General features: G+C 70.9%; 53 protein-coding genes (2 of these 53 only partly in view). 26 read left to right on the forward strand and 27 right to left on the reverse strand.

What is annotated here, in order from left to right; genetic code table 11:
• The 9 genes from OV207_RS13995 to OV207_RS14035 form a co-directional block, all read left to right on the forward strand.
• On the forward strand, window positions 1-102 hold the end of the coding sequence (locus OV207_RS13995; protein WP_193430671.1) for a heme exporter protein CcmB. It extends 597 nt beyond the left edge of the window; 102 of the gene's 699 nt are visible here — the last part of the coding sequence; the start codon falls outside the window, past its left edge; the stop codon is at window positions 100-102.
• 4 nt (window positions 103-106) lie between these two features.
• Window positions 107-820 (forward strand): cytochrome c biogenesis protein CcsA, encoded by a 714-nt coding sequence (gene ccsA, locus OV207_RS14000; RefSeq protein ID WP_193430672.1) that lies wholly within the window; start codon window positions 107-109, stop codon window positions 818-820.
• Between the two features lie 3 nt (window positions 821-823).
• Window positions 824-994, forward strand: coding sequence for a hypothetical protein (locus OV207_RS14005; protein ID WP_267555762.1), 171 nt, complete (start codon window positions 824-826; stop codon window positions 992-994).
• A 4-nt stretch (window positions 995-998) separates the two neighbouring features.
• Entirely contained in the window at window positions 999-1,493 is a 495-nt protein-coding gene (locus OV207_RS14010; RefSeq protein WP_267555764.1) for a cytochrome c maturation protein CcmE, read from the forward strand.
• Window positions 1,490-3,511, forward strand: coding sequence for a heme lyase CcmF/NrfE family subunit (locus OV207_RS14015; RefSeq protein WP_267555765.1), 2,022 nt, complete (start codon window positions 1,490-1,492; stop codon window positions 3,509-3,511). Before OV207_RS14010 ends, OV207_RS14015 begins: the two co-directional genes overlap by 4 nt.
• Window positions 3,508-4,068 (forward strand): TlpA family protein disulfide reductase, encoded by a 561-nt coding sequence (locus OV207_RS14020; protein ID WP_267555767.1) that lies wholly within the window; start codon window positions 3,508-3,510, stop codon window positions 4,066-4,068. Before OV207_RS14015 ends, OV207_RS14020 begins: the two co-directional genes overlap by 4 nt.
• 153 nt (window positions 4,069-4,221) lie before the next feature.
• Window positions 4,222-5,442 (forward strand): zinc ribbon domain-containing protein, encoded by a 1,221-nt coding sequence (locus OV207_RS14025; protein ID WP_267555769.1) that lies wholly within the window; start codon window positions 4,222-4,224, stop codon window positions 5,440-5,442.
• 134 nt (window positions 5,443-5,576) lie between these two features.
• Window positions 5,577-6,083, forward strand: coding sequence for a cytochrome c-type biogenesis protein (locus OV207_RS14030; protein WP_267555771.1), 507 nt, complete (start codon window positions 5,577-5,579; stop codon window positions 6,081-6,083).
• Window positions 6,084-6,086: 3 nt separating this feature from the next.
• Window positions 6,087-7,055, forward strand: a complete 969-nt coding sequence (locus OV207_RS14035) for a tetratricopeptide repeat protein (protein ID WP_267555775.1) — start codon at window positions 6,087-6,089, stop codon at window positions 7,053-7,055.
• 157 nt (window positions 7,056-7,212) lie between these two features.
• Here the strand turns inward: OV207_RS14035 and OV207_RS14040 are convergent, their stop codons facing one another.
• The 9 genes from OV207_RS14040 to OV207_RS14080 all read right to left on the reverse strand — a co-directional run bounded on the left by OV207_RS14040 (window position 7,213) and on the right by OV207_RS14080 (window position 17,513).
• The gene (locus OV207_RS14040; RefSeq protein WP_267555834.1) at window positions 7,213-8,415 is read right to left on the reverse strand and encodes a GNAT family N-acetyltransferase; all 1,203 of its coding nucleotides are present in this window, start codon (window positions 8,413-8,415) and stop codon (window positions 7,213-7,215) included.
• A gap of 83 nt (window positions 8,416-8,498) precedes the next feature.
• Entirely contained in the window at window positions 8,499-9,680 is a 1,182-nt protein-coding gene (locus OV207_RS14045) for a DegT/DnrJ/EryC1/StrS family aminotransferase (RefSeq protein WP_267555777.1), read from the reverse strand.
• Complete coding sequence (locus tag OV207_RS14050; RefSeq protein ID WP_267555779.1) at window positions 9,668-10,786, reverse strand: GNAT family N-acetyltransferase; 1,119 nt, start codon at window positions 10,784-10,786, stop codon at window positions 9,668-9,670. The genes OV207_RS14045 and OV207_RS14050 overlap by 13 nt, the downstream gene beginning before the upstream one ends.
• Before the next feature lie 36 nt (window positions 10,787-10,822).
• Window positions 10,823-11,893 carry a gluconeogenesis factor YvcK family protein gene (locus OV207_RS14055; protein WP_415835421.1) on the reverse strand — a complete coding sequence of 357 codons (1,071 nt, stop codon included), beginning with the start codon at window positions 11,891-11,893 and terminating at the stop codon, window positions 10,823-10,825.
• 106 nt (window positions 11,894-11,999) lie between these two features.
• Entirely contained in the window at window positions 12,000-13,367 is a 1,368-nt protein-coding gene (gene exoE, locus OV207_RS14060) for a polyisoprenyl-phosphate hexose-1-phosphate transferase ExoE (RefSeq protein WP_267555781.1), read from the reverse strand.
• A gap of 120 nt (window positions 13,368-13,487) precedes the next feature.
• A complete protein-coding gene (locus OV207_RS14065; RefSeq protein WP_193430684.1) occupies window positions 13,488-14,225 on the reverse strand; it encodes a CpsD/CapB family tyrosine-protein kinase in 738 nt (245 codons plus the stop codon).
• A 36-nt stretch (window positions 14,226-14,261) separates the two neighbouring features.
• Window positions 14,262-15,671 (reverse strand): GumC family protein, encoded by a 1,410-nt coding sequence (locus OV207_RS14070; RefSeq protein ID WP_193430685.1) that lies wholly within the window; start codon window positions 15,669-15,671, stop codon window positions 14,262-14,264.
• A 34-nt stretch (window positions 15,672-15,705) separates the two neighbouring features.
• Window positions 15,706-16,902: a hypothetical protein gene (locus tag OV207_RS14075; protein WP_267555785.1), complete on the reverse strand. Its 1,197-nt coding sequence runs from the start codon at window positions 16,900-16,902 to the stop codon at window positions 15,706-15,708.
• Between the two features lie 41 nt (window positions 16,903-16,943).
• Window positions 16,944-17,513, reverse strand: coding sequence for a polysaccharide biosynthesis/export family protein (locus OV207_RS14080; RefSeq protein ID WP_193430687.1), 570 nt, complete (start codon window positions 17,511-17,513; stop codon window positions 16,944-16,946).
• 447 nt (window positions 17,514-17,960) lie between these two features.
• Here OV207_RS14080 and OV207_RS14085 point away from each other — a divergent pair, with 447 nt between their 5' ends.
• Window positions 17,961-18,116 carry a hypothetical protein gene (locus tag OV207_RS14085; protein WP_267555789.1) on the forward strand — a complete coding sequence of 52 codons (156 nt, stop codon included), beginning with the start codon at window positions 17,961-17,963 and terminating at the stop codon, window positions 18,114-18,116.
• 115 nt (window positions 18,117-18,231) lie between these two features.
• Here the strand turns inward: OV207_RS14085 and OV207_RS14090 are convergent, their stop codons facing one another.
• Complete coding sequence (locus OV207_RS14090; protein WP_267555791.1) at window positions 18,232-19,797, reverse strand: phospholipase D-like domain-containing protein; 1,566 nt, start codon at window positions 19,795-19,797, stop codon at window positions 18,232-18,234.
• A 232-nt stretch (window positions 19,798-20,029) separates the two neighbouring features.
• Between OV207_RS14090 and OV207_RS14095 the strand changes: the two genes are divergently transcribed.
• The 9 genes from OV207_RS14095 to OV207_RS14135 all read left to right on the forward strand — a co-directional run bounded on the left by OV207_RS14095 (window position 20,030) and on the right by OV207_RS14135 (window position 28,644).
• Window positions 20,030-20,293 carry a hypothetical protein gene (locus OV207_RS14095; protein WP_267555792.1) on the forward strand — a complete coding sequence of 88 codons (264 nt, stop codon included), beginning with the start codon at window positions 20,030-20,032 and terminating at the stop codon, window positions 20,291-20,293.
• Window positions 20,290-22,320: an amylo-alpha-1,6-glucosidase gene (locus tag OV207_RS14100; protein ID WP_267555794.1), complete on the forward strand. Its 2,031-nt coding sequence runs from the start codon at window positions 20,290-20,292 to the stop codon at window positions 22,318-22,320. Before OV207_RS14095 ends, OV207_RS14100 begins: the two co-directional genes overlap by 4 nt.
• Before the next feature lie 15 nt (window positions 22,321-22,335).
• A complete protein-coding gene (locus tag OV207_RS14105; protein WP_267555795.1) occupies window positions 22,336-23,001 on the forward strand; it encodes a hypothetical protein in 666 nt (221 codons plus the stop codon).
• A gap of 316 nt (window positions 23,002-23,317) precedes the next feature.
• A complete protein-coding gene (locus OV207_RS14110; RefSeq protein ID WP_267555796.1) occupies window positions 23,318-24,286 on the forward strand; it encodes a Circumsporozoite protein in 969 nt (322 codons plus the stop codon).
• Between the two features lie 50 nt (window positions 24,287-24,336).
• A complete protein-coding gene (locus tag OV207_RS14115) occupies window positions 24,337-25,512 on the forward strand; it encodes a tetratricopeptide repeat protein (RefSeq protein WP_267555797.1) in 1,176 nt (391 codons plus the stop codon).
• 61 nt (window positions 25,513-25,573) lie between these two features.
• Window positions 25,574-26,050, forward strand: coding sequence for an EVE domain-containing protein (locus OV207_RS14120; protein ID WP_267555798.1), 477 nt, complete (start codon window positions 25,574-25,576; stop codon window positions 26,048-26,050).
• Window positions 26,047-26,637 (forward strand): DUF4291 domain-containing protein, encoded by a 591-nt coding sequence (locus OV207_RS14125; RefSeq protein WP_193430694.1) that lies wholly within the window; start codon window positions 26,047-26,049, stop codon window positions 26,635-26,637. The genes OV207_RS14120 and OV207_RS14125 overlap by 4 nt, the downstream gene beginning before the upstream one ends.
• A gap of 41 nt (window positions 26,638-26,678) precedes the next feature.
• Window positions 26,679-27,818: a prephenate dehydratase gene (gene pheA / locus OV207_RS14130; RefSeq protein WP_267555799.1), complete on the forward strand. Its 1,140-nt coding sequence runs from the start codon at window positions 26,679-26,681 to the stop codon at window positions 27,816-27,818.
• A complete protein-coding gene (locus tag OV207_RS14135; protein WP_267555800.1) occupies window positions 27,811-28,644 on the forward strand; it encodes a prephenate dehydratase in 834 nt (277 codons plus the stop codon). Before pheA ends, OV207_RS14135 begins: the two co-directional genes overlap by 8 nt.
• On the opposite strand, the gene OV207_RS14140 is transcribed toward OV207_RS14135, so the two are convergent.
• The 6 genes from OV207_RS14140 to OV207_RS14165 form a co-directional block, all read right to left on the reverse strand.
• A complete protein-coding gene (locus OV207_RS14140; protein ID WP_193430697.1) occupies window positions 28,634-29,773 on the reverse strand; it encodes a 3-deoxy-7-phosphoheptulonate synthase in 1,140 nt (379 codons plus the stop codon). The two genes, OV207_RS14135 and OV207_RS14140, sit on opposite strands and share 11 nt — an antisense overlap.
• 98 nt (window positions 29,774-29,871) lie before the next feature.
• Entirely contained in the window at window positions 29,872-30,438 is a 567-nt protein-coding gene (locus OV207_RS14145; protein ID WP_193430698.1) for a tetratricopeptide repeat protein, read from the reverse strand.
• 238 nt (window positions 30,439-30,676) lie between these two features.
• A complete protein-coding gene (locus tag OV207_RS14150; RefSeq protein WP_267555801.1) occupies window positions 30,677-31,480 on the reverse strand; it encodes an NAD-dependent epimerase/dehydratase family protein in 804 nt (267 codons plus the stop codon).
• Between the two features lie 125 nt (window positions 31,481-31,605).
• The gene (locus OV207_RS14155; protein WP_267555802.1) at window positions 31,606-33,273 is read right to left on the reverse strand and encodes a sigma-54-dependent transcriptional regulator; all 1,668 of its coding nucleotides are present in this window, start codon (window positions 33,271-33,273) and stop codon (window positions 31,606-31,608) included.
• Between the two features lie 46 nt (window positions 33,274-33,319).
• On the reverse strand, window positions 33,320-34,273 hold the full coding sequence (locus tag OV207_RS14160) for a GGDEF domain-containing protein (protein WP_193430701.1): 954 nt from the start codon (window positions 34,271-34,273) through the stop codon (window positions 33,320-33,322).
• Window positions 34,274-34,393: 120 nt separating this feature from the next.
• Complete coding sequence (locus OV207_RS14165) at window positions 34,394-34,672, reverse strand: glutaredoxin family protein (RefSeq protein ID WP_193430702.1); 279 nt, start codon at window positions 34,670-34,672, stop codon at window positions 34,394-34,396.
• Between the two features lie 21 nt (window positions 34,673-34,693).
• On the opposite strand from OV207_RS14165, the gene OV207_RS14170 reads away from it, so the two are divergent.
• Window positions 34,694-35,887 carry a DUF4388 domain-containing protein gene (locus tag OV207_RS14170; protein WP_193430703.1) on the forward strand — a complete coding sequence of 398 codons (1,194 nt, stop codon included), beginning with the start codon at window positions 34,694-34,696 and terminating at the stop codon, window positions 35,885-35,887.
• Between the two features lie 10 nt (window positions 35,888-35,897).
• On the opposite strand, the gene OV207_RS14175 is transcribed toward OV207_RS14170, so the two are convergent.
• Entirely contained in the window at window positions 35,898-37,475 is a 1,578-nt protein-coding gene (locus OV207_RS14175) for a penicillin-binding transpeptidase domain-containing protein (protein WP_267555803.1), read from the reverse strand.
• A gap of 167 nt (window positions 37,476-37,642) precedes the next feature.
• On the opposite strand from OV207_RS14175, the gene OV207_RS14180 reads away from it, so the two are divergent.
• Window positions 37,643-38,512: an ABC transporter permease gene (locus tag OV207_RS14180; RefSeq protein WP_267555804.1), complete on the forward strand. Its 870-nt coding sequence runs from the start codon at window positions 37,643-37,645 to the stop codon at window positions 38,510-38,512.
• The gene (locus OV207_RS14185; protein ID WP_193430706.1) at window positions 38,509-39,420 is read left to right on the forward strand and encodes an ABC transporter ATP-binding protein; all 912 of its coding nucleotides are present in this window, start codon (window positions 38,509-38,511) and stop codon (window positions 39,418-39,420) included. Before OV207_RS14180 ends, OV207_RS14185 begins: the two co-directional genes overlap by 4 nt.
• 19 nt (window positions 39,421-39,439) lie before the next feature.
• On the opposite strand, the gene OV207_RS14190 is transcribed toward OV207_RS14185, so the two are convergent.
• Window positions 39,440-39,670 (reverse strand): sulfurtransferase TusA family protein, encoded by a 231-nt coding sequence (locus OV207_RS14190; protein ID WP_193430707.1) that lies wholly within the window; start codon window positions 39,668-39,670, stop codon window positions 39,440-39,442.
• 235 nt (window positions 39,671-39,905) lie between these two features.
• Here OV207_RS14190 and OV207_RS14195 point away from each other — a divergent pair, with 235 nt between their 5' ends.
• Window positions 39,906-41,864 (forward strand): DsbA family protein, encoded by a 1,959-nt coding sequence (locus tag OV207_RS14195; RefSeq protein WP_267555806.1) that lies wholly within the window; start codon window positions 39,906-39,908, stop codon window positions 41,862-41,864.
• An 85-nt stretch (window positions 41,865-41,949) separates the two neighbouring features.
• On the opposite strand, the gene OV207_RS14200 is transcribed toward OV207_RS14195, so the two are convergent.
• Together OV207_RS14200 and OV207_RS14205 are read right to left on the reverse strand one after the other, a co-directional pair.
• Window positions 41,950-42,336, reverse strand: a complete 387-nt coding sequence (locus tag OV207_RS14200; RefSeq protein WP_227028145.1) for a RidA family protein — start codon at window positions 42,334-42,336, stop codon at window positions 41,950-41,952.
• Between the two features lie 81 nt (window positions 42,337-42,417).
• Complete coding sequence (locus OV207_RS14205; RefSeq protein WP_267555807.1) at window positions 42,418-44,640, reverse strand: RelA/SpoT family protein; 2,223 nt, start codon at window positions 44,638-44,640, stop codon at window positions 42,418-42,420.
• 161 nt (window positions 44,641-44,801) lie between these two features.
• Here OV207_RS14205 and OV207_RS14210 point away from each other — a divergent pair, with 161 nt between their 5' ends.
• Window positions 44,802-46,043 (forward strand): FHA domain-containing protein, encoded by a 1,242-nt coding sequence (locus tag OV207_RS14210; protein ID WP_267555808.1) that lies wholly within the window; start codon window positions 44,802-44,804, stop codon window positions 46,041-46,043.
• An 84-nt stretch (window positions 46,044-46,127) separates the two neighbouring features.
• Here OV207_RS14210 and OV207_RS14215 read toward each other — a convergent pair whose 3' ends face one another.
• Entirely contained in the window at window positions 46,128-47,813 is a 1,686-nt protein-coding gene (locus tag OV207_RS14215) for a serine/threonine-protein kinase (RefSeq protein WP_267555809.1), read from the reverse strand.
• A gap of 110 nt (window positions 47,814-47,923) precedes the next feature.
• Here OV207_RS14215 and OV207_RS14220 point away from each other — a divergent pair, with 110 nt between their 5' ends.
• On the forward strand, window positions 47,924-48,691 hold the full coding sequence (locus OV207_RS14220; protein ID WP_193430713.1) for an FHA domain-containing protein: 768 nt from the start codon (window positions 47,924-47,926) through the stop codon (window positions 48,689-48,691).
• An 88-nt stretch (window positions 48,692-48,779) separates the two neighbouring features.
• Here OV207_RS14220 and OV207_RS14225 read toward each other — a convergent pair whose 3' ends face one another.
• A complete protein-coding gene (locus tag OV207_RS14225; RefSeq protein ID WP_193430714.1) occupies window positions 48,780-49,142 on the reverse strand; it encodes a TraR/DksA family transcriptional regulator in 363 nt (120 codons plus the stop codon).
• Between the two features lie 126 nt (window positions 49,143-49,268).
• Here OV207_RS14225 and OV207_RS14230 point away from each other — a divergent pair, with 126 nt between their 5' ends.
• Complete coding sequence (locus tag OV207_RS14230; protein WP_193430715.1) at window positions 49,269-50,150, forward strand: DNA integrity scanning protein DisA nucleotide-binding domain protein; 882 nt, start codon at window positions 49,269-49,271, stop codon at window positions 50,148-50,150.
• A gap of 11 nt (window positions 50,151-50,161) precedes the next feature.
• Here the strand turns inward: OV207_RS14230 and OV207_RS14235 are convergent, their stop codons facing one another.
• The 5 genes in view from OV207_RS14235 to OV207_RS14255 are tightly spaced (at most 51 nt apart) and all read right to left on the reverse strand, a layout consistent with a single transcriptional unit that may run on beyond the window.
• Window positions 50,162-50,731: a PspA/IM30 family protein gene (locus OV207_RS14235; RefSeq protein ID WP_267555810.1), complete on the reverse strand. Its 570-nt coding sequence runs from the start codon at window positions 50,729-50,731 to the stop codon at window positions 50,162-50,164.
• A 22-nt stretch (window positions 50,732-50,753) separates the two neighbouring features.
• The gene (locus OV207_RS14240; RefSeq protein ID WP_267555811.1) at window positions 50,754-53,039 is read right to left on the reverse strand and encodes a vWA domain-containing protein; all 2,286 of its coding nucleotides are present in this window, start codon (window positions 53,037-53,039) and stop codon (window positions 50,754-50,756) included.
• A gap of 35 nt (window positions 53,040-53,074) precedes the next feature.
• Window positions 53,075-55,603, reverse strand: coding sequence for an AAA family ATPase (locus tag OV207_RS14245; RefSeq protein WP_267555812.1), 2,529 nt, complete (start codon window positions 55,601-55,603; stop codon window positions 53,075-53,077).
• Window positions 55,604-55,654: 51 nt separating this feature from the next.
• On the reverse strand, window positions 55,655-56,062 hold the full coding sequence (locus OV207_RS14250) for a thiol-disulfide oxidoreductase DCC family protein (RefSeq protein WP_193430719.1): 408 nt from the start codon (window positions 56,060-56,062) through the stop codon (window positions 55,655-55,657).
• 35 nt (window positions 56,063-56,097) lie between these two features.
• A protein-coding gene (locus OV207_RS14255; protein ID WP_267555813.1) for a hypothetical protein crosses the window boundary here: on the reverse strand, window positions 56,098-56,537 show its 3' portion. It continues 421 nt past the right edge of the window; only the last 440 of its 861 coding nucleotides appear in the window; the start codon falls outside the window, past its right edge; the stop codon is at window positions 56,098-56,100.

Genomic DNA, 56,537 nt, shown 5'->3' on the forward strand with positions numbered 1-56,537 from the left:
CCCATGGAGCAGCTGGGCTCCTGGCAGGGGCTTTTGCTGGGGTTCAATCTGATTTACTGGGGCGTGGGTTTCCTGCTCTTCCCGCGCGTCATCGAGGACTGAAGTGATGAACAAGTTCGTCAAGTGGGGGTTGCCGGCACTGACGCTGGGCCTGCTGGGCTGGGGCTGGTGGCTGGGCCTCGTGTGGGCGCCGCCGGACCGCGAAATGGGCGACGTGCAGCGCATCATGTACGTCCACGTCCCGCTCCAGTGGATGGCCATGCTGGCCATGTTCATCAACTTCGTGGCCGCGGTGACGTACCTGATGCGGCAGTCGTGGAAGACGGACGCGCTGGCGGAGGCCTCCGCGGAGGTGGGCCTGATGTTCGGCGCGCTCGGGATGATCACCGGCTCCATCTGGGGCCGTCCCACCTGGGGCGTGTACTGGTCCTGGGATCCGCGCCTGACGTCGCAGGCCATCCTGCTGGTGGCCTACACCGGCTACCTGGTGCTGCGCCGCTTCGTGGAGGACCCGGACAAGCGCGCGGTGTGGAGCGCGGTGGTGGCCATCATCGGGGCCATCAACCTGCCCATCGTGTGGTTCTCCGTGCGCTGGTGGCGCAGCCTTCACCAGACGCAGTCCACCCCCAAGACGGTGGACCCGCAGATGGTGCTGCCCCTGCGCGTCGCGGCCTTCGGGATGCTGGCGCTGATGATCTGCTTCCTCATCCACCGCTACCGCATCGCGTTGGCGGAACGAAACGCGGAGGTGGCCCTCCCGGAGGCGCTGCCTTCGGACGACCCGGCGCTGCGCGCCTCCCAGTCCTCGAAGGTGGCCTGACCCATGAACGCACTGACCTCGCTGATGGTCCTCGCCCAGGTGGGCAGCGGCCGCCTCCAGGGCGGCTGGGGCTATGTGGGTGCCTGCTATGGCCTCACCGTGACCGCCTTCGTGCTCTACTCGGTTTCCCTCTGGGCCCGCCGCCCCCGCGCCGCGTCCGATTCGAAGGAGTGAGCCCATGACGCCCGTCAACCGCAACCGACTTGTCGCGCTCGGAGCCCTGCTCGTCGCAGGCGCCGGCCTCGCCTTCGTGGCCTTTGGCAACATCGGCGACAACCTCGTCTACTACTGGAGCCCCTCGGAGCTCCTGTCCAACAAGGACAAGGCGTACTCGGCCACCATCCGCCTGGGCGGCGTGGTGCAGCCGGGCAGCATCCAGTGGAACGAGGCCCACACCACGCTGGAGTTCCGCGTCGCGGATGACGCGAAGCCGGAATCCCAGAGCGTGCACGTGCGCTCGCTGGAGACGCCCCCGCAGATGTTCCGCGAGAAGATTGGCGTCGTCGTGGAGGGCACCTACGACCAGGGGGGCGTCTTCACGTCCAACCGGCTGATGGTGAACCACTCCAACGAGTACCGCGCGCCCAAGGAGGGTGAGTCTCCCCGCCAGTGGCAGGAAACGCTGGCCGAGGGCGCCACCGCCGCCACGGTCACGCCGCCGGGGGTGCCGTGAACGGAGTCCTCGGTTACGGGCTGGTGCTGGCGGGCCTGGCCTTCGCGGCCTTCGGCGCCATCGTCGGCCTGGTGGGCGGCATGCGCCGCACCGACGCCAGCTACCCCTGGGTGCTGCGCGCGGTGTGGGGCTTCGCCATCTGCATGGTGGGCAGCAACCTGGTGATGGTCGAAGCGCTCATCACCCATGACTTCAGCGTGAAGTACGTGGCCCAGGTGGGCAGCCGCGCGACGCCGCTTATCTACACCATCGTGTCGCTGTGGAGCGCGCTGGAGGGGTCCATCCTCTTCTGGGGCCTCATCATGGGCGTGTACGTGGCGGCGTTCGCCTGGGTGCACCGCCGCGAGCACGCGCGCTACATGCAGCTGGCGCTGGGCACCATGCTGGCCGTGGGCGTCTTCTTCGCCTTCCTCATCGCCGGCCCCGCGAACCCCTGGGGCGCGGTGTCGCCGGTGCCGGCGGACGGGCCCGGGCCCAACCCGCTGCTGCAGAACCACTTCCTGATGATCATCCACCCGCCCATGCTGTACCTGGGCTACGTGGGCATGACGGTGCCGTTCGGCGTCGCCATCGCGGGCCTGCTGCGCGGCGAGATTGGCGAAGCGTGGATGGCGCCCCTGCGGCGCTGGACGCTCATCGCGTGGATGTTCCTCACGCTGGGCATCGTGCTGGGCGCCTGGTGGGCGTACGCCGTGCTGGGCTGGGGCGGCTACTGGGCGTGGGATCCGGTGGAGAACGCGTCGTTCCTGCCCTGGCTCACCGCGACGGCGTTCATGCACTCCACCATGGTGCAGGAGCGCAAGCGGATGCTGAAGCTGTGGACCATCAGCCTCGCGCTGGCCAGCTTCGTGCTCACCATCCTGGGCACGTTCATGACGCGCTCGGGCATCTTCAACTCGGTGCACTCGTTCACCCAGTCGGACATCGGGCCCACGTTCCTGGTGTTCATCGGCGTGCTGCTGGTGGTGTGCATCGGCCTGCTGGCCACGCGCGGCCACCTGCTGGCGCCGGAGGGCAACCTCACGTCCCTGGTGTCCCGCGAGGCGAGCATCCTGGTGAACAACCTGGTGTTCGTGGCCATCACGTTCACGGTGCTGCTGGGCACGCTCTACCCGCTGGTGTCGGAGGCGGTGCGCGGCGTGCGCGTGAGCGTGGGCGAGCCGTACTTCAACAAGATGGCGGTGCCGGGCGGCATCGCGGTGCTCTTCCTGATGGGCGTGGGCCCCGTGCTGCCGTGGGGCACGTCGGACAAGGCGGCCCTGCGCCGCCAGTTCCTCATCCCCGCGGCGGTGGGCCTGCTGGTGGCGGGCGGCTGCCTGCTGGCCGGGCTGCGCGGCTTCTACCCCATCCTCACCTTCGGCCTGGGCGGCTTCGTCACCGTGGTGACGCTGCGCGAGCTGGCGGTGCCGGTGCGCGTGCGCATGAAGGAGCGCAAGGAAGGCTTCGTCACCGCGCTGACCACCGCGACGAGCAAGGCGCGCCGCCGCTTCGGCGGCTACGTGGTGCACCTGGGCATCGTCATCATCATCGTCGCCGTCGCGGCCTCCAGCGCGTACGTGTCGCACACGTCCGGCACGCTGAAGAAGGACGGGACGCTGGCGCTGGACGGCTACCAGCTCAAGTACAAGGGCCTGTCCAGCGGCGAGGAGCCGCACCGCACCTTCGTCGCCGCGCGCCTGGAGGTGACGGCGCCCAACGGCACGGTCAGTGAGATGCGCCCGCGGATGAACTACTACGAGCGCAGCACGGACCCGGTGGGCACGCCCGCGGTGCGTGAGACGCCCAAGGAAGACCTGTACGTGTCGCTGATGGCCTTCAGCGAGTCCACCGGCACGGCCAGCTTCAACGTCTGGGTTTTCCCGCTGGTGGGGTGGATCTGGTACAGCCTGCCGCTGCTGCTGCTGGGCACGCTCATCGCCGTCTGGCCGCAGCGCAAGGCGGCGGTGGTGCGCGCGGAGGCCCCGTCGGCGGGCGCCTCCCCTCCCCTGGGCGGTGACGCCGAACGGGGTGCGGCATGAAGCGCTGGCGGTTCCCGGCGGCCTTCGCGGTGGTGGCGGCGGCGCTGCTGTTCGTCCTCTTCAAGGGGTTCGGGCGCAACCCGCATGAGGTGCCCTTCATGCTCAAGGGGGCGCCCGCGCCGGCCTTCGTGCTCAAGCCCATTGGCGGCGGCGAGGACGTGAAGCTCGCGGACCTCCAGGGCCGCCCGGTGGTGCTCAACTTCTGGGCGTCGTGGTGCGGGCCCTGCAAGTACGAGCACCCCGTGCTGGAGTGGGGCGCGCGGGAGATGGGCTCGCAGGCCGTGTTCATGGGCGTCGTCTTCGAGGACACCGAAGAGAACGCGCGCGACTTCCTGCGCCGCATGGGCGCCAGCTTCCCGCAGCTCATGGACGAGCGCTCCCGCATGGCGGTGGACTACGGCGTCGCGGGCGTGCCGGAGACGTACTTCATCGACGCGCAGGGCATCATCCGCGGCAAGCACGTGGGTCCCATCGATCCGCAGACGCTGGCGACGCGCGTGCGGGAGCTGTCACAGCCCGCCACGCCCACCACCGCCGAAGCCGCGCGCCAGCGCTGACCCACGCCGCCCCGCTGGAAGGGCAGGCACCCTCGGGCGCTCCAGCGGCCCCGGGGGGCCCGCCTCGCGGGGGGCCTGGAATCCGTAGTAGATCCTCAATCCGTCGGCGTCGTTTCAGGGGCTCCCCCGGCCCCTGTCCAGCGAGGTGGGCCCATGCAGTGCCCCGAGTGCGGTGAGAGCGCGGCGGATGTCCGGCTGATGTACTGCGAGCAGTGTGGCGCGAAGATGCCGGCACGTCCCGCGGATGCGACGCGCCCCAGCGCCCGGAACTCGCGCCCCAGCCGCCCCGCCTCGGAGCCCGCGTACGCGTCGGAGCTGATGGAAGAGGAGGAGGAGGACCGCCGGGAGCGCACGGGGACGCGGCGTCCGGTGGCGCCGGCCGCCGCCGCCGAGCCCGAGGACGAGGACCCCTACACGGGGCCGCGCTGGCTCAAGGACGTGCCGGGCCACTCGCAGAGCGTGCTGGGCGTGGGGCTGGTGGCGTTCTCGCTGGTGCTGTCCATCCTCCCCTTCTTCCCCAACGTGGGCGTGCTGGGCTCCACGCTGACGCTCGTGGGCGGGGTGGCGCTGGTCGCGCGCGAGCTGCGCCGCGGTGGAGAGGCGCCGGGCTGGGTGGACCACGTGCCGCTGGTGCTGATGCGGCCGGAGGTGCCCGCCGCGTACACGCTGCTGCTGGCGGCGCTCACGCTGAAGCTCGCGGGCCCCAACCTGCTGCTGCCCCTGTGGTTGGCGGGCGCGCTGCTGGTGGGCGTGGAGCAGTACAAGCAGGTCATCGCGGGCCCGGATGGCGTGAGCCGCCAGTTCGACGTCCGGTCGCTGCTCCGGTTTCCCCGGGTGGTGGCGCTGGCGGGCGTCGCGGTGTGCCTCGTCGCCCTCTACCTGCCCTGGGGCAGGACGCTGGCGGACGGCTCCCCCGTGCCGGACAACGCGCCGGTGCCGGGGAGCGTGCAGGCCGGCCCGCCCGAGCTGCGGGTGATTCCCAGCAACCGGCCCGCGGACGACTCGCTCTACAGCGCGGGCGGCGGGAGCGTGACGCGCTCCGGGTGGGACGTGCCCGTGTCGGAGCTGCCGCTGCTCGCGCTCCTGGCGCTGCTCGTCATCGCCGCGCTGCACCCGGAGGTGGAGCCTCCGGCCTTCCTGCGCTGGGTGCCGCTGGGCGCGGTCAGCGTGAGCCTCCTCTGGGCGCTCGCCAGCGTGCGGCTGGCCGTGGGGCCCTTCGCCTTCCTCTTCGGCCTGGGCGCGGCGGGCTTCCTGGCGGTGCGCCAGGCCCTGGGCCGCGATGGGCCGGACGCCCGGCTCCCCCCGGAGGACGACGCGTACGATGACGCCTATGACCCCGCCCAGGACGGGGAGACCGAGCGCGACACCGGCTGAGTGTCCCCCCGCGTCCCGCGCCGGGCGCGCCACCTCCTGGAGGGCGGCCGGGGTGGCGGGCGTGCGTCCCAGGTTTCGCTGTGCAATACCGCTCCAGGGGCTGTAGTTAGGCACGGCCCCCGCTGGAGCCCTTGATGAATGCCGTCCTCGTCTCGTTGACCCTCGCCCTGGGCCTTGCCACGGGGCAGTTCGCGCCGCAGCAGGCCGCGAGTGATCCGCTCGCGCCGGCCCGCGAGGCGCGCGTGCAGGTGTTGGCGAAGCAGCTGCGCTGCGCGGTGTGCCAGGGCCTGTCCGTGGCGGACAGCCCGTCGTCGATGGCGCGCGCGCAGTTGGACAAGGTGCGCGAGCTGGTCTCCGAGGGCAAGACGGACGAGGAGATCGTCGACTACTTCGTGGCGCGCTACGGCGAGTGGGTGCTGCTGGAGCCGCGCGCGGAGGGCTTCAACTGGTTCGTGTGGTTGGGGCCGGTGGCGCTCGTGCTGGGCGGCCTCTTCGTCATCCTCCGGCAGCGGCAGCCGTTGCCCGAGGGCGCCGTCCCGGCCGAAGCGGCCACGGCCTCCTCCCCTTCTTCCCCCCTGGCGCCGTCGACGGACGACGCCGACCCCTACCTCCAGGCCGTGCGCCGGGAGCTGGAGCGCTAAGCCATGCAGCCCGAGCCCACCAACTGGTTGCCCGGAATCATCGTCCTCGCGGTCGCCTTCGTGCTGGCCGCCGCGTGGCTCCTCTTCCAGCGTCGCAGGACGGGCGCGGCGCCCGACGCGGCGGCGGCCGCGGTGAAGGCGGACGGGACGACGGAGGACCTGTCGCAGCGGGCGCAGTCGCTCATCGAGCAGCTGCGCACGCTGGAGGCGGAGAAGCACCACTTCACCGCGGAGCACTACACGGCGGAGAAGTCGCGCCTGGAGCACGAGGCGGCGGCCGCGCTGCGCGCCCGGGACGAGCACCAGAAGCGGCAGGCGGCCGGGGTGACGGCGCCCGCGCGCAACGTGCCGGCGCCCACCGGCTGGGCCGCGCGCAACCCGCAGATGGTGGGAGCGCTGTGGGGCGCGGGCGTGGTGGTCTTCTTCGGAGGGCTGGGCTACCTGCTGGTCGCCGAGCAGAAGCCGCGGGAGGACGGGCAGATGACGGGGGCGACGCCGCCGGGCATGGGCGCCCAGCAGCAGGAAGCCGCGGGCATGGCCCAGCAGCAGGACGACGAGCTGCAGCAGGCCCGTGAGCGGCTCGCGTCGAACCCGGGGGACGTGGAGGCCGCGGCGATATTGAGCCACGAGCTCATCCGCCAGCAGCAGTTCCCGGAGGCGATGAAGGTGACGCAGAAGGGCCTGTCGGTGGATCCCTTCCACGTGGAGCTGCGGGTGCACCGGGGCGTGCTGCGCGCGGCGGCGTCCGGAGACCTGGAGGGCGCGGAGCAGGAGCTCGTGGAGCTGGTGAACGCGTGGCCGGACGCGCAGGAGGCGCTCATCTTCCTGGGCAGCCTGTCGCTGCGCCGGGGCGACAAGGCCGGAGCGCTGGTGTACTTCGAGCGCTTCACCGTGGAAGTGCCGAAGAACATGCAGCCGCCGCAGCTCGCCCCCGCCATCGCGCAGCTCCGGGCGGAAATAGCGCGGCAGTAGTCAGCGGCAAGGAGGGCCGGTGCTTCCGGCCCCTGCGGTGTGTGTCACCCCAGGCAGTCTGGCGGAGCCGCCGGGTGCGGCGCCAGGCACAAGACCCCGCCGCCCTCGCATCCAGGGCCGACGGGGTCTTCACCTCAGGCTACGACCAGGCGCTCCGCTAGTGCACCGCCGCCTTGCGGCGACGCAGCCGGCGCACCTTCTCCACCAGTTCGTCCGACAGCACGCTCTTCACCGCGTTGCGCGCCTTCCGGGCCAGCTCCTCGGACTGGGTGAACCACGCGCCGCCCATCCCGGCGCCGTGCACGCGCAGCGACACCGTCTGGCGTTGCTTCGTCACCCAATCCGCCTTGTAGGACTCCGTGCCTCGCAGGAAGTCGTACTCCGTCAGCCCCATCTCGATGGCGTCCTTGAACGTCTCGCCCACCAGCACCAGGCCGACGCTGCGGTTGCGCCACGCGGGGTCATACCCGGACTGGAAGTACACAAACGACTGTCCATGCAGGATGCCATACACCGACGCGACGGCCTGGCCTCCCACCTTCATCGTGTACATCCGCAGCCGGCCCCGCTCCGCCAGCAATTGCGTCGCGTCCCGGTGGAACGCCTCCACCCCGGCGCCCTTGATGCCCTGCGAGCCGCCGTCCGAGGACCAGCGCAGCGCGTGCAGCCGGAAGAAGTCCGTCATCGGCCCGGCCAGCTCGCCCGGCGCGTCCGTGCGCTCGATGCGGTAGCCGTCCTGCTTCTCCAACCACTTGCGCCGGCGCAGGTAGTTGTCCCGGCGGCCCGTGCGCTTGAGGAACGCGTCGAACGGCTCGCCCGGCACCAGCGTCTCATACGGACAGACGTAGCGCTCCGACAGCCGCACGTTCGCGTCGCCAAACACCTCGCGCGCCACGCCCAGCGTCACCGAACCCTCGCGCAGGTCCGTCAAATCCAACACATCCCATTCGTCCCGCAGTCCCTGGAGCACCTGGAAGAACGCGCGGCCTACCTCCGCCTCGCGGCCCTTGCGCGCCACCACGTCCAGGTAGTCGCTGCCCACGTGCGTCTCACCCAGGAACCCCAGGCGCCGCACGCGCATGCCGTTCACCCAGCGGTGCTCCAAGCCCAGGGGCAGCAGCCCCACCAGCGTGCCCAGCCTGTCGCGGGCCGTCAGCACCAGCGGCCGGATGTCCGGCGAGATGCGCCGACACCACGGATACAGCCACTCCCAGGCGTTGAAGGGACCGGCGGTGCTCGCGTCCAGCAGCCCGTTCCACTCCGCCCGCATCCCCGCCAGCTCTGAAGCACTGCCCACCGCCGCCACGTCCAACCGCGGCGTGGCCAGCGGACCCGACCTCAACTCGTCTTCGCGGATCACCGCGTCACCCTGATGCCTTTCCCGGTGCACCACCACCTGGCCCCCGTCCGCCATCTCCACGAAGGGGCCAGTCCCCATCCCACTCAACCCGTGCGCTGGCTGGGACGGCGCTCCGCCTTCAGGGCGTCCCGCACCGCCTCCGCCACCTCCGCCATCACCTCCGACGACAGGTCCTGATGGCAGGGAATCTCCAGAATCGTCCGCCGCAGCTGCGCGACCTCCGGGAACTCCGACGGGTCACACGCCGGATGGAAGCGCTTCCAGAAGTCGATGGCGTCGATGCCCCGCTCGCGCAGCCGCGCCAGCAGCGCCTCCTTGTCCTGCACCACCATCGGGTAGAACAGCGGGCAGACGCCCGGCGGGAGCTGGTTGAAGAGCGGCGGCGACACGTCCCGCAGCCGGCCCAGCAGGAAGAAGTAGTTGCGGCGGCGCGCCTCGACGATGGCCTCCAGGTCCTGCGCCAGGGCGATCCGCTTCGTCAGCGGGCTCATGCCCAGGTCCACGTGCCGGCGATCAAAGTGCTGCGTGCCCGTGGCCACCCGTTCGATGCTCGCGGCCTTCACCGTGCCGTGCCCCACGGAGCGCACCAGGCCCCGCAGGCCCCGGCCCACCGCCCCGCCGCGCAGCTCCAGGTTCTGCAGGAGCGCGGACACGGTGTGGCTGAAGGTGGACGCCAGCGGCGGCGCCGGAGGCTCCGGCAGGCTGTACTGGCGCGGCCCGTTGACCACGAGCGCACCGCCGTTGGGCACCGGCAGCGTCTTGTAGAGGCAGAAGATGCCCACGTCACCCGTGGTGCCCAGCGGCGTCCCGCCGTCGGACGACAGGAGCGACAGCGCGCAGTCCTCGATGAGCGGGATGCCGTGCTCGTCCGCCAGCTTGCGCATGGCGTCCACCGGCCCGGGGAAGCCCGCGTAGTGGATGAGGTAGAGCGCCCGCGTCTTCGGCCCGATGCGCTTCGCCACGTCCGCCACGTCCACGTCCCAGCGGGCGCCCACGCGGTAGAAGCGCGGCGTCGCGCCCGCGTCCACCACCGCCTCCACCTCCACGCCGTGGTGGTAGGAGGGCATCAGCACCTCGCCGCCATCCAGGCGCAGCATCTTCATGGTCAGCCAGACGGCGTTGCGCGCGAAGTAGAAGTAGCGCGCGTTGGGCGACGAGAACGGCGGCAGCGCGCCGGGCCGGGCGTTGGAGAGCAGCATCCCCGGCCACAGCGTGGGCAGGGACGGAACGAACAGCTTGTTGTCGGACGTCTTCACCGCTTCCATCGCGCCACCGCCTCTTTCGCCGCCGGAACCCACCGGAACTTCGCCGAGCACAGGGCACGACCGAAGGCGGTGTCATTGAACACGTAGAGCCAGGTGTGCTTGCGGACCTGGTCCGTCCAGTCGCGCTTCCACACCATGTCCGGCCCCAGGAAATCGAACTCGGTGAGCCCCTTGTCCAGGCAGGCCCCCAGCACCTCTTCGGTCAACAACTGGCCCGGGCTGCACTCCTTCAGGCTCTCGTCGTAGCCGGGCTTCAAGAGAAAGTAGCGCTTGCCGTATTCCAGCCCGTACTGGAACGCGACCGCGCGCCCGTCCAGGCGCAGGAAGTACAGCGCCAGGCGCCCCCGGTAGGCCGCGTCCCGCGCCAGCTCCGTGTAGAAGCCGCGCGTCCTGCCGTCCTGCGCCATGGCCGTGCCGCGCTGGCCCTTCCAGCCGCTCTGCTCCAGCAGCAGCCCCTCCTCCAGCGAGCCCTCCAGGTCCAGGCCGCCGGACACGCACTCGAAGGTGACCTTCCCCTTCTCCTCCAGCTTGCGGCGGCGCCTGCGGCAGTTGGCCTTGAACTTGGACGGCAGCGACGCGAAGTACGCCTCCTTCTTCGCGGGCAGCGGCACGTAGGGGGACTGCAACGACTCCCACGCCCCCACCGGCATGCCGCGGCGCTTCGCCTCATCCAGCAGGCGGAAGCCCACCCCGCCGTCCGGGACGTCCGTCAGCCGCAGCACGTCCCAGCCCCCCGTCTCCTTCAGGTGCGTGAGGAACGCGTCCGCGGCGAGCTCCGGCTCCCTCGCCAGCAGGTCGAAGCGGCAGGAGTGCGCGTTGGCCGCCGACGTGAGCTGCCGCACCGGCATGCCGTACATCGACGTGCGCTCCTCCACCAGCGGCAGCGCGGCGCTCAGCTCGCCGTCCGGGCCGCGCAGCAGCAGCACCCGCATGCGGGAGCCCGCGGCGAAGTTGTCCAGCCACAGGCGCAGGAACTCATGCCGGTAGAACAGCTCGTCGGAGGTGGTCTCCACGAGCTGGTTCCACTCGGCTTCCAGGGACATGAAGGCCGCCCGGTCGTTGACTTCCACGACGCGCGGGTCGGCACGGAGGTTTCTGGCTTCCATAGGAGCGGGCCCCAAGGTGGTGACGGACGAGGCGGGCTACAAGCCGCTGCGGGCCATCTTCAGCAGGCAGGCGGCGACCTTGCGGCTGTCGTGTCGGATCTTGGACCCATCCTTGAGCAGGTCCGCCTGCACCGGGATGACGCCCGACGACAACAGCTCCCGCGTCTCCGCCGTCACGACGAACGAGCCCTTGCGCGCATAGCGCTGGATGGACTCCTCGGTGGGCTGACGGCCGTTGACGAGCACCGCGTCCAGCACCGGCCCCACGTGCTCGATCACCGCCTGCACGTGGTCCAGGCAGTTCATGCCGTCCGTCTCACCCGGCTGGGTCATCAGGTTGGCCACCATGACCTTCAGCGCGCGCGTCTCCTTGAGCGCCTGGGCCACGCCGTCCACCAGCAGGTTGGGCAGCACGCTCGAGTACAGCGAGCCCGGCCCGATGGCGATGAGGTCCGCCGAGTAGATGGCCTCCAGCAGGCCGTCCACCGGGGGCGGCGAGCGCGGGCTCAGCGACACCCGGCGCACGCGGCCGTGGGCACGGCAGATGTTGCGCTCGCCCACGACCTCCGTGTCGTCGTGCATCTGCGCGACCAACTGCACCGACGCGAGCGTGCTGGGCAGCACCTGGCCCTGCGCGCCGAGCAGCTCCCCGGACAGCCGCACCGCCTCCAGGAAGTCGCCCTTCAGCTCCGCGAGCGCCGCGATGAGCAGGTTGCCCACCGCGTGGCCGGCGAGGCCCTTCGCGCCGCCGAAGCGGTACTGGAAGACGTCCTTCAGCGCGCTCTTGCCACCCGCGAGCGCCACCAGGCAGTTGCGGATGTCGCCCGGGGGCAGCGCGCCGTGCAGCCGGCGCAGGCGGCCGGAGCTGCCGCCGTCGTCGCTCATCGCAACGACGGCGGTGATGTCCACGCCGGGCTGGCCGGGCTTGGGCGACGCGCGGCGGGCCAGCCCGCGCAGCACCATGGGGAGCCCCGTGCCGCCGCCCATGGCGACGATGCGCGTCGGGCGGGTCTTCGGGGCCTGCAGCAACTCATTGCGCTCGCCGTTCTGCTGCTTGCGCGCGTCGTCCTGGCTCCAGGCTTCCGCGAACGGCGCATCCACATCCATGCCCACCATGTTCCGACCCCCTCGCCCATCCCAATCCATGGCTGCTTACCCTTCGCATCCCGGCCTCCCCCGACAACCGGAGGCCGCGGATCATGACTGTTGCTGACTACCGAGCACCCCGCCCCAACAACACGTGCCGGACGGTGTGGAAGATAATGCCGACGTCCAGGAACAGCGACCCGTTCTTCACATAATACAAGTCGAACTCGAGCTTGTTGCGCGCGTCCTCCACGGAGGCCCCGTAGGGGTAGCGGATCTGCGCCCAGCCCGTGATGCCAGGCTTCGTCGCCTCGCGCACCCCGTAGAACGGGATCTGCTGCTTGAGCTGCTCGGTGAACACCGGGCGCTCGGGACGCGGGCCCACGAAGCTCATGTGGCCCAGGAGCACGTTGAACACCTGGGGAATCTCATCGATGCGCGTCTTGCGGATGAACCTGCCCACCCGCGTGACGCGGTCGTCGTTGGAGCGCGCCCACACCGCGCCGTCCTTCTCCGCGTCGGTGCGCATGCTGCGGAACTTCCACAGCGGATACGTGCGGCCAGCCAGGCCCACGCGGTCCTGCCGGTAGAAGATGGGGCCCTTGGAGTCCAGCTTGATGGCCAGCGACACCAGCACCAGGAAGGGCGAGGCCAGGATGAGCAGCAGCGACGCCACCGCCAGGTCGAACACCCGCTTGAAGGCCCGGCGCAACGGCGACACGGTCATCTCATCCGCGAAGGCGAAGTCGCTCGCCCGGAGGAACTGCACCGGGATGCGGCGCAGCACGCGCTCGCAGAAGCCAGACGCTTCGTACACCCGGCGTCCGTCCAGCCGGCAGCGCAGCAGCGCGTCCACCCAGTTGGCGCCGCGCATGTCATCCGCGGCCTGCACCACGTAGGAGGCATTGAGCCGGGCCGCCATCGCATCCAGCGGCTCGTCCACCTTGCGCGGGTCCACCAGGGCCACCACGCGGAAGGAGCCCTCGCCGCCCGCTTCAATGGCGCTCGCCACCGCGCGGGCCTTGAGGCCATCTCCAATGACGAGGACCGCGTCGGGTTCGCCCACCAGGGCGCGGATGGAGACGCGCACCGCCAGCGTGCCGGCCAGGGCGCCCATCGCGCCGCCCAGCAGCGTGCCGGGAGGCAGGGACACCGGCAGGGCCAGGGGCAGCAGCAACATCACCCCGCCCGCCACCATCGCGGTGACGCCCGCGGCCTTGAGGAAGCGGTAGCCGCGCGTCCGGTCCTCCGCGGCGACGCGAAGGTCATACAGGTCCAGCAGGTACAGCGTGAACTGGAAGGTGACGACGAAGGCCAGGCCCAGGCCCACCAGCGTCGGCCACAGCGTGGCGAGCGGCGGCCAGGTCCCCGGAGGCGCGAAGAGGGCCGCGCAGGCCGCGGCACCCGCGACACAGGCCAGCGCGATCGCCGTGCTTTCGGCGAGGAAGAACGTCAACTTCTTGGCTGAAAAGTAGTGGTGAAAAACGCGAAGCACGTGACTCCTCCAACCCCGACCCGCCCACTCCACTCCAGGCCCCGCCCCCCCGCCGCATAGGAGGGGGGACGGAAGGCCAGACAGACTGCCCTCACCTGCACGTCGTGCTGCTTTTCACTGCTACTTCTTCACGTAGTTCTTCAGGTACGGGGTCGCGTTCACTTCCGCCCCGTTGAGCACGCAGCCCACCAGCGCCGCGCCCGCCAGCTGCTCCACCGCCTGGTTCACCACCTTGGAGGGGGTGACGTTGGCGCGGATGACCATCAGCACGCCGTCCATCTGGTGGCCGAGGATGGCCGCGTCCGCGAAGGGCAGCGTGGGCGGCAGGTCCACGTACACCTCGTCGAAGCCCTCGCGCACCGCCTTGAGGAACTGCTTCATCCGGGCGCTCGCCAGCACCTGGGTGCTCTCCTCCGGCGTGGCGCCGGCGGGGATGACGGCCAGGCGCGTGGAGTTGAAGCGGCGCACCACGTCGCGCACGTCGCACTCGCCAGCCAGCAGCTCCGCCAGGCCCTGCTTGTTGCGCATCCCCAGCGTGGGGGCCACCTGGCCCCGGCGCAGGTCCGCGTCCACCAGCAGGATGCGGCGCTCCGGGTTCGCCCGGGCGGCGGCCAGCGCCAGGTTCACGCTCGTCACCGTCTTGCCCTCGCCGGGCATGGCCGAGGTGAGCGCCACCACCTTCATCGGGCGCTGCTCCCGCATCCGCTCCAGCCGGTAGTACAGCGTCCGGTACTGCTCAGCGGCCGCGGAGGCCGGGGCCGTCAGCGTCACCACCCGACGGTCCACCGCGTTCGAGGAAGCCGCGCTCTCATCCACACGCGGGAGGAAGTTTCCGGCCCGCTCCATCGTCGAATCCATCTGAGTGCTCCAATCTTTTCCGTAGGGGGTCGGCAATTAGTTCAGCGAAGTGGACGAGGAGACGCTGTTCTTGCTCCCGGCCATGGGCATCAACACCCGCTTCTCCGTCTTGCCTTGCATGTTCGGGACCACCGCCAGGACAGGCAGCGTGATGCGCTCGCGGACCTCGGTGCCGTCGCGCAGGCTGTCGTCGCGCATCTCGAGCACGGTGCCGGTGAGGACACCCAGCGCCAGGGCCAGGAGGGCCGCGATGAGCAGGCCGCTCAGGCGGTCCGGACGGGCCGGGGCGGAAGGCACCCCGGCGGGCGAGATGACGTTGAACAGGCTCTGGGCACTCTTGGCCTCCAGCTCCTGGGCGATCTCCGCCTCCACCTTGCGGCTCACCACGCTCTGGTACTTGGTGCGGGCGATTTCATAGTCCCGGTTCATCACCGCCAGCTCATGCGCCCAGCGGGGGGTGTTGTTCAGCCGCGCCTGGTAGGCCTCGGCCTGCTTCTGCAGGTCCACGATGTCCTTCTGGATGGTGCCGACCAGGGTGCTGACACGGGCGCGCTCGTTGCGCTCGGCGAACATGCGGCCCTCGGCCTCCTTGCGCTGCTCGGCCACGGTGCCCAGCTCGCGCTCCATCCGCTTCACTTCCGGGTGGTCCCCGGTCCACTGCGTCTTGGCCTGGGTGAGCGTCCGGGACAGTCCGCTCTGCGCGGCCTCCAGGCGCCCCGCCTCGCTGTCCGCGGCGTTGCGGGCCCGGGCCAGGTCGGAGCGACGGGCCTCGGCGGCGCGCAGCTCCTCGGACTTGGTCTGCAGCTGGGCGCTGATGCGCTCCAGGCCGCGCATGTTCATCTCCATCTGCTCGGGCAGCTCGCCCAGGTGGTCCACCTTGAAGCGGCTGATGTTGGACTCCCACGCGGAGACCGCCTTGCCCAGGGCGACCATCTCCTCGGTGAAGAGGTTGGTGGCGCGGGCCGCCTGCGCCTGGCGGATCTTCAGCGTCTCCTCGGAGAAGATGGCCGGCAGGCGGTTGGTCACCTGCGCCACCACCTGCGGGTCGCGGCCGGAGTAGGTCAGCTCGAACGCCGTCTCACCCTCGACGCGCACGGTGAGGTCCTTGCGCATCTGCTCCACCGCCGCCTCGATGCCCTTCTCGGAGACGAGCTCCGGGTAGAGGTTCATCTCCTCGATGGCCTTCTGGAGCACCGGCCGCGCCAGCAATTCCTGACGCACCGTCACCAGCCGCTGCTCGATGAGCTCGCTCACCGTGCGCTGCACCATCTCTTCACCGGGGCGCTGCGGTTCCACGCGCACCACCACCGAAGCTTCATAAATGCTAGGCCGCGTCATCACGATCGCCGCGCCCACCACGAAGATTGCCGCAGCGATCGCCCCCACCAGGGCCTTGCGACGCCACAGCGCCGAAAGCATCTGGTCCGCCGTCATCCCACGCTCCATGATCCGCTCCTCCATGCCTCGCACTTGCATGCTCCTACCAAGGTGTCATGACCAGACGGAGAGCAAACACATTGCGTGTCAGATCCCCAGCCCCGGCGACGTCCGCCGCGCCCACTTGCGCGATGCGGTCCACCGCCCCCTGCAACGCCAGCTTCCGGTTCATCCGGTACTCGACGCCGCCTCCCACTGCATAGCCCTGCGACACGTTCGTGGTGTTGCGCCACTGCGTGTAGTTCAGATCCGGCGCGGTGCCGTTGCGGAAGAAGCTGGCCGCCCCAAAGGCAGACAACTTCGCCGTGAAACGGTGCGCCGCCATCAGTGATGCGTAATCCGCCCAGACCGCGCCGGAGAACCCGCTGGCACCCACCAGATCGTGTCCAATGGCGAAGCCGATGTCCGACCGCTCTCCTTCACGCACCAGCTCCGCCGTCACGCGAGGCAGCCAGCCCCCGCGGGACGCATCCGCCGGCATGTAGCGCACCGGCCCGCCCCGGAGGGTGAGCGTGGTGGGCCGCGTCAGCCGGTAGCGCAGGGCCGCCGAAGCGCCGTGCGCCTGGCTGTAGTCCCCCGCGTACAGGAAGCCCTGATAGCGATACTCGGCGCCCAATGACATCCGGCGCGTGGTGCGGTACCACAGCTCCACCGACGGGGTGTGCGCGTAGCCCGCCTCCCGTCCCGGTTCGATGATGCGCGTGGCTTCGAAGCTGTAGTTGCCGCGCACGTCCATGCGGTCCGTCACCCGCCCCGTCATCCCCACCTTCGCCTGTGCATAGAAGGTGGGAGAGGTGGAGCGCGCCAGGCCGTCACGCGGCAGCGACGTGGGGTCCGTGACGCGGAACACCCTGGTGCTCGCGTCCAATCGCAGCCGGCGCGACAGCACGTTGCGCAGGCCGAAGCCACCCCGGTGATCCAGCGTCGTCTTGCCGGAGCCGTGACGGGCGAGCAGGTCCGCGGCGTAGAACGTGTCCAGCGTGAGCTGTTCGTTCTTCACGTCCAGGCCCACCCGGGGAGACAGCTTCGTCATGAACTGCCCGCCGGTGGCCCCTGCTCCGCCGCCCAGGCGCAGATCGTTGTCGAAGCGCTCCTCCGCCGTCAGGCGCAGCCGCGGCTCCAGGATGGTGGCCGCCTGAGCGGCCGGTGCGGCGATGAGACAGCCTGCAATCACTGCCCGCTTCCAGTTGCCCCTCACCGCCGCCCTCCCGTCCTTGCCCACGCCCACGCCCGTTTCCATATCGTCCGGATGTCTGTGTCTTGAGTTGCGTCCGCCCTGCATCACGGGACGACGACGGTGTCACCGGGACGCAGGATGACGTTCTCGCCGTTGGGGGAGACCAGGTCGCTGTAGCGCACCGGGATCTGCCCGCCGTTGCCGTCCGTGCGGATGACGACGATGCCGTCGGAGTTGGCGAAGTCGGTGAAGCCGCCCGCCAGCGCGATGGCCTGGAGCAGCGACACGCGGCCGCGCAGCGGGTAGGCGCCCGGGTGGGCCACTTCTCCCGTCACGAAGACGCGGGTGCTGTTGACCTCGCGGACGATGACCGTCACGCGGGGCTCCTGCACGTACGGCTGGAGGCCCGTCTTGAGCGCCTCGGCCAGCTCCGTGGGCGTCTTGCCCGCGGCCTGGATCTCTCCCACCATCGGGACGGAGATGAACCCGTCGGGCCGCACCGGCACCGTGCGCGACAGCTCCGCGTCACGCCACACGCTGACGTCCAGCACGTCCTCCCGACCAATGCGGTACGGCTGCTCCGCGTTGTCCACCTTCAGCGTCTGCTGGTGAGCACATCCCGACAGGAGGAGCATCCCCAACCCCATCCAGAACCCCGTGCGCCGCATTCCCATCTTCCGCTCTCCTTCGTTCACTGATGTCTGGCGACTGCTGTCCGTCCACCCGCCCTGCGGGCCGAGCAGCACGCTTCTGGCGGTGTCCCTTAGCAGCGCGTGTGCCAGCCTTCGCGAAGAGGGAAAACCCTTGGAATGCAGTGGGTTACGGCGTGCCACATCAGGCGCACATGGGGGGAATCGGCAAAAATTCCGGTCGCACCCGGGTGTTCTCCCCTGTGCTTTCTGCCGATCGCTTCCAACGGGAGGAAGAGGTTTGCCCACGCAAGCCCCTCCCACTTCCACGCGGATCCGCGCCCATGCAGTGCGCCCCCAGTGCGCGGACTTCGGCACGGGACTTGAAGAGGGGTCAGTGCGTTGAACGGTGGTACGGGTTCAAGGTTCCAAAACAGTCACGAGGGGGACAACGGAATGGGCAAGGCGGCTGGGGCGATGGGGTTGGTCTTCATGGTGGGTACCAGCGTGGTGGGCCTGATGGGCGCGGCGATGGGCACCAGCATTGAAGCCGGTGTGTTGGGCATGGTGGGTCTGGCCCTCTATGGGGGCAGCGCGCTGTTGAACGGCAAGGCGGCGGAGCCGACCGGGGTCGCGAAGCAGGCGTAGGCAGGCTGTAGGGCTGTAGGAATCACGGGGCCTCGGGCCTGGACGCGACGGGAAGCAGCGCTTCCCCGCTCCGACCCGGCGGCCCCGTTTCATTTTCCGCCCGGGGGGCTGAACCTCAGGGCTGGTGCCGCTCGGCTTCCGGCGCGCTCCGCGCTTCGGCTTCCGCGACCAGCGCGGGTGGCACGTCGGCGGGCCTGGGCGGCACCTCCGCTTCGGGCAGGGGCCGCTGGGCCTCCGGGGTCGCGGCCTCCTGCCGGCGCAGGCGCAAGGCGCGGCTCCACAGGGAGATGCCGGCCCAGACGGAGAGCGCCGCCGCCGGCACGGCCACCACCTGCGGACACCACAGCGCCAGGCCCGCGAAGGCCAGGGGCACCACGCCCGCGCCGAAGACGACCTTGGACTCCGTGCGCCCCAGCTCGCGGTGGTTGGCGACGGCGGCGCCCACCGTGTTGCCCAGGCGCATCGCGCCCGCCGCCGCGCGGCTCATGCTGCCCCGCCGGCCGGGCGCGCCCCGCTGCGAGCGCGGGAGCGGGTGCGGGTTCGCGCGCATCAGGCGCCGGTCCCTGCCGCTGAGCACGACCTGCGTCGCGTGCTCCAGGTCCTCCAGGTACATGGCCTCCATCCGCTGGGCGAAGGAGACGTCCTCCACCGCGACGTCGATCTCGGAGTTGCCCAGCCAGCTTGCGGGGTTGAGGTTGGACGAGCCCACGCGGGCCCACAGCCCGTCCGCCACCGCCGTCTTGGCGTGGAGCATGGTGCCGTTCCATTCATAGACGCGGATGCCCGCCTCCAGCAGGGGGCGGTAGCCGGCCTGGGTGAGCGGGCGCAGCACGGGGATGTCACTGCTGCCCGGCACCAGCAGCCGCACGTCCACGCCGTCGTGCGACGCGGCCCGGAGCGCCTGCACGTAGGCGGCGGTGCCCACGAAGTACGCGTCCGTGAGCCACAGCCGCTTGCGGGCCAGCGACGCGATGAGCTGATCCACGCGGAACAGGCCCGCGCTCCACGGCACCCCGGCCACCACGCGCAGGGCCACGTCACCCATCGGCTCGGGCGCGCGCGCGGACAGACAGGCCTCCTCGTCCAGCGGCGTCCCCACGGTGGCCCAGCCCTGCGCGAAGGCGCGCACGAGGTCGGCCACGGCCGGGCCGCGAATCACGAGGCCGGTGTCGCGCCACGGGGCCACCTGCTTCTCCGGGTCACCCACCCACTTGTGGCTCACGCACAGGCCGGAGACGAAGCCCACCTCACCGTCCACGGTGAGCGTCTTGCGGTGGTTGCGACCCAGCCACGCCAGGGGCCGATCAAACTGGAAGGGATTGAAGCAGCGCACCTCCACGCCCGCCTCGCGCAGCCTCCGCCAGAAGCGGCTGGAGGCGGTGCCCTGACAGCCCAGCCAGTCGTAGAGCACGCAGACACGCACGCCGTCGCGGGCGCGGGCCTCCAGCGCGTCCGCGAAGGAGCGGCCCACGGGGTCGTCTTCAATGATGTAGTTCTCGAAGAGGATGGAGCGCCGAGCCTGGTGGATGGCGTCCAGCCACGCAGGGTAGTTCTCCCGGGCGTCGCGCAGGATGCGCACGTCGTTGCCCACCACGAGCGGCGCGCCCGCGGCCCGGGAGAAGATCTGCTCCGCCAGCCCGCGCTGTGGCCCGCTGATGCCCGCTGCTTTCACGATGGCCACGCCGTTCCTCCTCGGACGGGAACCCAGGACACCTCTCTATAGGAGAAGCGCCCGCGAAGGTCCTGGGTGAGGTGGCCTCAAGGAAGCGCCGTCGCAAGGGACCGGGGCGCGGGGTGTCCTTCCGCGGCCCCATGACAGCCAGGGCCCGCCCTGCCCTTCGCCTGGCAGGCGACCTGGGGACGGCGTGCCTCCCGGCAGCCTCTCGGTTCCTTCTTCCTCAAGGACGCAGCCCATGGCCCTGGTGCTCCGCTGTTCGGACAGCCAGCAGGAGGGCGGCCGCCTCGTCCTCCCCACCCCAGGCACGGGACTGGACCGTGGGCCGTGTCCGGAGCCCCCGCGCGCCCCACCTTGGGGAAGGCGCTGGCGGCTGTTGTTGTCCAGTGACATGGCCCGCTCCGGCGGGATGGGCACGCCGCCGATTCCAGACGATGGGCGGCTGCCACTGCCCGGACAGACCGCGCTCGTGTTGACGAGCGAGGAGGAGACGACGGCGTGAATCCCTCGACCCCCGACCTGCCCCGCCTCTCGTTCGACTGGAAGGACGGCGCCGACTTCGGCGTCGGCGTGCACCACGAGTGGCTGGTGACCAACGGCCGCGGGGGCTACGCGTCCGGCACGCTGGTGGGGTGCAACACGCGCCGCTATCACGGCCTGTTCATCCCCACGCTGGAGAAGCTGGGCCGCACGGTGCTGATGGCGCGGATGGAGGAGGCCGCCTTCGTGGACGGGCAGCGCTACCGGCTGACGTCCGAGGAGCGCGCGGACGGCACGATGCTGGAGGACGGCGCGCGTCACCTGCGGCGCTTCCACCTGGAGGGGCTGGTCCCCGTCTGGGAATACGCGCTGGGGCGTGCGCGGCTGCGCCGCCGGTTCGTGATGGTGCACGGCGAGGACACGGTGTTCATCGAGTGGCAGCACCTGGCCGGCCCGGAGGTCACACTGCACCTGCGGCCCTTCCCGGTGCTGCGTCCCCACGACGGCCCGCTCCTCGCGGAGGTGGAGGATGCCATCGTCACGCTGCGGGGGCCGCTGGTGATGCTGCGCAACGGCGAGGACGGCCCGTCGATGCGGCTGCGGCTGTATTCGGATGGGCCCACGCCGTTCGTGAGCCTGGAGGAGACGTCGAAGCCGCAGCACCTGCGCGTGGAGAAGGCGCGCGGCTATGACTTCACGGAGGTGCAGCACTCGCCGGGCTACTTCACCGCCACGCTGAAGCCGGGGGGCACGCTGGCCTTCGGTCTCACCACGGAGACCGCGGGGCACCTGGAGCGCGAACCCGCCGTGGTGTTCGAGCGGGAGCTGACGCGGCAGCAGCGCCTGCTGGAGCAGGCCCCGGAGCATGCGCGCTCCGGCATCCCGGCGCGGCTGGTGCTGGCGGCGGATCAATTCATCATCGACCCGCCCCGGCCCGCGGACGCGGCCTGGGCCCGGTCCATGGGACTGGACGCACGCAGCGTCATCGCGGGCTACCCGTGGTTCACCGACTGGGGCCGCGACACGATGATCAGCCTGGACGGGCTGACGCTGGCCACGGGGCGCTACCGCGAGGCGGCGGCCATCCTGCGCACGTTCGAGCACTACGTGCGGGACGGCCTCATCCCGAACTACTTCCCGGACGGGGAGAACGACGGCGTCTACCACACGGCGGACGCGACGCTCTGGTTCTTCCACGCGGTGGACCGCTACCTGGAGGAGACGGGGGATGAGACGCTCCTGCGCGACCTGTACCCCACGCTGAGCGACATCGTGGCGCACCACCAGAAGGGCACGCGCTTCAACATCGGGGTGGATCCGGCGGACGGCCTGCTGCGCCAGGGGCAGGAGGGCTACCAGCTCACCTGGATGGACGCGAAGGTGGACGGCTGGGTGGTGACGCCGCGCCGGGGCAAGGCGGTGGAGATCAACGCGCTGTGGTTCAACGCCCTCACGCTGATGGCCGGCTGGGCGGGGCGGCTGGACCAGGACGCGGCGCCGTTCCGGGCCTCGGCGGAGCGGGTCCAGGCCAGCTTCAACCAGCGGTTCTGGAATGAAGCGCGCGGGTGCCTCTACGACGTGGTGGACGGCGAGGAGGTCCGCGAGGACGCGCACGTGCGGCCCAACCAGGTCTTCGCCATCTCGCTCAAGCACCCGGTGCTGAAGCGGGAGAAGTGGGCGAAGGTGCTGGACGTGGTGCGCCGCGAATTGGTGACGCCCGTGGGCCTGAGGAGCCTCGCGCCGGGGAGCAGGGACTACAAACCGAAGTACGACGGCGACCTGCGCGCGAGGGACGCCGCCTACCACCAGGGCACGGTGTGGGGCTGGCTCATTGGTCACTACGTGGACGCGACGCTGAAGGTGACGCCGGACCTGAAGGCCGCGCGCGCGCTGCTGGCGGGCATGGAGGACCACCTGTCGCACGGCGGCATCGGTCAGATTTCGGAGATCTTCGACGCGACGGAGCCCTACCGCCCGCGAGGCTGCTTCGCCCAGGCGTGGAGCGTGGCGGAGGCGCTGCGGGTGTTCAGCAAGACGAACCTCGGGTGATATTCGCTCACCCCCATGACCCTGCCCAAGACGCACTTCCTGGACTCCACGCTGCGCTCACCGCTGATGCAGCTCCCCGTTCGGACGGCGGTCTTCGAACTGGATGAAGGGCGCATGCTCTTCTCTCCCGGCTCGAAGCTCACCCCTGAGCAGCTTCGGGAAGCCGGCCCCGTCACCGACATCGTGGCCCCCAGCCTGATGCACACCGGCGGCATGAAGGCCGCCGCGCAGGCGCATCCGAACGCGAGGCTCTGGGGGCCGGCCGGGGTGCGGGAGAAGCACCCGGAGCTGACCTGGCACGGCATCCTGGGTGAGACCCCGTGGCCCTTCGAGCGCGAGCTGTCGTTCCTTCCCATCCCGGGCATGCCGAAGCTGAACGAGAGCGCGTTCCTGCACCATCCCTCGAAGGCGCTCTACCTGACAGACATGGTCTTCAACGTCACCGAGCCCAGGGGCCTCACCACCTGGATGTTCTTCAGGGTGTTCGGAACCTACAAACGCTTCGCCGTGAGCCGGCTGTTCCTCCGGTTCGCCAAGGATCAGGTGGCGTTCAACGCGGCCATCCAGAAGTTCGCCGGGCTCGACTTCGAGCACGTGGTCCCCTCTCACGGTGAAGCGATGCTGAACGAGGGCAAGCCCCGGCTGCTCGCCGCGTTCCGTGAGCGCGGGCTGCTCCCGTAGCGTCGGAGGCGCTCCCAACTTCCGGGAAGCGTGTCGACGGAAGAACATACCAGCGGACAGGTTTGCCCTGGGGCCGGGCGCCATGCGGGGTGCACGCCAGGCCACCTCACCCTGGCCCCCGCCCCACTGCTCCTGTTTCCCGGGCTCCCAGGAAACATTCGGGTGCATATATAGTCACGCCACCCACTCCAAGAGAATCCAGAAGGTCATTTCTTACAAAGTGATGGGGGGTCGGAAACTCCCAACGGGGCATTTCGGAGAATGAGGAAAAGCTGGCGCCGAACCTGGTGCCGTTCCTTCGAAATCGGAGTCCGCCATGACCACGCCCATCGGCTACCGCCCGCCCCTGCCCCCCCCGCCTCCTCCCGCGCCGCGCCCTGTCGCGCCGACCGTCGCGAAGGGTGGTCAGCAGCCCGCCAACACGCCCGCGGGCTCCCGCGTGGACACGTCGGTGCAGGGCAACGTGCAGTCGAACTCGCGCAACGTGCTGAGCGGCCAGTCGAGCTTCGAGGCCGGCGGCTCGCGCGCCGAGGTCAGCGGCACCGGCCCCGGCGGCATCCAGACGGACGCCTACGTGCAGGGCCCGACGTTCAGCGCGGATGCCACCGTGGAGGCCGACATCGGCCTGTCCGGCATCGACGTGAACGTGCAGGTGGACGTGTCCGCCAACCTGGTGGAAGCGGGCGCCAGCGCCACCAAGACGGTGGACTTCGAGATCGCCGGTGAGCAGTACTCCGTCGAGCTGGACATGGAAGCGCTGGGCAAGATTGGCGCCGAGGGCGACATCAACCTGGACCTGCACGTCGGCACCGACGGCTCCGTGTCCATCAACGCCTCGGCGTCCGGCTTCGCCGGCGCGCAGGCCAGCCTCACGGGCTCCATCGAGCTGAAGCACGAGGGTGACACCCTGGCGTCGGGCAGCATCACCGCCAGCGCCAGCGCCGGCGTGAGCGGCGACGCCCACGCGAACATCGGCCTGGACGGCGGCAACCTGGAGTTCGACGTCGGCGTGGAGGCCACGGCCGGCCTGGGCCTGGGCGTCGAGGTGGAAGGCTCCGTCAACCCCGGCAACATCCTCAAGGCGGTCGGCGAGACGGCCGCCGCGGCCGGCGGCGAGGTCCTGGAGAACATCGCCGAGGGCGCCATCAACGCGGGCGGCGCCGTGGCGGACGCGGCCGGCGATGTGTTCAATGGCGCGGTGGAAGGCCTGGGCGACCTCATCGAGGGCGCCGGGGATGCCTTCAACGACGCCAAGGACACCGTCACCGGTTGGCTGCCGGGCTAGGCCCCCGGAGATTGCCCAGCCCTTCCCGGGCTGGGCTATCCTCTTGCCCCATGGCCGTCTCCAAACAGGCATCCTCCGCAGCGCAGTTGATGAAGCAGGGCCTCCTCAAGGACGCGGCCCGTGAATTCGAGCGCGCCCTCCAGACGGACCCGAAGGACGCCGCCGCGATGCTCGGGCTCGCCCGTCTGCGCCTCGCGCAGCATGACGAGCCCGCCGCGCGCGACATGCTCCAGCGGCTCGTGGCCCAGCACCCCACCCACCCGGAGGCGCTCAGCCACCTGGCCCGGCTGGACGCCGAAAAGGGTGATGCCCGGCAGCTCGCGGTGCTGGAGGCGCTCGCGTCCCAGCCGAAGGCGGGCTTCTTCGAGGTCGTCAACCACGGCCGCGGGCTGCTGGCCCACCACCAGTACACCGCCGCCATCCCCGTGCTGGAGAAGGCGCTCGCCCTGCAGCCGGGCAACGGGCAGACGCTGACGTACCTGGGCATGGCGCTCCAGGGTGACAAGCAGCTGGACCGCGCGCTGCGGCGCTACCAGGACGCGGCGGAGGCCAGCCGCACGGAGCACCTGCCGCTGCTGCTCGCCGCGCGCGTGCAGGTCCTCCAGGGCCACGTGGGCGCGGCGCTGACGACGCTGCAGCAGGCCATCCTGCGCAGCCCCCGCGAGCCGTCCCTCATCCGGGAGTTCGCCACGCTGTGCTTCTTCGCGGGCGCGCCCGAGACGGCCATCCGCGCCGCCATCGACCTGCGCATGCAGCAGCCGGACAACGCGGACGCCATCTACCTGCACGGCCTGGCGTCGTTCGTGGCCGGCAAGAACGAGGACGCGGACCGCATCCTGCGCGAAGCGCTGGCCAAGGTGCCGGACAACGCGCCCGTGCGCATCGCGCTGGCCAAGGTCCGCCGCCGGCTGGGCGACGACGCGGAGGCGCAGCAGCTGCTGGAGGCCGCCGTGGCCTCCGACCCGTCCGAAGTGGGCGCGGCCAACGACCTGGCGGTGCTGCACCTGTCGCGCCCTGGTGGGGCCGGAGTCGCCGCCGCGCGCGCCGTGCTGACCCAGGCGCTGAAGGCGCACCCGGAGGACCCGGGCCTGCACCTCAACCTGGCCCTGGCCCTGGCGGACACCGACAAGGCCCTGGCCCGGACGCACGCCCTGAAGGCCCAGGCCAGCACCGACAAGCACATCCGCGAGCAGGCGGACCGGCTCGTCACCGCGTTGGCGAAGTAGTCGCGCCCGGTGCACTCCGGGCCGCTGTCCTCGCGGCGGCCCTGCGCTAGGGTGCGCCGCCATGGCGACTGGCCGGTACTGGTTGATCAAGAGCGAGCCCTCCGTCTACGCGTACGCCCGGCTGGAAGCGGACGGCCGGACGGAGTGGACGGGCGTGCGCAACTTCGAGGCGCGCAACAACCTGCGGGCCATGACGCCCGGGGACCTGTGCCTCTACTACCACTCCAACGAGGACAAGGCCGTCGTGGGCGTGGCGCGCGTGCTCACGAAGCCGGGCCCCGACCCCACCGCGCCCGGTGAGGACTGGGCCTCCGTGGACGTGGGCCCCCTCGTCGCCTTCACCGTCCCGGTGACGCTGGCCACCATCAAGGCCACGCCCGCGCTCAAGGACTTCCCGCTGCTCACCCGCAGCCGCCTGAGCGTGACGCCCACCCCGGTGGAGCACTTCGAGCTCGTCCTGAAGATGGGCCAGACGAAGCTGCCGAAGGCCCCCGCCTCGAAGCCGAAGGCGAAGGCGAAGCCCGGGGCCCGGCCTTGAGCGCCGCGCGGGAAGTCCGGGCCGACTTCGACCGCGCGTCCATCGTGATGTACCAGGCCTATCCAGACGCCATCGCGGACGTGGCCGTGAAGCAGCAGAGGTTCGGCCCGCCGTTCTCCGTGGGGCGGATGACGTGGATCAAACCCAGCTTCCTGTGGCTCATGCACCGCTCCAACTGGGGCCACAAGGGCGGGCAGGAGCGCACGCTCGCGGTGCGCATCCAGCGCTCCGGCTGGGAGGAGGCGCTGGCCGCCGCGGTCCTCACCGGCTACGAGCCCCAAGTCCACGGCACCCCGGACGCGTGGCGCAAGGCGTTCGAGTCCGCGCCCGTCCACGTCCAGTGGGACCCCGAGCGCACCCTGCGCGGCGCGGGCCTCCCCCACGACAGCATCCAGGTGGGCTTGAGCCGCGCCGTCATCCAGCGCTTCGTGAACGATTGGACCGTCTCCATCACGGACCTGACGCCCCTGGTGCGCAAGCTGCGCAAGCACCTGGACGACGGCCGCGCGGACGCGGCGACGCGCCTGCTGCCCAGGGAGTCCGTCTACCCGGTGCCCCCGCAGCTCGCCCGCCGGCTCGGGATGTAACGGGATGACCGTTCCCTGACGCGAGTTGTTATGTTTTCGCGATGGCGGACACCCCGGACCTGGACACCCTGCGAGCAGCCCTCGAACGTGTCGACGACGACATCCTCGACGCGCTCCAGCGACGCATGGCCCTGGCGGACGACGTGGCGCGCGCGAAGCTGGTGACAGCCTGGCCCTTCCGGGATCCGCAACGCGAGGATCTGCTCCTGCGCAAGCTGCGCGGCCGGGCGGCCGAGCGCGGGTTGGATCCGCACGAGGTGGAGCGCCTGTACCGCGTCATCCTGGACATGTCCGTCGCGCGGCAGCAGGCGCTGGTGACGCGGCTGGACACCACGCCCCTGCGGGTGGGGTACCTGGGCGTCGAGGGCTCCTACAGCCACCTGGCCGCGCGCCAGCGCTATGGCCACCGTCAGGGCGGCGTGCTCCTCACGGGCTTCGACTCCGCGAGGCAGGCGGTGGAGGCCCTGAAGAAGGGCGAGCAGGACCTGCTGCTGATGCCCATCGAGAACACCACCGCGGGCACCATCAACGAAACGTACGACGTGCTCGCCGCGGGCGACGGCGTCATCACCGGCGAGCTGGTGAGCCAGGTGGACCACCGGCTGCTGGGCGTGAAGGGCGCGAAGCTGGAGGACCTGCGCGAGGTGCTGTCGCATCCGCAGGCGCTGGCGCAGTGCGAGGACTACCTGCGCACGCACGTGCCCTGGGCCCGCGCGGTGCTGGGGCCGGACACCGCCGTCGCCGCGCGCACCGTGGCGGACCGCAACGACGTGACGGTGGCCGCCATCGCCAGTGAGTCCGCGGCCAGCCGCTTCGGCCTCGTGGTGCTCGCCAGCGACCTGCAGCCCGGCGCGGACTTCACGCGCTTCGTGGAGGTGGGGCGCCAGCCCACGCCGCTCGCGCCGGACGTGCCGTGCAAGACGTCGCTGCTGGTGGTGCTGGAGCACCGCCCGGGCGCGCTGGGCCAGGTGCTGCAACGGCTCACGCAGCGCGGGGTGAACCTCACCAAGCTGGAGTCGCGCCCCATCCCCGGCGCGCCGTGGCAGTACCGCTTCTACCTGGACGTGGAGGGCCACGCGGCCTCCGCGTCCGTGACGGCGGCGCTGGAGGACCTGCGCCCCCTCACCTCGTCGCTGCGCGTGCTGGGCACGTACCCACGCGCGGAGCCCATCGATGGATGACGCCGCCCCCCGCCGCATCGCCTTCCAGGGCGAGCGCGGCGCGTACGGCGACGAAGCCGCGCGCGCCCTCTTCGGCCCGGCGGTGGTGGTGGTCCCCTGCCCTTCCTTCCGCGCCGTCCTCGAAGCCGTCGCCGAAGGCCGGGTGGACGGCGGCGTCGTGCCCGTGGAGAGCGCGCTCGCGGGGCCGGTGGCGGAGGTGGTGGATCTGCTGCTGGAGTTCACCCCGCGCCTGTCCGGGGAGCTGCGCCTGCGCGTGCGCCACTGCCTGCTCGCGCCGCCGGGGCGCTCGCTCGCGAGCCTCACCCGCGCGCTGTCCCATCCCCAGGCGCTGGCGCAGTGCTCGGGCTGGCTGCGCAAGCACCACCTCCAGCCGGTGCCGGAGGTGAACACCGCGGTGGCCGCGCGACGCGTGGGCGAGGAGGCCCCCGCGGGCACGGCGGCCATCGCCAGCCGGGCGGCGGCGGACCTCTACGGCCTGGCCGTCCTCGCCGAGGGCATCGAGGACTCGCCGGACAACGCCACCCGCTTCCTCGCGGTGGGCCCGGCCCTCCCGCCCCACCTGGGCTCGCGGTGGAAGACGTCCGTGGTGCTCACCCTGAACGACGGGCCCGGCGCGCTCGCGGGGGTGCTGGGGGCCTTCGCCGCGCGGGGCGTGAACGTCGCGCGGCTGGAGTCCCGCCCCGGCGGCGTCCGCGCCTGGGACTACCGCTGGTGCCTGGACGTGGACGGCGCCCAGGACGCGCCGCCCGTGCGGATCGCGCTGGACGAGGCCCGGAGCCAGTGCACGTCGCTCCAGGTCCTCGGCAGCTACGCGCTCAGCGACTGAGCTGCGCGGGGGCGGCGGCCTTGGAGCCCAGCCCGTCCCCGTTCTGCACCGCCTCCGTGTACGCGCCGCGCACGATGCTCGCGTAGCGCTGGAGCGCGCCCAGCTGCTCCAGGCGCAGCGCCTGCGGGCCGTCGCACAAGGCAATCTCCGGGTGCGGGTGGAAGTCCACCAGCACCATGGACGCGCCCGCGATGAGGCCCTGGCCAATGGCGTGGAAGATGTCCGGCAGCCCGTCCGGCGGAGCCTCCGCGCGCCCGATGGCGTGCGACGGGTCCACGCACACCGGCATGCGCGTCAGCCGGCGCACCACGGGCACGTGCGCGAAGTCCACCATGTTGCGGTGCGGGTCGCCCAGGTGCGTCTTCACGCCGCGAAGGCAGAAGACGATCTTCGGGTTGCCCTCGCTCGCCACGTACTCGCACGCGTTGAGGGACTCCTCCAGCGTGATGCCCATGCCGCGCTTGAAGAGCACCGGGAACGCGCGCTGCTGGCCAATGCTCTTGAGCAGCTCGAAGTTCTGCGCGTTGCGCGTGCCCACCTGGAGCATCACGCCCGTGGGGTGGCCCGCCACCTTGAGCGCGTCGTTGATCTCGTCGATGTGGCGCGGGTGCGTCACCTCCATCGCGACGACCTTGATGCCGTGCTTGCCCGCGGACTCGAAGACCCACGGCAGGCACTTGGCGCCCAGGCCCTGGAACTCATACGGGTTGGTGCGCGGCTTGTACGCGCCCATGCGCGTCGTCTGGATGCCGCAGCGCGCGAGCGCCGCCATCATCGAGTCCACGCTCTCCAGCGAATCCACCGCGCACAGGCCCGCGAACAGGTTCACCGACGTGTCGCCAAAGGACACGCCGTTGTAGTCGAAGCCCGCCGTGGTGCGCTGGCCGCCGTGCCGCCCGATGATCCGGTACTTCTGCGACACGCGCACCACCTGGCGCACGCCGGGAAGCTGCTGGAAGGGCTCCAGCGGGACCTGCGCGGTGGAGCCCAGCAGGTACAGCTCCGTGATGGTGGACTCGGCGCCCTGGACGACGTGCGCACGGGGGGTGACGCCCTCGTACTGCGAAGCGAGGTGGAGGACGGCGTTCACGACGGATTCGGGGGAATCCGGCTCGAGCATCACGATCATGCGAAGGGTTCTCCTGAAGAGGGACGTCCAGTCGGCATTCAACACCGACGGTGCGCCCTTTCCCTCCGCTTGAATATGGAAAGTTGAAGCAGGGCGGCTCAGGAGGAAGCGGGGCGCAGCCGGGTCGCCAGGTGTGTGTAGTGCTCCTGCTGGGTAGGGTCCCCCAGGTGCTCCCACACGTCCGCCAGGGCCTTGGCGGCCTCGACGTAGGCGGGGGACAGCTCGAGGGCCAGCTCGAAGACCTGGCGGGCCAGCCGGTAGCGGGCCTTGTCCGGGCGCCTGCCCTGCGTCAGCAGCGCGTTACCCAGGTGGTAGACCTCCACGGCGGCGGCCTCCCGGTAGCCGGGGGTGGGGTTGAGCTGGACGGCGCGCTCCATCAGGAGGGCGGCGGCCTCGGGCTCTCCCAGCTCCAGCTGGCACAGCGCGGCTTCGCGCAGGGGGTCGGCGGCGGCGGGGTCCAGCTCGCTGGCGCGCTGGAAGCCCTTCAGCGCCTCCGCGGTGCGGCCCAGCTGCTTGAGCGCGGACGCCTTGGCGGTGAGCGCGGGGAAGTGGCGCGGATCCACGGCGAGGACCTGGTCGAAGGATTGGACCGCGGCCTCGTGGTTGCCGGCCATGGAACGGTGGACGCCCTCGTTGAATGCCGCGAACAACAACGACCTGGACATCGTTCCCCCAGGGAACAGGTTGCCGGGGCCGCGCGTCAGCACGCGGCCCGAAAGCGCAAGCCTGTCACCGGGGGACGCCGCTTCGCAAAGCCCGTCCCCTTTTCCGGCTGATGGCACCCATCGCGTTCGGCTGATGACGCGCGCGCACCTCGTGGGAACGACCGTTTGCGCCGTCGGACATTCGCCACTGTCGGAAACCGGCACGACGGGCCTCCCCCTGGAACGACCGCGCGCGGAGTCACCCCCGCGCTTCCTCCTCCAGGGCCGCGATGAAGCCGGTGGTGAAGTCCGGGTAGCGCAACGTCCAGCCCAGGGCCTCCAGCTTCGCGCCGCGGATGGCCCGGTCCCCGCGCAGGGACTCATGGAGCGACGCCAGGGGAACCCGGGGCGGCATGGGGAGGGACAGCTGCTGGCAGAGCCAGGAGGCCGTCTCCTCCTGGGTCGCGGGGCGCCGGTCGGCCACGCAGTACACGTCGCCGGGGGCCCCGCGCTGGAGCACCACGCGGATGGCCTCCACCAGGTCGTCCACGTGGACACGGGACAGCCGGCCCCCGCCGGACTCAGGGATGCGCAGCGTGCCCGCCTTCAGCCGCCCGGAAGTTCCGCGCCCCGGGCCGTAGATGCCCGCGACCCGCATCACGCTCGCCCCCAGCGGGAGGAAGTGCGCCTCCGCCTCCAGCCGGGCCCGGGCGTTCGAAGACGTCGTGTCGACCGGCGTCGCCTCATCCACGGGACCGCGCGCGGAGCCATACACGCCCGTGGACGACAGGTAGACGAGCCGCGAAGGCCGGGCCCGCGACAGCACGTCCGCGAAGCGCGCATCCAGTCCGGCCTCGGGGGGCACCGAGTCCACGACGTGCGCGCCCCCGGCACGGGCCAGCGCCTCATCGAGCGACAGCACCCGGACACCCGCGCCCTCCAGCACCGCGCGGCGCGCGGCATCCCGGGTCGTGGCCAGGACCTCACGGCCGGACCTCACCTCCTCCAGGGCGAAGCGGGTGAGCGTGTAGCCACAGCCGAGCAGGACGAGCGGAGCGGTCATGGCCTCCGCGATACCGGGCATCCCCCGTCCCGCGCAAGCAAGCGGCCCTCCTTCCGTCATCCGGAAGGAGGGCCGTCTCACTCAAGAACTCCGCCCGCGCCCTTCGGGGGCGCGAGGACGCGGCGCTAGAACTCGGCGCTCGCGCGGGGATCGATGATGCCGCACTCCTTGATCTTGTAGAGCAGGGCCTTGTAGCTGATGCGCAGCTTGCCGGCGGCGCGACGCTTGTTCCACGCGGTGCGCTGGAGCATGGCCAGTATGGCCTCGCGCTCGGCGAGCATCGCGGCGCGCTTGCCAATGTCCTTGAGCGACAGCTCCCCGGCCGGAGGCGGCGGAGGCGGCGGCTGAGGCGCGTCGAACGGGTTGGCGTAGCGCTGGGGCGTCACGGCGTTGAACGGCGAGGCGTCCGTCACCAGCGCCACCGGCGGGGGCGTCATCGTGCCGCGCGCGGGCATCTCCAGCACCTGCACGCCGGAGTTCGAGGAGGCCCCGTGCGACGGAGGGGCCGCGAAGACGCGGGCCGGCTCGTCGTAGTGGCGCGAAGGCGGAGCGCTGAAGTCGTCCCCCGCGAAGGACGTGGGCAGCGACGGGGCGCTCGCCGGGGTGCGGCCACCGCCGCGGATCTCGTCCAGCACCAGCGTGGGGTCCTTCAGCACGCACAGGCGGCGAACCATGTTCTCCAGCTCGCGCACGTTGCCCGGCCACTCGTAGTCCGTGAAGGCGTGCAGCACCTCCGTCGGCAGCTCGGAGACGCCCGACATGAAGCCCTTGCCGTACTTCTTCAGGAAGTGGTCCGTGAGCGGCACCACGTCCTCGCGGCGCTCGCGCAGCGGCGGCAGGCGGATGGCCACGACGTTGAGGCGGTAGTAGAGGTCCTCGCGGAAGTTGCCGAGCGCGATCTCCTTCTCCAGGTCGCGGTTCGTCGCCACCACCACGCGGCTGTCCACGCGGACGCTCTTCTTGCCGCCGACGCGGAAGAACTCCTCGTCCTGCAGCACCTGGAGCAGCTTCGCCTGGAGGCGGATGGCCATCTCGCCAATCTCGTCCAGAAAGATGGTGCCCTGGTCCGCCAGCTCGAACTTGCCCGGCTTCTCCGCCGTGGCGCCCGTGAAGGCGCCGCGCTCGTGGCCGAACAGCTCGCTCTCCAGCAGCTCCCCGGGCAGCGCCGCGCAGTTCACCTTGATGAAGGGGCGGCCGTGACGCTGGCTGCGCGCGTGGATCTCCCGGGCGATCACCTCCTTGCCCGTGCCGGACTCACCGAGCAGCAGCACCGGCACGTCCGTGTCCGCGATGCGCTCCACCAGCGCGCGGGCCCGGCGCATGGCCGGCGACGTGGAGATGAGCACGCGCGCCTCGGCCGCGGCCTCCGCCGACGTCAGCATCACGCGGGGCGCGGGCGCCGGCGCCGAGATCTGGCGCTCCGGCACGCGGGTCCCCAGCGCACGCGCGAGCACGTCCTGCAGCTCGTCGTTGCCAAAGGGCTTCGCCAGATAGTCGGACGCGCCCATCTTCAGCGCCCGCACCGCGTCGTCCGCGCCGGACAGCGCGCTCAGCACGATGACCGGGGCGTTGCCGCCATTGCCGCGGTAGCGGCGCAGGACTTCCAGGCCGCTCATCTCCGGCATCACCACGTCCAGCAGCACCGCGTCGAACGAGCCACCGGAGAGCATCTCCAGCGCCTGCGAACCGCTCGACGCACACCGCACCTGGTACCCCGAGCTGCCCAGCAGCTCGGACAGGAACGTGCGCACCGACTCTTCGTCATCCACCACCAGCACCGCGATCCGATCCATCCCCACGCCTCCGCTCGCCCTGTGCATCAAATCCTCGTGAACTTCATCAAACCGACAACAGTCGGGTCGGACCGGCCGCCCGCCGAATCTCGCGTGTACGCCTCAACGTCTGCAGTGCCGCGCTCAGCAGCTGGGTGGGCGCCCCCACCGTGTCCGGGAAGCTCACCGCCCCCAGCTCCAGCGCCGTGCGCACCACGCGCCCCTCCATCTGGAACCGCGCCGCCTCGAACCGGGCCTCCACCCGCGCCAGCACCTCCGGCACCGACTCCGCGGGCGTGCCCGGCAGCAGCATGGCGAACTCGCTGTCCCCCACCCGCGCCACCGCGTCCGCCTCCCGCACCGTCTGTCCCAACACCACCGCGCTGTAGACGAGCAGCCGCTCCGCCATCGCCTTGCCGTGCTCCTTGCGAAGCGCGCTCCACCCGGCCACCTCCGCCGCCACCACGGAGAAGGTGCCCCCGTAGCGCTCCGTCCGCCGGGCCTCCAGGCCGATGAGGGCCAGCAGGAAGGGCCGGTTGTAGAGCCCCGTCACCGGATCATGCAGCGCCAGCGCCGTGCCGGCCTCCTCACCGGTCGCCGCGCGCTCCACGGACTGCTTGAGCCGCATCTGCGCGTGCAGCTTCATGGACAGCTCCGCGCCGTCCACCGCGCGCGGCACCACGTCCACGCACTGCCCCTTCTCCACGCAGAAGCGCCACGCGTCCCGGTCGTGCGAATCCACCAGGTACATCATCGGCACCGTGCCCCGGCTCACCTGCCGCAGGCGCCGCGCCGTCTGCACCGCCGCGTAGTCCGGCGGCTGCGCGGCCAGCAGCACCGCGTCCGGGCGGATCACCTCGAAGAGCGGCACCGCCGCGTCGAAGCGCGTGAGCGGAACCACGCGGAAGCCTGCCTCGCCCAGGAGCGCCCGGGTGCGCTCCAGGTCCTCTGCTCGCGGCTCCACCAGCAACACCGTAGGAGGCTGCCCCGACTTTCCCGTCCGCTTGCGCTTCAGACCCACCGCCGTGCCCTCCTTTCCAGCATTTTCTGCCCCACCCGCCCTCCTGACCGCCCAGATTTACAGCCTCATTCCTCTTGCGCCCTTCGTATCCCCCCGGATTTCTTGATGAAGGGCACTTTGTTACCCATCCTGGCCCACGGTTTTAGCAATGGGTGTGCCATTCATCACCTCACGGAGGAGCGCTTCGAGGACCGGGGCCTCCACGCGGTGCTTGAAGGCGGGGGTGCCGTCAATCAGCACCACCGGGATGTCGTTGCGCCAGGTCTCGAAGAGCTCGGGGCTCTGGAGGATGTCGGTGACGTAGAGCTCGAAGGGCAGACGCGCCCTCACCTCCTCCACCACCGCGAGGGCCTTCTCACAGAGGGAGCACCGGGGTTTCGAGTAGATATCGACACGCATGCGTTGCAGGATGCGCGCGCGATGCGCGGCGTGTCTGGTGATTTTTCGACGATGCCCCTCAAGGACCTGGTCGTCCACCTCGGGAATCGCCGGGCCACCGGCACCCTGAACGTGGAGCGGGGAGACGTGCGCAAGCAGTTGCTGCTGCGCGACGGGCACGTCATCACCGCCAGCTCCAACCAGCCCCGCGAATACTTCGGTCAGTTCCTCATCAACATGGGGCACCTGACGGAGGACCAGTTGGAGCGCGCGTTCGCCACCCAGGCGCAGACGCAGATCCTCCTGGGGAAGATTTTGACGATGACGGGCTCGGTGTCGGAAGCCACCGTGCGCACCACCCTCTCCCACAAGTTCCGGGAGATGCTGCTGGACGCCTTCACCTGGGAGGAAGGCGGCTTCGACTTCCGCGCCACGGACGTCGCGCCGGAGCTGGAGGGCCTGGACGTCAGCGTGGACCTGCTGGACGTGCACCGCGAGGGCGAGTTCCGCGAGACGGCGTGGCAGGCCATCCGCGCGGTGTTCCCCTCCGGCGCGGTGCGGCTGGAGGTGGACGAGCGCAAGCTCATGGACCGCAAGGCGGGCAGCCTGGATGACCGCATCGTCCAGCTGGCGAGGGAGGGCTTGAGCATCGACGGCATCGCGCTGGCGCTGCACGCCACCGACTTCTTCCTCTACCAGCGCCTGTACGCGCTCTACCGGCAGGACGCGCTGAAGGTGTCGGACGAGGCGCCCCTGCCCGCCCCGGAGCGCAGCACGCCCACCGTGGTGGTGGTGGAGGAGGACGACGACGACGAGAACGGGGGCGGCGTCATCGGCTCCGAGTCCTCGTCGGACGAGGTGCTCCAGGCGGCCCAGCTCTTCCTGGACGCGGGCAACCTGCGCGACGGCGAGGCCCTGGCCCGCCGGGCGCATGAGATCGCGCCGACCGAGCACACCCAGAAGCTGCTGCGCGACGCGGAGGCCCGGCTGCTCGCGGAGCTGCGCAAGGCGCTGATGGAGCCCTCGCGCGTGCCGACGCTGCGGGTGTCCCCGCCGCATCTGAAGACGCTGCCGCTGTCATCCCCGGAGCGCTACCTGCTGTCGCGCATCGACGGGAAGCGGGACGTGGCGGCCATCGTGCACGTCTCACCGTTGCAGGAGCTGGAAGCGCTGAAGTTCTTCCAGGGCTTCGTGGACACGGAGCTCGTGAAGCTCACCCTGCGTCCGCTGTCCTGAGTCGCGCCGCTCAGTGCTTGCCGGCGGCGCCGGCCGGGGCCGTCACCTCCACGGGCGCGGGGAGCCGCTCCAGCGCCAGCCGCAGGGCCTCGCGGCCCAGGTAGGAGCCGCGGATGCGCCACTTGGGCTCGTTGACGATGAGGGCGGCCACGGCCACGCGCGGGTTGTCCTTGGGCGCGAAGCCGACGAACCACGAGTAGTCGCGGAAGGGCTCGCGGTCCGCGAGCGTGCCCGTCTTGCCCACGGCGTCCTTCACCTGGAAGCCGCGCTCGCGGAACACGCTGCGCGCGGTGCCGTGGGTGACGGTCTCCTCCAGCATGCGCGTGAGGGCGTGCGCGGCGGTGGGCGTGAGCACGGGCTCCGGCTCCGGCATGGACATGAAGGGCTCCGGCTCCACCAGCACCGGATCCACCCAGCGGCCCTCGTTGGCGGCCACCGCGGCCAGCAGCGCGCCGTGCAGCGGCGACAGGTACACGTCCCCGAAGCCCGCGCCGGTGTTGGCCAGCGCGAAGCCGTCCTCCGGGATGTACGCCAGCGACACGTCCAGCGGCTGGGCGAAGGGGATCTCCCGGTTGAAGCGCATGCGCGCGGCCATCCGCTTGAGGGCGTCCGCGCTCAGGTGCTTGTTCGTCATCTTGGCGAAGATGACGTTGGCGCTCTTGCCCATGGCCAGCGCCAGCGAATAGCAGGCGCCGTCGCGGTCGCTGTCCTCCAACTGCCGCGCGGACAGGCTGCGCTTGCCGCCGTAGAAGCACGACTCCGTCTCCGGGGCCACGCCGGCCTCCAGCAGCGCGCTGCCGGTGACGATCTTGAAGATGCTCGCGGCGGGGAACACCGCGCGCACGGGCAGCCCGCGCAGCTCGGGCTTCGCCTCGGAGTGCTCGGCCATGGCCAGGACGCGGCCGGTGGAGGGCTCCAGCACCACCGCGGCGCCGTAGGGCACCTGGTAGTTCTGCATGATCTTCGTGAGCGACGCCTGGAGCCCGGGGTCGATGGTGAGCACCTGATCCGGCGCGCTCTTGGTCCCCTTCACGACGAGCTTGCCGCCATCCAGCTTCGCGCGCGCCACCAGGTCCTGCGCCCGGGGCAGCCCCTGCATCTTGCCGAACGGCGGCGCCTTCTCCCGCGAGGGCACCGGCGACGGCGGCACCATGCCGGGCTCGAACGAGACGTCCTCCTTCGCGGCCAGCGCCTCCGCCAGCGCGCGGGCATCCACGGGGCGCGTGTCCACGCCCTGCCCATCCGGAGCCGCGCCCCCGTCAGCATCCACAGCCAGGGAAGCCGCGACGTGAGCGCCCGCATCCGGGGCACCGGCCCCCTGCGCCACCGGAGCGCCAGCGTCCGGAGCCAACCCGGCCGTCGTCGCGGTCCCGGGGACGCGTTGCGCGGCCTCCACCCGCTCCACCAGGGCACGGGCGCCGGCAGGGCCCGCATCCGCTTCCAGTGCGTTCACCGCCGCGGCCAGCGCCTGGGCATCCGAAGGGGTGAGGGCCGCGGACGGCGCGCCCCCCGCGTCCGGGGCCGAGGCGCCCAGCAGCATCGTGAGGGGGAACAGCGGCAGGGCGGCGAGGAAGCGGCGAATCGTCATGCGTCGGGGCTCTCCTTGGGGGGCAGGGAGCAGGCCGGCGAATCGTAGCCGCTGAGGGCGCGCTGTCCACGGCTTGCTCCCTCGACTGCTGCCTTCGTCCAGGAGAAACCTGGGAAGGTGACCGGAGGTCCAGTAGGGTCCTGTGCACCTTGGACGGACCTAAAGAGATGGTGGTGATCTGGGCCGCGGAGCTGCGCCGGGCGGTGCGCAGCGGACGCGCGCTCGTGCTGCTCGGGCTCTACAGCATGTTCTCCGCGCTGGTGCTGCTCGTCGTGGGCTTCGTCACCCGCGAGCTGCAGACCCAGGTGAACGACAAGCTGATGGCCGCTGGCGCGGACGCGGAGGCCACCGCGCGCGCCGCGGACGAGATGCACCAGGGCGTCCTGGGCTTCCTCACCAGCAACGACACCGCGATGATGCAGGCCCTGTCGCAGGTGCCCATCGTCGTCCTGGTGGTCTTCAAGATCACCCTCTTCTTCCTGCCGGCCTACATCGCTCTGATGGGCTTCGACCAGGTGAGCGGCGAGGTGGGCCCGCGCTCCATCCGCTACCTCACGGTGCGCGCGCGCCGCTCGTCGGTGCTGATGGGCAAGTTCCTGTCGCAGGCCACGCTGCTGCTGGGGCTGGTGCTGATCATCGACCTGGCCATCTTCGTCTACGCGCGCATCCTCAACCCCGACTTCGCCATGGGGCTGTTGGTGGTGAACCTGCTGAAGTTCTGGGGCGCGACGATCGTCTTCTCGCTGGCGTACGTGGCCCTCACCACCCTGTGCTCCAGCCTGTTCCGCAGCCCGGCGGTGAGCCTCGTCTTCAACTTCATCCTGCTGTTCGTCTTCTGGCTGATGGACTCCGTGGGACGCGCGGTGGCGGACACCAGCCTGCTGCGCTTCGTGCGCTACCTGTCCCCGTCCTACTACTCGGGCAACCTGCTGCACCCGCAGCTGGCCGAGTTCGCCAGCAGCGGCGCGGCCTACGCCGCCTTCGCGGCCATCTTCCTGGGGGGCGCCTACGGCGTCCTGCGCGCGAGGGACCTGTGAGCGAGCTGGCCATTGAACTGACCCGCGTCTCCAAGCACTTCGGCCCCAAGGTCGCCGTCAACGCGGTGAGCCTCCAGGTGCGCCAGGGCGACGTCTTCGGCCTGATTGGCCCCAACGGCGCCGGCAAGACGACGACCTTCTCCATGATGTGCGGCTACCTCTACCCGTCCGAGGGCTCGCTCCAGGTGATGGGCGTGTCGCCCACCACGCCCGGCGCCCTCAAGGGCCGCGTGGGCGCGCTGCCCCAGGACGCGGTGCTGCCGCCGGGCTGGGAGGTGGGCGCGCTGCTCATGTACTGGGCCCGCCTGTCCGGCCTGCCCCAGCCGGAGCACGAAGCGCGCGGCGCCCTGGAGAAGGTGGGCCTGATGGAGGCCTGGCAGGTGCAGACCCAGGCGCTCAGCCACGGCATGGCCAAGCGGGCCGCCATGGCCCAGGCCCTCATGGGCCGCCCGCCCCTGGTGCTCCTGGACGAGCCCACGGCCGGGCTGGATCCGCGCATCGCCGCCCAGGTGCGTCAGGTCATCAAGGACATGAAGGGCACCCAGACCGTCGTCGTCTCCAGCCACAACCTCCAGGAGCTGGAGGAGCTGTGCGACGCGGCCGCCATCCTCGACAAGGGGTCGCTCGCGCAGGCGGGCACCATGTCGGAGCTCACCGGCCAGGGCGCCGAGTTCCGCGTCCAGATTGCCCGGGGCGACGTCATCCTCCCGGAGATCACCTCCCTGCCCGGCGTCATCGGCGCGCGGATGGAGGGCGCCGACGTGCTGTGCGTGCGCTTCGACGGCCAGGCCCACAAGGCCGAGGAGGTCATCAGCCGCACCGTGGGCCACCTCATCCAGCACCAGACGCTGATCCTCGGCGTCAGCCGGGGCCGCCGCCTGGAAGACCGCGTCCTCCAGCTCTTGTAGGACCGCGCCCCACGGACGCTCACCCCGCCTTGCGCACCCAGCCCACATAGTGGGCGCCCCGGCGCTCCAGGCGCACGAGCTCGTTGCCGGTGGCCTCGCACCACGCGGGCAGGTCCGCCTCCAGGCCCCGGTCGGTGGACACCAGCTCCACCAGCGTCCCGGGGGGGAGGCGCCGCATCGCCTTGGCGATCTCCAGGATGGGCACCGGGCAGAAGGCCCCGGAGGTATCCACGCGCACACCGGCTTCCATGGGCTCGCATCCTGACATGGACACCAAACGCACGCGGACATGCCGTGAGAGGGAATTTTGCTGCACCCCGCGTCGTTGTCCGCCCCTTCGGGACCCTCCAGACGTGGCGGATGCAGGCGGTCTTCGCGGCTTGCGTGTCTGGAATTCCCTCTGTTAAGTACCCCGCCCTTTCCCTACCCAGATACCCGCTTGGGCCCTCGGAGTCGGACCTATGGCGCAGGAGCATTCCCAACCCATGAAGCCCAATGTCATCGTGGCCCTGTTGGTGGGCCTGGTGCTCGGGTTCGTTGGCGGCCGTGCCGCCAGCGGCTCGAAGCCCGCCACCCCCGGCAATTCGCCCACCGTCGCGCAGGCGGCCAAGCCCGGCGCCCGGCAGGTGGACCCCACCGTCTTCAAGGTGCCCATCGACGGCGCACCGGTGAAGGGCAGCGTCAACGCGCTCGTCACCCTCGTGGAGTTCTCCGACTACGAGTGCCCGTTCTGCAGCCGCGCGCACAACACCGTCGTGCAGCTCCAGAAGGACTACGGCAGCAAGCTGCGCGTGGTGATGCGCCAGAACCCGCTGTCCTTCCACGCGCGCGCCAAGCCCGCGGCCCTCGCGGCGCTCGCGGCCGGTGAGCAGGGCAAGTACTGGGAGATGCACGACAAGCTCTTCGCCAACCAGAAGAAGCTGGATGAGGAGAGCCTGGAGAAGTACGCCCGGGACATCGGCCTGGACGTCGCCAAGTGGAAGGAGGACATGACCGCCTCCCGTCTGTCCGACGTCATCGCCAAGGAGCAGGCGCTGGCCTCGCAGCTGGGCGCCAACGGCACCCCGGCCTTCTTCGTCAACGGCCGCTTCCTGTCGGGCGCGCAGCCCATCGAGAACTTCAAGAGCCTCATCGACGAGGAGCTCGCCAAGGCCGAAGCCCTGGTGAAGAGCGGCGTCGCCCCCGGTCAGGTCTACGCGAACACCATCGCGAAGGGCGTCGAGCGCGCCCCGGCGCGTCCCGCCCAGGGCGCCGCGGAGCCCGCCGCCGCCGCGAAGAAGATCGAGATCCCCGCGGACGCGCCCTCCTTCGGCCCGGCCACCGCGAAGGTCACCATCGTGGAGTGGTCCGACTTCGAGTGCCCGTTCTGCAGCCGCGTGGTGCCCACGCTCAACCGCATCAAGGAGACCTACGGCAAGGACGTGCGCGTGGTGTTCCGCCAGCAGCCCCTGCCCATGCACGCGAACGCGAAGATCGCCGCCCAGGCGTCGCTCGCGGCGCACGAGCAGGGCAAGTTCTGGGAGATGCACGACAAGATGTTCGCCAACCAGCGCGCGCTGGACCGCGCCTCCCTGGACAAGTACGCCCAGGAGCTGAAGCTGGACACGGCGAAGTTCAAGGCGGCGCTGGACAGCGGCAAGTACAGCGCGAAGGTGACGGCGGACTCTGAGGCGGGCAGCGCGGTGGGCGCCAACGGCACCCCGGCCTTCTTCGTCAACGGCCGCTTCCTGTCGGGCGCGCAGCCCTTCGAGGCCTTCAAGACCCTCATCGACGAGGAGATCGCCAAGGCCGACAAGGCGCTCGCCGCCGGCACCAAGGCGGAGGACCTCTACGCCAAGCTGAACCAGGACAACGTGAACGCCGTCCCGGCCGCCCCCGCGGCGCCCGCCGAGCCGGCCGTGCAGAAGGTGGACGTGGGCAACGCCCCGGTGCGCGGTCCCGCCAAGGCACCCGTGACCATCGTCGCGTGGTCCGACTTCGAGTGCCCGTTCTGCAGCCGCGCGGTGCCCACGCTCGACCAGGTGGAGAAGGCCTACGAGGGCAAGGTGCGGATCGCCTTCAAGCACCAGCCGCTGTCCTTCCACCAGCACGCGAAGGGCGCCGCCCAGGCCTCCATGGCCGCCCACGAGCAGGGCAAGTTCTGGCAGATGCACGACAAGCTCTTCGCCAACCAGCGCGCGTTGGATCGCGCGTCCCTGGAGAAGTACGCGCAGGAGCTGAAGCTGGACATGGCGAAGTTCAAGTCCGCCATGGACAGCGGCAAGTTCGACGCGCAGATCGAAGCGGACATGGCCGCCGGTTCCGCCGTGGGCGCGAACGGCACGCCCACCTTCTTCATCAACGGCCGCACCCTCGTGGGCGCCCAGCCCTTCGACGCCTTCAAGAAGGTCATCGACGAGGAGCTGAAGAAGGCCGGCGTGGCCGTCGCGGCGGACGCGAAGTAGTCCGCCTCCACCCCACCGCCGTCTGAAGCACAGAAGGCCGTCGGCTCCCACGCTGGGAACCGACGGCCTTCGTGTTTCCAGGGCCTCAGGAGACGGCGATGGCGTCGATCTCCACCTTGGCGCCGCGCGGCAGCGCGGACACCTGCACGGTGGCGCGGGCCGGGGGCGCGCCGGTGAAGGCGCGGCCGTACACCTCGTTCACCTTGGCGAAGTCGCCCAGGTCGGTGAGGAAGATGGTGCAGCGCACGACGTGGGAGAAGTCCAGGCCGCTGGCGGCGAGCACCGCCTTGAGGTTCTCCATCACGCGCTCCGCCTGCGCGACGACGTCCCCGGGGACCATCTCCATCGTCTTGGGGTCCAGGGGAATCTGCCCGGACAGGAACGTCAGCTTCCCGGCGTCCACCTGCACGGCCTGGGAGTAAGGGCCAATGGCCTTGGGGGCGTCATCGGAGTGGATTGCCTTGCGCGCCATGCAGCACACCTCGGGTGAGGCGGCCCCGAAAGGACTGGGGGCCGCGGGTCCGCCGCGCGCTGTAGCACATCCGGGCCGGGGTTAGATTCGCTCGACGGAGTAGACGCCCGTCAACCGCTCGATGGAGCGCATCAGGTCCGTGAGCTGCTTGAGGTCGGAGATGGTGACCTCGAAGGTGTTCACCGCCCGGTCATCGCCGGTGGCCCGGCAGTTCGCCTGGGAGATGTTGACGCTCTTCTTGGAGAACGTGTGGGTGATGTCCGCCAGCAGGCCGGGGCGGTCCGCCGTCAGCACGCGCAGCGTGACGGGCCGCTTGAAGTCGCCCTTCACGTCCCAGGACACGTCCACGCGCCGCTCGGGGTCGGTGGCCAGGGCCTTCTCACACCCCACCGTGTGCACCGTCACGCCCCGCCCCCGGGTGATGAACCCCGCGATGGGGTCCCCGGGAACGGGGTTGCAACAGCGCCCGAAGCGCACCAGCACGTCGTCCACGCCGCCAATCTGGACGCCGCTGCGGCTGTTGCGGCCCACCAGCCGCTTGGCCAGGTCCGTCATGCGCGACAGGCCCGGCAGCATGGACGTGTTGCCGTTGCCGTTGCCGTTGCCCGTCCCGTTGCCGGCGTCCGGACGCGGGGGCGGCTCGACCTGCGCCAGCTTGTCCTGCGGCACGATTCGCTGCACCAGTTGCTGCGGCGTCACCTTGCCGTAGCCGATGGCCACCAGCAGGTCGTCCTCGACGCGGAAGCCCAGCTCCTCGGCGACCTTCTTGAGCTCGCCGGACTTCATCTGCTTGTTGAAGTTGAGCTGGAAGCGCTTGAACTCGCGCTCCACCAGCTCGCGGCCCAGTTGGAGGCTCTTGTCGCGCTGCTGCTGCTTGATGAAGCCGCGGATGCGCTGCTGCGCGCGGCTCGTCTTGACGAAGGTGAGCCAGTCCTTGGACGGGTGCGCCTGCGGGCTGGTGAGGACCTCCACCGTGTCGCCGTTCTTCAGCTTGTAGCGCAGGGGGACGATCTTCCCGTTCACCTTGGCGCCCACGCACCGCCCGCCCACGTCCGAGTGGATGGCGTACGCGAAGTCCACCGGCGTCGCCCCGCGCGGCAGGCTGCGCACGTCGCCCTTGGGCGTGAAGACGAACACCTCGTCGGTGAAGAGGTCCACCTTCACCGTCTCCAGGAACTCCTTGGGGTCCTTGAGGTCCTGCTGCCACTCCATGAGCTGGCGCAGCCAGGCGAACTTCTCGTCGTCCTTGGAGATGGGCGCGCGGCCCTCTTTGTAGGCCCAGTGCGCGGCGATGCCCTCTTCGGCGATCTTGTGCATCTCCGCGGTGCGGATCTGCACCTCCACGCGCTCGCTCAACGGACCAATCACCGTGGTGTGCAGGGACTGGTACATGTTGGGCTTCGGGATGGCGATGAAGTCCTTGAAGCGCCCCGGCACCGGCTTCCACATCTGGTGCACCATGCCCAGCGCCTCGTAGCAGGCGGGCACGGCGGGCGCGATGATGCGGAAGGCGATGATGTCGTGGATCTGATCGAAGTCGATGCCCTGCGACTTGATCTTCTTCCAGATGCTGTAGACGTGCTTGAAGCGGCCGCTGACGTCGCCCTTGAGCCCGCGCTCCTGGAGCTTGGCGCGCATCAGGTCGCAGGTGTCCTCGATGTACGCCTCGCGCTCCTTCTTGCGCTTGTTGAGCTGCTCCTCCAGCGCGAAGAACTCCTGGGGCTTCACGTAGCGGAAGGACAGGTCCTCCAGCTCCGTCTTGATCCAGGAGATGCCCAGCCGGTTGGCCAGGGGCGCGTAGATGTCCAGCGTCTCCTGTCCGATGCGGGCCTGCTTCTCCTCGGACATGTGATCCAGCGTCCGCATGTTGTGCGTGCGGTCCGCCAGCTTCACGAGGATGACGCGGATGTCCTGCGCCATCGCGATGATCATCTTGCGGAAGTTCTCCGCCTGCTTCTCCTCCTGGGAGAGCGTCGCGGACGCGGAGAACTTGGACAGCTTCGTCACGCCGTCCACCAGCTGGGCGACCTCCGGCCCGAACAGCTCCGTCAGCTCCTCCGCCGTGGCGAGCGTGTCCTCGATGGTGTCGTGGAGCAGGCCGGTGACGATGGACGCCTCGTCCAGCTTCAGCTCCGCGAGGATGCCCGCCACCTCCAGGGGATGAATCAGGTAGGGCTCACCGGACTTCCGGAGCTGCCCCTGATGGACCTTGGCCGAGTAGACGTACGCCTTCTTGATGATGTCCAGGTCGGGGTCCGGGTGGTACGACGCAACCCGCTGCAGGATGTCGTTCAGGCGAATCATCGAGGCGGTGACAATCGTAACTGCGTCAAACATCAGGGGCAACGTTCCCCTGGAACATCGTCCTTCCTTCACGGGCGTTGGAGTCGGGAGTGCCGGCGGCCCCGGGCTGCCGGCTTTCATTGACCCGACGTTTCACGCCCCCCTAGATTGGCCCTCCGTCCATGTCTCAGCTCCTGCTGTCCGCGCTCCCGGTGGTCTGCCCGCACTGTGACGGGTACAACCCGCCACGCTCGGCCACCTGTGTGCTCTGCGGCCAGGCGCTGGAAGAGGCCGCCGCCCCCCGCCCGACGCCCGCCCCCGTGGCGGCGCGCCCCGTGACGCCGCCCCCGGGCCGGCCCGTGGCGGTGGCCAGCTTCCCGCGCCCTGGAGAGGTCCCCGCTCCGGCGGTGTCGCCGCTGCACCCCAGCCAGGTGCCCCCCGGGCTCAAGCCCTCGGCGCGCACCCCGCCGCCCACCGCCGCCGCCGGCCTGATGGTGGAGGCCCGCCGCGCGCCGCCGCCCGCCCCCGGCGCACCCGGTGTCCCGGCCCCCCGCGCGGGCTACGGCCCGGCCCTGCCGCCCGCCAACACCCGCCCGCCCCCGCCGGTGCCCGACAGCGCCCTGCCGGGCCGCCCGAGCACGGGCAACACCCTGCCAACCACGGCCGACGGTGCCCCGCCCGCCCGCTCCAGCCCCCCGACCCTGCCCCCCACCGCCCCGGCGGCGCCGGGCCCGGTGCCCACGGGCTCCAACCCGGCCGCGCGCCCTCCTCCGGTGGCGTCGCGCTTCGGGCTGGCGGTCATCGCCGGGACGACGCGCGGCCAGCGCTACAAGCTGCCGGTGACGGGCTGCGTGGTGGGCCGCCAGCGCGGCGCCATCCTCTTCCCCGACGACGTCTTCGTGTCGCCGCTGCACGCCACCTTCCTGGTGAAGGACGGCGCCCTCTACGTCCGGGATGAGACGAGCGCCTCCGGCGTCTACGTCACCTTCTCCGGCACGGAGCCCCTGGCGCCGCGCGCCCTCTTCAGCGCCGGCCAGCGGCTGTTCCGCTTCACCGGCCGCGTGGAGGCGCCGCCGCCCGTCGCCGGCCGCCCCAACCTGTACGGCTCGCCGGTGCCGCTGGGCCAGGCGCTGTACGGCGTGGAGGAGGTGCACATGGGTGGCCGGGCGGGCCGGGCGGTGGTGACGGCCGCGGCGCTGCTGACCATCGGGCAGGCCCACTGCGACCTGGCGTACCCGCATGACGAGGGGCTCGCGGGCCGGCACTGCGAGTTGAGCCCCACCGCGACGGGCGCGATGCTGCGCGACCTGTCCGGCGGCCTGGGCACCTACGTGCGCATCCCCCCCGCCACGGAGCGGCTCCTGCGCCCGGGGGACCGGGTCCGCCTGGGCCAGCACGTGGTGCAGGTGGAGACGCTCGGCTGAAGCGCGCGGGCCGCGGCCCGGCTCGAAGGCGGGCCCCTGGCTTCGGAGAGGGCCGCCCTGGGTCCGGGGTCAGCCCTTCTTGATTCAGGGTGCCGAGGGGCGGGCCACGCCGCCGCTCAACCGCTGGTCGATGTACGCGCGCGCCTTGGAGTCCGGCATGTCCCGGAGGTGGCGCTCCCACCAGCCGCGCGCCTCGTCCGTCTGGTCGCGCTGCCAGTACAGCTCGCCCAGCTTGAGGGCCAGCTCCGCCTCCGGGTTGTAGCTGAAGGCTTCCTTGTAGCTCGCCGTCGCGCGGCTCAGCTCGCCCGTGAGCACGTCCCGGTCCCCGTCCTGCGTCAGCTTGCGGGCCCGGTCCACGTTGCGCGAGGCGCTCGGAATCTGCCGCAGGTACTCAGGCGCCTGGTTCGGATCCGTGCCGGCGTTGAGCTGCCGGGGCGCGTTGGCCGGCAGGTACGTGGTGCTCTCCCCGCCGCTGCCCGCGCCAATGCCGAAGTAGTAGACGAAGAAGCCCACCGCCCCCAGCACCAGCAGGGTGGTGAGCACCTTGAAGAAGAGGATGAACCCCTCCCCCCCCGCCGACGCGGACTCGGCGGTGCGGCTGATCCGACTGGCGTCGAGCGCCTGCGTGGCCTCCTCGGACACGGGCTTGCGCGCGTCCGGCAGGGCCCGCACCGTGGCCTCCACCGTCACGTCGTTCCAGCCGGTGTTGTTCCTCCGGGCGTCCTGGTTCTGGGCGGCCTGGGACTTGCGCGGAAGGGGCGCCAGCACGTTGGAGGCCTGCGGACGGCGGGGCGCGGTGTCGCTCGCACCGCCGCGCCTGCGCTCCTTGTCCACCGCGAGCAGCTCCGCCTTGAACGCCGCGGCGTCAGCCGGCCGGTCATCCGGGTCCTTGGACAGGACGCGCAGGATGAGGCGCTCCATGCCCGGGGAGATGCGCGCGTCCGGACGGCGGCGCGTGGGCGGGGGCGGCTCCTCGGTGAGGTGCTTGGTGGCGAAGCCCACCGCCGAATCGGACTCGAAGGGCAGCAGGCCCGTGGTGAGCTGGTAGAGGATGACGCCCACCGCGTACAGGTCCGAGCGGTAGTCCAGCACCGCGCCGCGCGCCTGCTCCGGCGACATGTATTCGGGCGTGCCGCACACGAAGCCCGCGCGCGTGAGGGCCGGGCCCTCGTCCTGCACGTCGGTGATCTTCGCGATGCCGAAGTCCAGCACCTTCACGAAGTCCGGCTCGTTGCGGCGCTGCTCCACCATGATGTTCTCGGGCTTCAGGTCCCGGTGGATGACGCCCGCGCCGTGCGCGTCCGACAGCGCGTTGAGGATCTGCAGGACGATGCGCACCACGCGCGCCTCGCCCAGCGGCCACTCGCGGCTGAGGATTTGATGCAGGTCCTGCCCGGACACGTACTCCATCGCGATGAAGAGCGCGCCGTCGTCCGCCTGACCGAAGTCCAGCACGCTGATGGAGTTGGGGTGGTTCAGCCGGCTGGCCGCCTTGGCCTCGCGCTGGAAGCGCGCGACGGTGCGCTCGTCCGACAGCAGCGTGTGGCGCAGGACCTTCAGCACCACCACCTTGTCGAGCGCGAGCTGGCGGGCCCGGTACACCTTGCCCATGCCGCCCTCGCCAATGAGGGCCTCGACCCGGTACTTGGAGGCAATCGTCTTGCCGACGTACTCGTCGCCGCCCTCCGCCGCGCGCAACAACGTAGCGCCGCAGGCGGGACAGTAGCGGGAAGAGTCTTCGGCGTCGGCGCCGCAGGAAGGGCAGTACACGTCAGCGTCCAGTGGGTGGGGCCGGGACTTCACCACGCCCCTCGGGTGTGGAGCAAGCCATGCGCACCGGGCCCCCAACGCCGCTCCAGCCTGCTAGAAGGGGGCCTCTCATGGACGCCGTGGACTATTGCCCCCGCTGTGACACCGAGAATTCCAGGGATGCCACCGTATGCCGTGCTTGCGGCTCGGCGCTGCGCTCCGGAACGATGGTGATGGCCGTGGCGCACGTCTCCTCGCGCCCGCAGGTGTCCATCCGCGTCGTGCGGGCGGACGGCGGCCCCGAGTCCCTCGTGCGCATGCAGCGCGACACCCTCACCTGCGGCCAGCAGGCGGACATCGCGCTCAACGACGACCCCTTCATCATGCCCGTGCAGGCCCGCTTCTTCTTCTCCGGCGCGCGGCTCGCCGTGGAGGACGTGGGCGGCGCCAACGGCGTCTTCGTGCGCCTGCGGCAGGAGCGCGAGCTGCCCGCCGGCGGAGAGCTGCGCCTGGGCCGTCAGCGCCTGGTGCTGGAGCCCATCCCCACCGCGGCGCTCGGGCCCGGCGGCACGCAGGTGTGGGGTTCACCGGATCCCGGCTACCGGCTGCGGCTCATCCAACTGCTGGAGGGCGGCCTGCGCGGCGCGGCCTTCCCGCTCAAGGACGGCGACAACCTGTTGGGTCGCGAACAGGGCGACATCGCCTTCCCCACGGACGGCTTCGTGTCCGGGCGGCACGCGCTCCTGCAGGTGAGGGGGGACCGGCTGATGGTGCGCGACGTGGGCTCGTCCAACGGCACGTTCATCCGGCTCGCCGGACCGACGTTCGTGGACAACGGCGACCACTTCCTCATCGGCCGTCAGCTGCTGCGCGTGGAGATCCAGCCCGTCGTCGCCTGAGCGGACGTCCCGCGTGGCCCCGTGACTTGAAGGCAAGGCCGCACGGCGCTTCCAGGCCCGTGCGGCCAGCACACTTCACGCTCCGGCGTCAGCCGTAGGACTTCTCCTTCTTCTCCTGCTCTTCCTTGCAGCGGATGCAGAGCGTCGTCACCGGACGCGCATCCAGACGCTTGGGGGAGATGTCCTCCTCGCAGCGCTCGCAGACGCCGAAGGTGCCGTCTTCCACGCGCTTGAGCGCGCCGTCGATCTTCTGCAGCAGGAACTTCTCGCGGTCCCTCAGACGGAAGACCATGGACTGGGTGTACTCGGAGGCGGCCTGGTCGATTTCGTCCGGCAGGTCGTCCGTGTCGAACGAAGACTCCTCCACCAGGGTCTTCTTCGCGCTCTCGAGCAGGCTCGCTTTGCTGTCCTCGAGCATCTTCTTGTAACGCTTGAGATCTTTCTGGTTCACAGCCTGCGCTCCAGGTGGGGCGGGTAGAGGGGGCCTGGCCCCTGAAAAAAAGGGCCCGAAAGCTTTATTCATGCACCTTGCAGTGTCAAGCTGACCTGCTTCAAATTGTAGTGCACGAGGGGCGGCTTGAGCGACAACACGAAGTTCGATCGGGAATTCTTGCGCTCGGCTCTGACACTGGCCGCCAAGGGCGACGTCGATCACTTCCTCTACATCTGTGACACACCCATTCCTCCCGAGGACCTGCGGGGTCGTCCTGCCCGCAAGAAGCTGGTGTACGCGGTGACGCTGGAAGCGCTGGCGCACGAGCACCAGCGCAAGAAGGTACGCGCGCTCGTCATTCCCGCCTACGACTACTCGCGCACCGAGCGGGTAAAGGTAGCGCTCGTGTCCGCGCTTTCCCAGGGCGCTTTCAAGGAAGGCGACCTGGTGTTGTGCATGACGGGAAAGGTGGGTCGGGCACCGGACACGTTGATGCAGATGCGCATCGGCGGTTCGCTGGACGACCGGCTGGCCATCGAGGGCGTGAAGCTGGGCGACGAGTTCAACTCGCAGGTGGTGGACGCGCTGCTCCAGTTGGCGCTCCAGATAGGCCAGGAGGGCTTCGAGGGTCACCCCATCGGGACCATCATCACGATTGGCGACCACACCAGCGTCCTGGAGAAGAGCCGGCAGCTCACCATCAACCCGTTCCAGGGCCTGTCGGAGGCCGAGCGCAACGTGCTCGACCCGAAGATCCGAGACGCCATCAAGAACTTCTCCGTGCTGGACGGCGCGTTCGTCATCCGCGAGGACGGTGTCGTGCTGTCCGCCGGCCGCTACCTGTCCGCCAACGACGACACGGTGAAGATTCCCCTGGGCCTGGGCGCCCGGCACGCGGCCGCCGCGGGCATCACCTCCACCACGCACTGCATCGCGCTGGTGGTGAGCCAGACCTCCGGGGCGGTGCGGCTGCTCAAGGGCGGCAGCATCGTGCTGGAGCTGCACCAGACGGCGCGGCGCTCCTGACGCGGGCGTGACTACTTCACGCGCTCGGGTGGCGCTGCGGCGCCGTGCTCCTCGCGGTAGATGTCCGCCAGGGCGTGCGCCTTCTCCACCTCGTCGCGCGCGGCCTCCAGCGCGAGCACCCGGTCGAAGCGCTCCACCTGCTCGCGCAGCGCGTCGGTGACGACGCCGCCCACGGCCATGCGCGCGGAGGCGCTCTCCCGTTCGATGCGCAGGTCCGCCACGCGCTCGCCCAGCTCTCCGGCCGCAGAGAGGAGCAGCCCCGAGTCCCGCTCCGCGCGGCGCAGGGACTCACGCGTGGACTCCAGCAGGCGTTCGGTCTGCACGCGGTCGCGCTCCAGCACGCCCACGCCCTTCGCGTCCCCCCGCTCCTGCGCCGTCTGGCGCCGGCCGGCGATGTCGGCCAGGCGGGCCGTGTAGCGCGTCACGCCTCGGGCCAGCTCCCCCTTGAGGGCGAGCAGCGTGGCGGCGGACTTGCGCACCTCCGCCGCCTGCCGCTCCAGGTCCTCGATGAGCCGGTCGAACGTGGCCAACGGATCCACGGACGCCGGGGGCGTCTTCTTGCGTTTGAGGAAGCCGAACATGGCGCGTGTCCTGGCCCGCAGCCTACCCGAACGGGCGGCAGAGCAGTCTCACCCGTTCCAGGGCGGCCACCACCGGGGGCGCGCCGCCGGACAGCACCGAGAGGTAGCGGGCGGGCGTCAGTCCATAGACGGACAGCAGGTGCTGCAGCAGCACCACGCTCTCCGTCGCGCGCCGGTCCGTGGGCGCCAGCGACGCGGCCTCCCCCACCGCCTCCAGGATGTCCGCCACGCGCGCGGCCAGGTCCGCGCCAGCGGCCTCCGCCCCCGGGGACGGCGCCGGCGCGGCCGGGAAGAGCGCGTCGAAGGAGGCCTCCACCGCCACGCCGGCCTGGGGCACGCGCCCCGCCGCCACCGCCTCCAGGGCGTCCAGGTGCGGGCCCAGCGCCTCCAGCGCCTCCAGCGTGGCGGGGACGTCGCGCGGCAGCAGCGTGCGCCAGGGCGTGTCGAACTCGGTGCGCGCCCAGCGGATCTCCTCGTCGGAGAGCGGGTGGTAGAAGGCGCGGCCCCCGGCGGCGCGCTGTTCGAGCACCAGGGACTTGAGGTCGGCGTTCTCCTCGCCCAGGGAGATGAAGCTCAGCGCGATGTCCAGGGCGCCCATCGGCGCGCGGGTGCGGCGGATGAGGTCCAGGTCCACGCGGTCCTCGCCGTCGGTGATGAGCACCACCGTGGCGCGGGCCAGGTACGGGTCCCTGCCCTGCGCGGCGCGGATGGAGTCGAACGCGGACAGGAGGGCCAGGGAGATGTCCGTCTGCCCCTCGGCGGGCGAGTCGCGGAAGAGCTTCTCAATCTGCCGCGTCGCCTCCGCGGCGGTGTCCACGCGGGCCAGCTCCGTGGGCACGTCGTTGAAGAAGCTGAAGTAGAGCGGATCAAAGGCCTCGTCGCGCCGTGCCTTGACGCGGAGGTTGTTGAGCTCCGCGATGATGAGCGCATCCCGGAAGCGCGCCCGCGCGCCATGCATGGAGCCGGACGCGTCACAGACGTAGACGCGCACGGCGGTGCGCTTCACCTTTCGGGGCTTGGGCGGAGGCGCGTCGTCCAGGTAGGTGCGCACCAGCTGCCGATGCGCGGCCAGGTCCTGGAGGATCCGCCGCGGGTCGGTGATGACGAACTGGTGGATCTCATCCAGGCTCCCCGTCGTGGAGAACGACATCGTCTGCGTCGGATAGGGCACCTGGCGCGGGACCGCTCGCGCGGCGGCGGCGTTCGACTCGACGATCTCCTCGGTGAGCGAATCCTCCACGTCGAAGAAGCGCGCGCACCCGGCCGCCAGGTCGAACGTCGCCAGTTGTTCCGGCTGGAGCGAGAACGCCAGGTCCGCGAGCCTTTCGTCCGGCGCGTCCTCCTCCCGCCCGTCCCCGTCCTCCGCCGCGTCGTCCGCCTCCCCCAGCCACCGGACCAGCGACTGCGCCTCGGCCTCCTCCACCATCCGCGTCAACCGGGGCTCCGGGGGCAGCAGGGGCGTCAGCGCGCCGCGGGCCCTGGACGCCAGCTCCGCGTCCCCGGCCTCCAGGGCGCGCTCGTAGAGGCCCTGCAACGACCGATAGGCGCCCCGGGGGTCCTTGTGGGCCGTCTCCCGCACGCCGCGCACCAGCGCTTCCAGGGAGCGCGTGGGCGGCACCTCGCGCACGCGCTCGCGCGCCTCCGCCACGTCGTTGCGCAACGCCAGGCTCCGCGCGCGATCCGCGTCCGTGCCCAGCCGCAGCAGCAGCTCATGGGCCAGGTCCAGGTCGCGTCGCTTCTGCACCAGGTCGATGACGTTCTCGCGCGCGCGCGTGGCCAGCAGCTCCGCGATGGCCAGCCGGGCGCTCACCGGCGGCCGCTGCCGGTCCGGCTCAGGCGGGCGCTCGAAGATTTCGAAGGGGGCCTCCTCCTCCAGCGGCTCCAGGGGACGTCCGAAGAGGTCCGCCACCTTCACCGCGCGGGCCAGTCGCACGAAGCCCCGGTCCAGCGAGGTGAGCGCGCCCGCCGGAAGCGCACCCGCGCGATGCGCCTTCTCCACGCGGCGCAGCGCCTCCTCGAACTCCTCCAGGGCCTGGGCCGCGCGTCCCGCCAGCCCCTGCGCGAGCACCCCGGCCCGGCCCCGCTGGGCGCCCAGCGCGAGCAGCAACCGCGCGTCCGCGGCGGTGTGGATGCCCACCCGGTCCAGCTCGCGGTCGAGCGCCACGAGCACCGGCAGGGACAGGTCCTCCGGCCCCTTCACCTTGCGCCCGAAGGGCCAGGACCAGGCCGGGGCGCTCCGGCCCGGTGCCGCGGGCTGCCGCAGCCCATCCAGGCGCTGCCTCAGCGGGGTGAGTCGCCGCGCCAGCACGTCTCAGCGCCGCCTTCCGTCCAGGGGCGTCACGCTCACAGCGCGGCCCGCCGCTCCAGCACCTGCCGGCTGAAGCGCCCGAAGTCCTCGTCGATGCCGCGAAGCTGGGTGGTCAGCTTGCGCGCGCTGCCTCCCAGCTCGCCCGGGAGCGCCTCCAGGATGCCCAGGGTGGCCTTGAGCCGCACGAGCTCGCCCTCCTTGAGCGCGAGCAGCGGGAAGCGGCTGCGCACCAGTCGCTCGAAGGTGCGCTCCGCGTCGCCACGCGCGGTCAGGGACTCCGGGGTCGGCAGCGCGGACAGCAACTGCGTCAACCAGCTGCGCAGGTACTTGATGCGGGACTGGAGGAAGGACAGCTCCGCCTCCGCGATCGCCGCGCGCACCGAGTCGGAGAGGAACGCCGCCGCGGAAGGGGGACGCGCCGCCATCAACTGACTGTCCAGCCCCACCAGCGCCGCCAGCTCCCCATCCGGCGCCTGCGTGGACAGCTCGCCCCGGTAGTAGGTGTACGCCTCGCCACTGAGCACCGCCGTGGGCGCGGGCGGGGGACTGGCCACCTCGCGCGACAGCACGCGGGCGTGCTCCCGAAGGCGCGTCTCCATCAGGTCGCGGCACTCGACGAGCACCGGCTCGGCCGTCACGCCCTCGCGCCGCAGGTTCTCCGCCACCGCCTGCACCGCGCGGCCATACTGCTCGATGCGCTCGAACGGGGTCGCGCCCAGCACCTCGCGCGCGTACGCCACGCTCAGCGGCTTGAGCAGCTCCTGCTTCAAGCCCGCCTGCGAGGGGTCCAACGCCGTCAGCGCCTTCTCCAGCTGCGTGAGGCGCCGCGAGTCCGCGGAGAGCGCATCCAGCGGATCCTTGCGCCCCCGGGACGCCCCCGCGGGGAACGCCGCCGACACCCGCCGCCGCAGCGCCGTCACCACCCGGAGGCGCGTGTTGCGGTCGGCCTCGCGCAGCGGCTCGTGCAGGGCGGGCACGGTCTCCGTCAGGAGCACCGCCAGCGAGCCCATCACCCCCAGCTCCTCCTCCAGGTTCTCCGCGAGCCCGACCAGCCACTCCATCTTCACGCCGTCCTCGAAGGCCAGCCCCTCCGCCGCGGACGCGCTCATCTCCAGCGCCTGCTCCAGGAACCGCGCGGACGCCTCGCACAGCGCGGCGTGGCCCGACCGCAGCTCCGGCACGGCCCGGCACAGCTCCAGGACGTCGCGGATGGCGGTGAGCAGCGCCACGCCCCCCCTCCCCTCCCCCTGCCCCGCCATGCCCCGCGCCAGCCGCTGGTCCAGCGCCGCCACCAGCGCTCGCGCCGCGACCAGCAGCGGCGCCCGGTTCTGGCCGTGGCGCGGGCCCGGCACCAGCTTGGCCAGCACGCCGCGCGCGGTGCTGGACACCACGCCCGCCTGCCAGTTGCGACTCAGCGCCTCCGCGGCGTTCACGTCGTCGGTGGCCGCGAGCGTCGTCGCCTCCCGCTCCACGCCCCCGCCCAGCTCCTGGCGCACCTTGCCCAGCACCTCGTCGAAGGTGCGCTGCTCCAACCGGACGATCTCCAGCTGCGCCCGCTCCCGGGGGTCCACCGCCGCCTTGAGCAGCGCGTCCGCCTCCGCCGCGGGCGGGCCTCCGAGCAGGAAGAACCAGCGCAGCGCGTCCAGGTCCTCCACCGTCGCCTCGAGCGACCGGTCCGGGCGGCGGTAGATCTGATCGCGCACCACCGCCGCCTTCAGCGTCCACAGCGCCTTCACCACCGACCGCTGGGAGAAGTACTTCGTGGGCACGTAGTCCGGTAGCTTCGACACCTGCGCCACCAGCGAGCGCTCCAGCGCGTCCGTCAGCATCTCCACGCCTTCGAGCACGTTGCCGGGCACCTTCACCTGCGCCACCGCGTCCTGGAGCAGATCCAACTGCTGCAACGTCAGCGTGGCGCGCAGGTCCGGCCGCGTTCCGTGCACGAAGCGGTGCAGCATCGCGGCGCGGCTCTCCCGCCGGGCGAAGGCCTTGGGCACGAAGCAGATGAAGCTCAGCCGGTCCGCGAACGCCAGCAACAGCTCCGGCGAGCGCGCGAGCACGTCCGTGAGGTAGCGGTTGCTCGTCATCACGACGCACTCGGTGCGGCCGGCCGTCACCTTGCGCCCGTGCTTCAGCTCCCGCTCGTACATCACGTTGAGGATGGAGCGCAGCAGCATGTCCCGGCCGTCGAAGACCTCGTCCAGGAACGCGTGCACCGAGCCCAGCATGCCCTCGTCGGTGAGGTACTCCGTGCGCCCCGTCTCCGTGAGGACCTTGAAGTCCACCGGCCCGATGAGGTCCGTCTGCAGGGTGGATTCAGCGATCTGCTTGGAGAACAGCGAGGGCAGCCCCGACGTCTCGTCGGTGATGCGGCCCAGGACGGCGCTGGCCACCGCACTCTTGGCCGTGCCGGGAGGCCCCACCACCAGCACGTGCTCCCGGCACAGGAGCGCCAGCTCGATCTGCGTGAAGAGCGTCTCGCGCTCCAGATACGTCTCCCGGAGCTCCCCGAAGAAGCGACGAAAGCACTGGGCGGCCTGCAGGTAGGGAGGAGGCGAGGTCACGGAGGGCCCGAGGAGAGCGGAGAAGGACGCATGCTACCCGCCCCCCATCCCCTATTTGAAGTGCACCGCGCAGGCCCCGTCGGGGCAGTTGCGACCCGCGATGCGGAAGCGGTAGCGGGCCACCATCCCATAGACCACGTCCGAGAGCTGGCGCACCCCCGGCACGTAGTACACGTAGAGCAGCCGGCCCAACGGGCGTCGTCCCAGCGCCCGCACGATGGCCTCCGCCCCCTCCAGGACCCGGCCATCCGCCTGGATGAGCTGCATGGCCTTCTCGCACCGCTCGGCGGTGACGCCGGGGAAGGCCTCCAGGACCCCCTCGTCGCGGAACGAGAGCAGCTGCGTGCCCTGGTTGCCCACCAGCTTCCGCATCTCCCTGGCGGCCCCACTGCAGACACGGCAGTGGCTGTCGTAGAGGACCACGTCATGTCCCGGCGGCGTTGTCTGGAGCGTCGTCACGCGTCACCTCCCCACGGGCTTCCCTGTCTTCTATGTCAACGGACTTTGAGCATGTCATGCAGCTGGCCATGCACGCTGCGCCAGATGTCGTGCTGTCGTTCAATGGGATCCATCAGCGCGAGCCCCACCGACGTCGCCGGGGAGCTGCCCTGGAAGGCCGAGTACTGTCGGATGCGCGTCCCTCCGGTGCCGTCGTCATCGAAGATGAAGCGGTTGGTGCCACGCAGCGGGTGGCCGTCCAGCGTCGTGATGTGGACGGCGCGCTGCTCCGCGTCGAGCTTCACGGTGATGGGCGCCCACACCGGCGGCGGCCCCTGCTCCTCCAGGAACAGCCGGGCGCCATCCGTCAGCGCGCTGGCCGCCGGCCGCAGGAAGATGCCCGCCGCGCCGAAGAGCAGCTCGGGGTGGCCCACGAAAGCGGCGTAGGCGTCCTTCGCGGACACGCCCGGGATGGTGCTGGTGTAGTCCGTCAGCG

The sequence above is a fragment of the Corallococcus sp. BB11-1 genome (assembly GCF_026626625.1).
Taxonomy (GTDB): domain Bacteria; phylum Myxococcota; class Myxococcia; order Myxococcales; family Myxococcaceae; genus Corallococcus; species Corallococcus soli.

Bases quoted from the DNA above. Each gene is read 5' to 3' on its own strand.
- OV207_RS14080 (WP_193430687.1), bottom strand. From the start codon at position 17,513: ATGGGAATGCGGCGCACGGGGTTCTGGATGGGGTTGGGGATGCTCCTC.
- OV207_RS14235 (WP_267555810.1), bottom strand. From the start codon at position 50,731: ATGTTCGGCTTCCTCAAACGCAAGAAGACGCCCCCGGCGTCCGTGGAT.
- OV207_RS14095 (WP_267555792.1), top strand. From the start codon at position 20,030: ATGGCCCTGGTGCTCCGCTGTTCGGACAGCCAGCAGGAGGGCGGCCGC.
- OV207_RS14210 (WP_267555808.1), top strand. From the start codon at position 44,802: ATGTCTCAGCTCCTGCTGTCCGCGCTCCCGGTGGTCTGCCCGCACTGT.
- OV207_RS14030 (WP_267555771.1), top strand. From the start codon at position 5,577: ATGAATGCCGTCCTCGTCTCGTTGACCCTCGCCCTGGGCCTTGCCACG.
- OV207_RS14045 (WP_267555777.1), bottom strand. From the start codon at position 9,680: ATGGAAGCGGTGAAGACGTCCGACAACAAGCTGTTCGTTCCGTCCCTG.
- OV207_RS14220 (WP_193430713.1), top strand. From the start codon at position 47,924: ATGGACGCCGTGGACTATTGCCCCCGCTGTGACACCGAGAATTCCAGG.
- OV207_RS14035 (WP_267555775.1), top strand. From the start codon at position 6,087: ATGCAGCCCGAGCCCACCAACTGGTTGCCCGGAATCATCGTCCTCGCG.
- OV207_RS14050 (WP_267555779.1), bottom strand. From the start codon at position 10,786: ATGGAAGCCAGAAACCTCCGTGCCGACCCGCGCGTCGTGGAAGTCAAC.
- OV207_RS14195 (WP_267555806.1), top strand. From the start codon at position 39,906: ATGAAGCCCAATGTCATCGTGGCCCTGTTGGTGGGCCTGGTGCTCGGG.
- OV207_RS14170 (WP_193430703.1), top strand. From the start codon at position 34,694: ATGCGCGGCGTGTCTGGTGATTTTTCGACGATGCCCCTCAAGGACCTG.
- OV207_RS14180 (WP_267555804.1), top strand. From the start codon at position 37,643: ATGGTGGTGATCTGGGCCGCGGAGCTGCGCCGGGCGGTGCGCAGCGGA.
- OV207_RS14150 (WP_267555801.1), bottom strand. From the start codon at position 31,480: ATGACCGCTCCGCTCGTCCTGCTCGGCTGTGGCTACACGCTCACCCGC.
- OV207_RS14025 (WP_267555769.1), top strand. From the start codon at position 4,222: ATGCAGTGCCCCGAGTGCGGTGAGAGCGCGGCGGATGTCCGGCTGATG.
- OV207_RS14115 (WP_267555797.1), top strand. From the start codon at position 24,337: ATGGCCGTCTCCAAACAGGCATCCTCCGCAGCGCAGTTGATGAAGCAG.
- OV207_RS14120 (WP_267555798.1), top strand. From the start codon at position 25,574: ATGGCGACTGGCCGGTACTGGTTGATCAAGAGCGAGCCCTCCGTCTAC.
- OV207_RS14020 (WP_267555767.1), top strand. From the start codon at position 3,508: ATGAAGCGCTGGCGGTTCCCGGCGGCCTTCGCGGTGGTGGCGGCGGCG.
- OV207_RS14010 (WP_267555764.1), top strand. From the start codon at position 999: ATGACGCCCGTCAACCGCAACCGACTTGTCGCGCTCGGAGCCCTGCTC.
- OV207_RS14155 (WP_267555802.1), bottom strand. From the start codon at position 33,273: ATGGATCGGATCGCGGTGCTGGTGGTGGATGACGAAGAGTCGGTGCGC.
- OV207_RS14110 (WP_267555796.1), top strand. From the start codon at position 23,318: ATGACCACGCCCATCGGCTACCGCCCGCCCCTGCCCCCCCCGCCTCCT.
- OV207_RS14065 (WP_193430684.1), bottom strand. From the start codon at position 14,225: ATGGATTCGACGATGGAGCGGGCCGGAAACTTCCTCCCGCGTGTGGAT.
- OV207_RS14105 (WP_267555795.1), top strand. From the start codon at position 22,336: ATGACCCTGCCCAAGACGCACTTCCTGGACTCCACGCTGCGCTCACCG.
- OV207_RS14145 (WP_193430698.1), bottom strand. From the start codon at position 30,438: ATGTCCAGGTCGTTGTTGTTCGCGGCATTCAACGAGGGCGTCCACCGT.
- OV207_RS14140 (WP_193430697.1), bottom strand. From the start codon at position 29,773: ATGATCGTGATGCTCGAGCCGGATTCCCCCGAATCCGTCGTGAACGCC.
- OV207_RS14200 (WP_227028145.1), bottom strand. From the start codon at position 42,336: ATGGCGCGCAAGGCAATCCACTCCGATGACGCCCCCAAGGCCATTGGC.
- OV207_RS14190 (WP_193430707.1), bottom strand. From the start codon at position 39,670: ATGGAAGCCGGTGTGCGCGTGGATACCTCCGGGGCCTTCTGCCCGGTG.
- pheA (WP_267555799.1), top strand. From the start codon at position 26,679: ATGGCGGACACCCCGGACCTGGACACCCTGCGAGCAGCCCTCGAACGT.
- OV207_RS14085 (WP_267555789.1), top strand. From the start codon at position 17,961: ATGGTGGGTACCAGCGTGGTGGGCCTGATGGGCGCGGCGATGGGCACC.
- OV207_RS14165 (WP_193430702.1), bottom strand. From the start codon at position 34,672: ATGCGTGTCGATATCTACTCGAAACCCCGGTGCTCCCTCTGTGAGAAG.
- OV207_RS14205 (WP_267555807.1), bottom strand. From the start codon at position 44,640: ATGATTCGCCTGAACGACATCCTGCAGCGGGTTGCGTCGTACCACCCG.
- OV207_RS14175 (WP_267555803.1), bottom strand. From the start codon at position 37,475: ATGACGATTCGCCGCTTCCTCGCCGCCCTGCCGCTGTTCCCCCTCACG.
- OV207_RS14135 (WP_267555800.1), top strand. From the start codon at position 27,811: ATGGATGACGCCGCCCCCCGCCGCATCGCCTTCCAGGGCGAGCGCGGC.
- OV207_RS14070 (WP_193430685.1), bottom strand. From the start codon at position 15,671: ATGGAGCGTGGGATGACGGCGGACCAGATGCTTTCGGCGCTGTGGCGT.
- OV207_RS14075 (WP_267555785.1), bottom strand. From the start codon at position 16,902: ATGGAAACGGGCGTGGGCGTGGGCAAGGACGGGAGGGCGGCGGTGAGG.
- OV207_RS14055 (WP_415835421.1), bottom strand. From the start codon at position 11,893: ATGGATGTGGATGCGCCGTTCGCGGAAGCCTGGAGCCAGGACGACGCG.
- ccsA (WP_193430672.1), top strand. From the start codon at position 107: ATGAACAAGTTCGTCAAGTGGGGGTTGCCGGCACTGACGCTGGGCCTG.
- OV207_RS14005 (WP_267555762.1), top strand. From the start codon at position 824: ATGAACGCACTGACCTCGCTGATGGTCCTCGCCCAGGTGGGCAGCGGC.